The organism is Chitinophaga caeni (genome assembly GCF_002557795.1).
Lineage (GTDB): Bacteria > Bacteroidota > Bacteroidia > Chitinophagales > Chitinophagaceae > Chitinophaga > Chitinophaga caeni.
In genome coordinates this window covers 1,553,014-1,610,684 of the sequence record NZ_CP023777.1, presented here as the reverse complement: position 1 = coordinate 1,610,684, position 57,671 = coordinate 1,553,014, and the positions used below count along the sequence as shown (strand labels likewise).

The 57,671-nt window shown below is 42.2% G+C and carries 50 protein-coding genes and 1 pseudogene (2 of these 51 only partly in view); 27 read left to right on the top strand and 24 right to left on the bottom strand.

Translation table 11 applies throughout. From position 1 onward, the window contains the following. The 4 genes from COR50_RS06770 to COR50_RS06755 all read left to right on the top strand — a co-directional run. Positions 1–590: the end of a hypothetical protein gene (locus COR50_RS06770; protein ID WP_098193293.1), read on the top strand. 1,081 nt of this gene lie to the left of the window's left edge; only the last 590 of its 1,671 coding nucleotides appear in the window; its start codon lies beyond the left edge, outside the window; the stop codon is at positions 588–590. A gap of 150 nt (positions 591–740) precedes the next feature. After that, on the top strand, positions 741–2,720 hold the full coding sequence (gene gyrB / locus COR50_RS06765) for a DNA topoisomerase (ATP-hydrolyzing) subunit B (protein WP_098193292.1): 1,980 nt from the start codon (positions 741–743) through the stop codon (positions 2,718–2,720). Between the two features lie 207 nt (positions 2,721–2,927). Continuing rightward, the gene (locus COR50_RS06760; protein WP_157760665.1) at positions 2,928–3,554 is read left to right on the top strand and encodes a hypothetical protein; all 627 of its coding nucleotides are present in this window, start codon (positions 2,928–2,930) and stop codon (positions 3,552–3,554) included. 46 nt (positions 3,555–3,600) lie between these two features. Further along, positions 3,601–4,086, top strand: a complete 486-nt coding sequence (locus tag COR50_RS06755) for a hypothetical protein (RefSeq protein WP_098193290.1) — start codon at positions 3,601–3,603, stop codon at positions 4,084–4,086. A gap of 291 nt (positions 4,087–4,377) precedes the next feature. On the opposite strand, the gene COR50_RS06750 is transcribed toward COR50_RS06755, so the two are convergent. After that, positions 4,378–5,097: an SIMPL domain-containing protein gene (locus COR50_RS06750; RefSeq protein ID WP_098193289.1), complete on the bottom strand. Its 720-nt coding sequence runs from the start codon at positions 5,095–5,097 to the stop codon at positions 4,378–4,380. 400 nt (positions 5,098–5,497) lie between these two features. Next, positions 5,498–8,869 (bottom strand): transcription-repair coupling factor, encoded by a 3,372-nt coding sequence (gene mfd, locus COR50_RS06745; protein WP_098193288.1) that lies wholly within the window; start codon positions 8,867–8,869, stop codon positions 5,498–5,500. Positions 8,870–9,040: 171 nt separating this feature from the next. Here mfd and COR50_RS06740 point away from each other — a divergent pair, with 171 nt between their 5' ends. After that, on the top strand, positions 9,041–9,763 hold the full coding sequence (locus COR50_RS06740) for a ferredoxin--NADP reductase (protein WP_098193287.1): 723 nt from the start codon (positions 9,041–9,043) through the stop codon (positions 9,761–9,763). 93 nt (positions 9,764–9,856) lie between these two features. Here the strand turns inward: COR50_RS06740 and COR50_RS06735 are convergent, their stop codons facing one another. The 4 genes from COR50_RS06735 to dtd all read right to left on the bottom strand — a co-directional run bounded on the left by COR50_RS06735 (position 9,857) and on the right by dtd (position 13,178). After that, positions 9,857–11,287, bottom strand: coding sequence for a glycine--tRNA ligase (locus tag COR50_RS06735; RefSeq protein WP_098193286.1), 1,431 nt, complete (start codon positions 11,285–11,287; stop codon positions 9,857–9,859). A gap of 54 nt (positions 11,288–11,341) precedes the next feature. Beyond that, positions 11,342–12,301, bottom strand: a complete 960-nt coding sequence (locus tag COR50_RS06730; RefSeq protein WP_232516293.1) for a YihY/virulence factor BrkB family protein — start codon at positions 12,299–12,301, stop codon at positions 11,342–11,344. Between the two features lie 34 nt (positions 12,302–12,335). After that, positions 12,336–12,662 carry a nucleotide pyrophosphohydrolase gene (locus tag COR50_RS06725; protein WP_098193285.1) on the bottom strand — a complete coding sequence of 109 codons (327 nt, stop codon included), beginning with the start codon at positions 12,660–12,662 and terminating at the stop codon, positions 12,336–12,338. A 63-nt stretch (positions 12,663–12,725) separates the two neighbouring features. Then, the gene (gene dtd / locus COR50_RS06720; protein WP_098193284.1) at positions 12,726–13,178 is read right to left on the bottom strand and encodes a D-aminoacyl-tRNA deacylase; all 453 of its coding nucleotides are present in this window, start codon (positions 13,176–13,178) and stop codon (positions 12,726–12,728) included. An 87-nt stretch (positions 13,179–13,265) separates the two neighbouring features. Here dtd and COR50_RS06715 point away from each other — a divergent pair. Further along, positions 13,266–13,661: pseudogene (locus COR50_RS06715) on the top strand (aminoacyl-tRNA hydrolase); the annotation flags it as partial. A gap of 47 nt (positions 13,662–13,708) precedes the next feature. Then, positions 13,709–15,226 carry a lipopolysaccharide biosynthesis protein gene (locus tag COR50_RS06710; protein WP_157760663.1) on the top strand — a complete coding sequence of 506 codons (1,518 nt, stop codon included), beginning with the start codon at positions 13,709–13,711 and terminating at the stop codon, positions 15,224–15,226. 100 nt (positions 15,227–15,326) lie between these two features. Here COR50_RS06710 and COR50_RS06705 read toward each other — a convergent pair whose 3' ends face one another. Further along, the gene (locus COR50_RS06705; RefSeq protein ID WP_098193281.1) at positions 15,327–15,965 is read right to left on the bottom strand and encodes an MBL fold metallo-hydrolase; all 639 of its coding nucleotides are present in this window, start codon (positions 15,963–15,965) and stop codon (positions 15,327–15,329) included. Between the two features lie 58 nt (positions 15,966–16,023). On the opposite strand from COR50_RS06705, the gene COR50_RS06700 reads away from it, so the two are divergent. After that, entirely contained in the window at positions 16,024–19,452 is a 3,429-nt protein-coding gene (locus tag COR50_RS06700) for a BamA/TamA family outer membrane protein (protein WP_098193280.1), read from the top strand. Between the two features lie 40 nt (positions 19,453–19,492). On the opposite strand, the gene COR50_RS06695 is transcribed toward COR50_RS06700, so the two are convergent. From COR50_RS06695 to COR50_RS06675, 5 genes are all read right to left on the bottom strand, one after another. Next, positions 19,493–20,167, bottom strand: coding sequence for a DUF1361 domain-containing protein (locus tag COR50_RS06695; RefSeq protein WP_098193279.1), 675 nt, complete (start codon positions 20,165–20,167; stop codon positions 19,493–19,495). A 1-nt stretch (position 20,168) separates the two neighbouring features. After that, entirely contained in the window at positions 20,169–20,540 is a 372-nt protein-coding gene (locus COR50_RS06690; RefSeq protein WP_098193278.1) for a diacylglycerol kinase family protein, read from the bottom strand. A 113-nt stretch (positions 20,541–20,653) separates the two neighbouring features. Then, positions 20,654–21,946 (bottom strand): cell envelope integrity protein CreD, encoded by a 1,293-nt coding sequence (creD, locus tag COR50_RS06685; protein ID WP_098193277.1) that lies wholly within the window; start codon positions 21,944–21,946, stop codon positions 20,654–20,656. A gap of 52 nt (positions 21,947–21,998) precedes the next feature. Then, positions 21,999–22,295: a winged helix-turn-helix domain-containing protein gene (locus COR50_RS06680; protein ID WP_098193276.1), complete on the bottom strand. Its 297-nt coding sequence runs from the start codon at positions 22,293–22,295 to the stop codon at positions 21,999–22,001. Between the two features lie 48 nt (positions 22,296–22,343). Continuing rightward, complete coding sequence (locus COR50_RS06675) at positions 22,344–23,000, bottom strand: hypothetical protein (protein WP_232516292.1); 657 nt, start codon at positions 22,998–23,000, stop codon at positions 22,344–22,346. Between the two features lie 114 nt (positions 23,001–23,114). Here COR50_RS06675 and COR50_RS06670 point away from each other — a divergent pair, with 114 nt between their 5' ends. Next, positions 23,115–25,622 (top strand): DUF5686 and carboxypeptidase-like regulatory domain-containing protein, encoded by a 2,508-nt coding sequence (locus COR50_RS06670; protein WP_098193275.1) that lies wholly within the window; start codon positions 23,115–23,117, stop codon positions 25,620–25,622. 410 nt (positions 25,623–26,032) lie between these two features. Here the strand turns inward: COR50_RS06670 and alaS are convergent, their stop codons facing one another. Continuing rightward, positions 26,033–28,642, bottom strand: a complete 2,610-nt coding sequence (alaS, locus tag COR50_RS06665) for an alanine--tRNA ligase (protein ID WP_098193274.1) — start codon at positions 28,640–28,642, stop codon at positions 26,033–26,035. Between the two features lie 342 nt (positions 28,643–28,984). Here alaS and COR50_RS06660 point away from each other — a divergent pair, with 342 nt between their 5' ends. The 3 genes from COR50_RS06660 (at position 28,985) to COR50_RS06650 (ending at position 31,222) form a co-directional block, all read left to right on the top strand. After that, a complete protein-coding gene (locus COR50_RS06660) occupies positions 28,985–29,956 on the top strand; it encodes a M23 family metallopeptidase (RefSeq protein ID WP_098193273.1) in 972 nt (323 codons plus the stop codon). Between the two features lie 196 nt (positions 29,957–30,152). Beyond that, entirely contained in the window at positions 30,153–30,707 is a 555-nt protein-coding gene (locus COR50_RS22560; RefSeq protein WP_232516291.1) for a MerR family transcriptional regulator, read from the top strand. 11 nt (positions 30,708–30,718) lie between these two features. Continuing rightward, positions 30,719–31,222, top strand: a complete 504-nt coding sequence (locus COR50_RS06650; protein WP_098193272.1) for a thioredoxin domain-containing protein — start codon at positions 30,719–30,721, stop codon at positions 31,220–31,222. Between the two features lie 87 nt (positions 31,223–31,309). Here the strand turns inward: COR50_RS06650 and COR50_RS06645 are convergent, their stop codons facing one another. Together COR50_RS06645 and COR50_RS06640 are read right to left on the bottom strand one after the other, a co-directional pair. Continuing rightward, complete coding sequence (locus COR50_RS06645; RefSeq protein WP_098193271.1) at positions 31,310–32,440, bottom strand: mechanosensitive ion channel family protein; 1,131 nt, start codon at positions 32,438–32,440, stop codon at positions 31,310–31,312. A gap of 18 nt (positions 32,441–32,458) precedes the next feature. Further along, a complete protein-coding gene (locus COR50_RS06640) occupies positions 32,459–33,583 on the bottom strand; it encodes an amidohydrolase family protein (protein ID WP_098193270.1) in 1,125 nt (374 codons plus the stop codon). 103 nt (positions 33,584–33,686) lie between these two features. Here COR50_RS06640 and prfA point away from each other — a divergent pair, with 103 nt between their 5' ends. The 4 genes from prfA (at position 33,687) to COR50_RS06620 (ending at position 37,064) form a co-directional block, all read left to right on the top strand. Then, complete coding sequence (gene prfA / locus COR50_RS06635; RefSeq protein ID WP_098193269.1) at positions 33,687–34,757, top strand: peptide chain release factor 1; 1,071 nt, start codon at positions 33,687–33,689, stop codon at positions 34,755–34,757. A 58-nt stretch (positions 34,758–34,815) separates the two neighbouring features. After that, positions 34,816–35,517: a VOC family protein gene (locus COR50_RS06630; protein ID WP_098193268.1), complete on the top strand. Its 702-nt coding sequence runs from the start codon at positions 34,816–34,818 to the stop codon at positions 35,515–35,517. Positions 35,518–35,640: 123 nt separating this feature from the next. Beyond that, entirely contained in the window at positions 35,641–36,213 is a 573-nt protein-coding gene (locus tag COR50_RS06625) for a DUF937 domain-containing protein (RefSeq protein WP_098193267.1), read from the top strand. Positions 36,214–36,380: 167 nt separating this feature from the next. Continuing rightward, positions 36,381–37,064, top strand: a complete 684-nt coding sequence (locus tag COR50_RS06620; RefSeq protein WP_098193266.1) for an OmpA family protein — start codon at positions 36,381–36,383, stop codon at positions 37,062–37,064. A gap of 114 nt (positions 37,065–37,178) precedes the next feature. Here the strand turns inward: COR50_RS06620 and COR50_RS06615 are convergent, their stop codons facing one another. Continuing rightward, entirely contained in the window at positions 37,179–38,369 is a 1,191-nt protein-coding gene (locus COR50_RS06615) for an aspartate aminotransferase family protein (RefSeq protein WP_098193265.1), read from the bottom strand. 105 nt (positions 38,370–38,474) lie between these two features. Here COR50_RS06615 and COR50_RS06610 point away from each other — a divergent pair, with 105 nt between their 5' ends. The 3 genes from COR50_RS06610 to COR50_RS22260 all read left to right on the top strand — a co-directional run bounded on the left by COR50_RS06610 (position 38,475) and on the right by COR50_RS22260 (position 39,764). After that, positions 38,475–39,002, top strand: coding sequence for a gamma carbonic anhydrase family protein (locus COR50_RS06610; protein WP_098193264.1), 528 nt, complete (start codon positions 38,475–38,477; stop codon positions 39,000–39,002). A gap of 411 nt (positions 39,003–39,413) precedes the next feature. Further along, positions 39,414–39,563 carry a hypothetical protein gene (locus tag COR50_RS22265; protein ID WP_157760660.1) on the top strand — a complete coding sequence of 50 codons (150 nt, stop codon included), beginning with the start codon at positions 39,414–39,416 and terminating at the stop codon, positions 39,561–39,563. A gap of 36 nt (positions 39,564–39,599) precedes the next feature. Next, positions 39,600–39,764 (top strand): hypothetical protein, encoded by a 165-nt coding sequence (locus COR50_RS22260; RefSeq protein ID WP_157760658.1) that lies wholly within the window; start codon positions 39,600–39,602, stop codon positions 39,762–39,764. A 5-nt stretch (positions 39,765–39,769) separates the two neighbouring features. Here COR50_RS22260 and rsgA read toward each other — a convergent pair whose 3' ends face one another. Genes rsgA through COR50_RS06585 form a run of 5 tightly spaced genes read right to left on the bottom strand, consistent with a single transcriptional unit; the run spans position 39,770 to position 44,743 of the window. After that, the gene (gene rsgA, locus COR50_RS06605; RefSeq protein WP_098193263.1) at positions 39,770–40,708 is read right to left on the bottom strand and encodes a ribosome small subunit-dependent GTPase A; all 939 of its coding nucleotides are present in this window, start codon (positions 40,706–40,708) and stop codon (positions 39,770–39,772) included. A gap of 42 nt (positions 40,709–40,750) precedes the next feature. Next, a complete protein-coding gene (locus COR50_RS06600; protein WP_098193262.1) occupies positions 40,751–41,761 on the bottom strand; it encodes a vWA domain-containing protein in 1,011 nt (336 codons plus the stop codon). Positions 41,762–41,775: 14 nt separating this feature from the next. Beyond that, complete coding sequence (locus COR50_RS06595) at positions 41,776–42,798, bottom strand: hypothetical protein (protein ID WP_098193261.1); 1,023 nt, start codon at positions 42,796–42,798, stop codon at positions 41,776–41,778. Positions 42,799–42,822: 24 nt separating this feature from the next. Next, positions 42,823–43,689 carry a DUF58 domain-containing protein gene (locus tag COR50_RS06590; protein ID WP_098193260.1) on the bottom strand — a complete coding sequence of 289 codons (867 nt, stop codon included), beginning with the start codon at positions 43,687–43,689 and terminating at the stop codon, positions 42,823–42,825. Between the two features lie 52 nt (positions 43,690–43,741). Further along, positions 43,742–44,743 carry an AAA family ATPase gene (locus COR50_RS06585; protein ID WP_098193259.1) on the bottom strand — a complete coding sequence of 334 codons (1,002 nt, stop codon included), beginning with the start codon at positions 44,741–44,743 and terminating at the stop codon, positions 43,742–43,744. Between the two features lie 240 nt (positions 44,744–44,983). Here COR50_RS06585 and COR50_RS06580 point away from each other — a divergent pair, with 240 nt between their 5' ends. The 5 genes from COR50_RS06580 to COR50_RS06560 all read left to right on the top strand — a co-directional run bounded on the left by COR50_RS06580 (position 44,984) and on the right by COR50_RS06560 (position 48,037). Beyond that, entirely contained in the window at positions 44,984–45,316 is a 333-nt protein-coding gene (locus COR50_RS06580; protein WP_098193258.1) for a hypothetical protein, read from the top strand. Positions 45,317–45,346: 30 nt separating this feature from the next. Next, on the top strand, positions 45,347–46,009 hold the full coding sequence (locus COR50_RS06575; protein WP_098193257.1) for a peptidylprolyl isomerase: 663 nt from the start codon (positions 45,347–45,349) through the stop codon (positions 46,007–46,009). A 107-nt stretch (positions 46,010–46,116) separates the two neighbouring features. After that, a complete protein-coding gene (gene gcvH, locus COR50_RS06570; RefSeq protein WP_098193256.1) occupies positions 46,117–46,497 on the top strand; it encodes a glycine cleavage system protein GcvH in 381 nt (126 codons plus the stop codon). Positions 46,498–46,528: 31 nt separating this feature from the next. After that, positions 46,529–46,909 (top strand): VanZ family protein, encoded by a 381-nt coding sequence (locus tag COR50_RS06565; RefSeq protein WP_157760656.1) that lies wholly within the window; start codon positions 46,529–46,531, stop codon positions 46,907–46,909. Between the two features lie 108 nt (positions 46,910–47,017). Further along, a complete protein-coding gene (locus COR50_RS06560) occupies positions 47,018–48,037 on the top strand; it encodes a PDZ domain-containing protein (protein ID WP_098193254.1) in 1,020 nt (339 codons plus the stop codon). A 42-nt stretch (positions 48,038–48,079) separates the two neighbouring features. Here the strand turns inward: COR50_RS06560 and COR50_RS06555 are convergent, their stop codons facing one another. After that, positions 48,080–49,453 (bottom strand): aldehyde dehydrogenase, encoded by a 1,374-nt coding sequence (locus COR50_RS06555; protein WP_098193253.1) that lies wholly within the window; start codon positions 49,451–49,453, stop codon positions 48,080–48,082. Positions 49,454–49,586: 133 nt separating this feature from the next. On the opposite strand from COR50_RS06555, the gene gatB reads away from it, so the two are divergent. From gatB to COR50_RS06540, 3 genes are all read left to right on the top strand, one after another. After that, the gene (gene gatB, locus COR50_RS06550; protein ID WP_098193252.1) at positions 49,587–51,041 is read left to right on the top strand and encodes an Asp-tRNA(Asn)/Glu-tRNA(Gln) amidotransferase subunit GatB; all 1,455 of its coding nucleotides are present in this window, start codon (positions 49,587–49,589) and stop codon (positions 51,039–51,041) included. Positions 51,042–51,199: 158 nt separating this feature from the next. Continuing rightward, positions 51,200–52,351, top strand: coding sequence for a redoxin domain-containing protein (locus COR50_RS06545; protein ID WP_198405791.1), 1,152 nt, complete (start codon positions 51,200–51,202; stop codon positions 52,349–52,351). A 221-nt stretch (positions 52,352–52,572) separates the two neighbouring features. Continuing rightward, the gene (locus COR50_RS06540; protein WP_157760654.1) at positions 52,573–53,004 is read left to right on the top strand and encodes a helix-turn-helix domain-containing protein; all 432 of its coding nucleotides are present in this window, start codon (positions 52,573–52,575) and stop codon (positions 53,002–53,004) included. 1,766 nt (positions 53,005–54,770) lie between these two features. Here the strand turns inward: COR50_RS06540 and COR50_RS06530 are convergent. Continuing rightward, positions 54,771–56,219, bottom strand: a complete 1,449-nt coding sequence (locus COR50_RS06530) for a SusD/RagB family nutrient-binding outer membrane lipoprotein (RefSeq protein WP_098193249.1) — start codon at positions 56,217–56,219, stop codon at positions 54,771–54,773. Between the two features lie 19 nt (positions 56,220–56,238). Then, positions 56,239–57,671, bottom strand: partial view of a SusC/RagA family TonB-linked outer membrane protein gene (locus COR50_RS06525; protein WP_098193248.1) — the 3' end only. It continues 1,813 nt past the right edge of the window; only the last 1,433 of its 3,246 coding nucleotides appear in the window; the start codon falls outside the window, past its right edge; its stop codon occupies positions 56,239–56,241.

Genomic DNA, 57,671 nt, shown 5'->3' with positions numbered 1-57,671 from the left:
AAACCGGCAGTATTTACTTCAAACGCGCCAACGGGATCATCAGGAATATCACCAATAACGATAGCTTAATCGCCAGGAACAATCATTGCATTGCCAATATTAATGCCGTTTTCATGGAAACAGGCAAGTTGAGGGCCAAGTTTGATTTCCCGCTCGACCGGGTAGACGGTTCATTCAACATCAGCGGGCAATTGAAAGATATGAACGGGAAGGAGCTCAACCCCGTTACTAGGCCGTTGGGGATGGTAGCGGTAGAGTCACTCAGGCTGCATTCCCTCGATTTCGCAATTGCCGGCAATGAACACGCCGCGAGGGCTGATATTAAGTTTCTTTACAGTAGACTGAGAATCAGTATCTTGGAAGAAGAGGGAAACCAATTGAAGCGGAAGGGACTAATGAGTACCATCGCCAACCTTATGGCGATTTACAAAGAAAATCCCGAAGCGGGGAAAGATCCGCGCTTGGCGGTTGGCAAATACACCCGCGACCCGAAAAAATCATTCTTTAACTTGGTTTGGAAGACCTTGTTTGATGGCGTAATGCAAACGGTGGGGACCCAATTGTTATGGGAAAAGACGGGTAAAAAATAAATTCCATATTACAAACGCAGTAAAATCGCAGCTTTTACCCAGTTCACATACCTGCTTTATTATGGGCTTTTTTTATGGTTATTAGCCCGATTTTTTGTATTTTTGTGAGATTTCCTACGGATTTGTTTAAAAAAGATTTCAGCTAATAATATGAGTGAAGAAATAGTGAAAACAACTGCCCCCAGTAATGGCTATGATGCAAGTAGCATCCAGGTTTTAGAAGGGTTAGAAGCAGTTCGTAAAAGACCTGCCATGTACATTGGTGACATCGGTATCAAAGGTTTACACCACCTGGTGTACGAAGTAGTGGATAACTCCATCGATGAGGCCCTTGCCGGTTATTGTAAAAATATCGAGGTCACCATCTGCGATGATAACTCGATCAGGGTACAGGATGATGGGCGCGGTATCCCTACCGGGATGCACCCCAAGGAAAACCGTTCTGCCCTGGAAGTGGTTATGACCGTTTTACACGCCGGTGGTAAGTTTGACAAAAATTCTTACAAGGTTTCAGGCGGTTTGCATGGTGTGGGTGTGAGTTGCGTGAACGCTTTAAGTTCTTCATTACATGTTACCGTTGAACTGGACGGTAAAATATTCGAACAGGAATACCATCAAGGTATCCCGCAATACCCCGTTCGGGTAGTAGGGAAAAGTAATAGAACTGGTACTACCGTGCATTTCAAACCGGATGGTGAGATATTCAAAGAAACTACCTATAGCCGCGAGATTTTAGCAGGACGTTTACGCGAGTTAGCTTACCTGAACCGTAAAATCAAGATCATTTTAACAGATGATCGTGAAAAAGACGACCTGGGCAACCCGGTAAGCGAGGAATTTTATAGCGAGGGCGGTATCAACGAGTTCGTGATGATGCTGGACAAAAACGGCCGCAGGAACCCTTTAATCCCCGAACCAATATTTATCGATGCACATGATGCGCCTTCAAATGTTGCCGTGGAAGTGGCCTTGCTTTATAACGACTCTTTCAATGAGCATATTTTCTCTTATGTAAATAATATTAACACCATCGAGGGCGGTACTCATGTAGCCGGTTTCCGTAGAGCTATAACCCGCGTATTTAAATCGTATGGTGATAAGAATAAATTATTCGAAAAATCCAAGGTAGAAGTAACGGGTGATGACTTCCGCGAAGGATTAAGCGCGGTCATCTCCGTAAAAGTGCCGGAACCGCAATTTGAAGGTCAAACCAAAACCAAACTGGGTAACTCCGATGTAATGGGCGTTGTTGATAGCGCCGTAGCAGGTGTTTTGGAAGCCTACTTAGAAGAACATCCACGCGAAGCCAAGATGATCATCAACAAGGTGGTATTGGCGGCACAAGCCCGGGAAGCGGCCCGTAAAGCCCGCCAACTGGTGCAAAGGAAAAGCGTGATGACCGGAAGCGGCTTGCCGGGTAAATTGGCCGACTGCTCTGACAATGACCCTGGAAAATGTGAATTGTTCCTAGTCGAAGGAGATTCGGCGGGTGGTACTGCCAAACAAGGGCGTAACAGGAATTACCAGGCGATCCTGCCGTTAAGGGGTAAGATCCTGAACGTGGAGAAAGCCATGGAACACAAGATTTACGAAAACGAAGAGATCAAGAATATCTTTACAGCGCTCGGTGTTACCATCGGCACGGAAGAAGATGATAAGGCATTGAACTTAACTAAATTAAGATATCATAAACTGATTATCATGACGGATGCCGACGTGGATGGTAGCCATATCGCGACGCTGATCCTCACATTCGTGTTCAGGTATATGAAAGCCTTGGTAGAACAAGGTTACGTATACCTCGCCCAGCCACCTTTGTACCTCGTGAAAAAAGGCAAGGAACAAACTTACTGCTGGACCGAGGAACAACGCCTCGCGGCAATCAAGGAATTAGCCGGTGGCGGTAAAGAAGATAACGTGCACGTGCAGCGATACAAAGGTTTGGGTGAGATGAATGCCGAACAATTATGGGATACTACCATGAATCCGGATGTTCGCACGCTCAAGCAAATTACGATTGAAAGCGCCGCTGAAGCAGATAGAGTATTCAGCATGTTGATGGGCGATGAAGTACCTCCACGTAGGGAATTCATCGAATCACATGCTAAATATGCTAAGATTGACGCCTAAAAAATTTATTGCACTTTATATAAAGCAGGTCATTACATACAATGACCTGCTTTTTTATTTTATCCCTCCAAACACTGCATTATTAGTTATTCATAATCAATACTTAAACACATAATCTAAAAATCCAATTCATAAATTGATTAATTTTAATTATTTTTAATATATTGCATTAAGATTTTAGCTTTTTTACACCATATTTCTATTGCTATGCAACTTAAAACTACTTTCATCCTGCTAACGTGCCTGGTGCTTTCAGTTGGCTTATTTAACGCCTGTGAAAAAGATACTTTCGAAGAAGCTATTGCCAATGCCGGCGGGCTGGATAACAATGGCGGGGGAAACAACGGGGGAGATAACGGCGGGGAAGATGGTGGAGAAAACCCAACCGATTCCGTATCATCCAGCATTTACCTAGATTTTAAGGCAGATGGAAATAGTGTTTCGTTCGACTCGGCTAATATTAGCGCGGCCATTCGTGAACCCGAGCAAGTAGGAAAAGGTTTCTATTTGATGGGTACTAGTGCTGATGGTAAGAAAGCCTTAAACTTAAACATTTCTATTAACGGGGATGACCCCGTAGTAGGCACTTATACAAATTTCGTCGCCGCGGATCTTTCCAAAATGATTGCAGGTACCTATATCAATGACGCCAGCTCCAGCGATGGTTATGCTACGGATCCGCAAGACAATAAAACTTTCACTATTAAAATAACTGCTGTAGATACTCAAAACAAAATAGCGAAAGGAACTTTTTCGGGTAAAATGACTAACGCGATGAGCGGCAATTCGGTACAAATAACCGATGGTAAGTTTAACGTTAGCTACGCCCAGTAATAGCTAAATTTTGAAAAGACCAGTTTTATAATTTATACCTATACCTATGAAATTAAAGCTATCCCTCCTAGCGGGCTTAGTGGCTATATTATGCTTTACGGCTTGCACGAAGGAATCCGATAAGCCTGCCGGTTCCATAACTATGTTGATCAACGATTCAACATTTACCGGCAATTATGCCACGGCGCTCAGGTTCGATTCTTCCAGCACCCATACAACTTTCAGCGTTAGCGCCGGAAATCTCGGCGGGGGACTAGTGGGCTTTACACTAAAAATTCCTTCTAAAAGTCCAAGTACCGGGATGTATAGCAATAATCCCGACATGGATACTTACGTTTCAATTTCATACTCCGTGAGTATGTTCGGCACTGAATACAATTCCTTTTTACAAGGTGGTAACGCTATTGTAACCATTACCAAGCTGGATGGTAAGATCATCGAAGGCACTTTTTCCGGACGCGTTGTCAGCGATGCTGAGAACGGGGGCTTTCTTGATATTACGGAAGGCAAATTTAGCGCGGCATTTGACTGATTAAAATAGAAAACCTACAACGGCTACGAGTCATGTGATACTCTCGTAATCTTTCAAAAAATGTAACCATATCTGCTTCAAACAGATCTACATTACTACAATGTGATCATCACACACATGATCATATTGAGTGCAAAATAGAGAGTAAAGTTCAGAGGGACAAGGAATCAATTAACGGACGTTGCATTAGGCACCCTTGCGTAGTAACGCGCTTGTGGATTGGCTACTAATGCAGGGCGGCAAAAACAGGAATTTTTGCCGCCCTTTTTTATTTTTTGGATTGATATAGTATTATTTTATACCGAAGACAGCATATACTTCAGCCCTGATCTTGATCGTTTTAAAACTGATATCTGAATCCGGAACATCGGCAGCTTCAGCTTTACGGGCCATAGTATTAGCGTACATGGCAACCGGGCGAACATCGCTGTAATTATCAGTATTCACTTCCCGAACTTCAATTACTCCACCCAGGTTTTCCCCGATACCGCTTAATAAATACCCTGCTTTTGCTTTAGCAGCCTGCAAAGCCTTGATCTTAACTTCCTTACGGTATTCTTCCATCTTGCTGCTGGTATAAGAAGATACATTTACACTTTCAATACCATCATCATCCACTTTCGCCATAATGGCGTTGATCTTGTTAAGGTCTCCCACTTTCAAACGGTATTGCTTGCGCGCCATGAACTCTTCATCATCTTTCTTTTTTCTCCACCAGTAGTCGCTATTATAACCGAACACATTTTCGATGGTGAAATTTTCCTTCGGGATGCCCGCTTCGTTCACCGCCTTTTGTAATTGTTGTTCAAGCGTAGTGATGGTTACCTTTCTACCGTTCTTTTTCTTGTACTCCCTTAAGGTGATGCTCACGTAAATTTCATCCGGGGTAATTTCCATTTCAGCAGAGCCGTTAACTTCTATTTTTTTCACGGGTTTTTGATTTTCAGTTTGAGCCATTACTGCTGTAGATAAACCTACAGCTGCTAACACAAGTAACATTAACTTTTTCATCTTTTTCAATTTTAGTTTCAATATTAGGATGCAACTTTATCTCGGTATTCCATAAGTGTACCAAAAAAAATTATCACTGTTTTCTTTCTTGATTAACCGGATGAAACGGTTTACTGGTAAGAATGTTACAGCGTTAAGAAAACTTTAACAAGGTTCACGGATTTTTATCGGACGACACGGATTTCACGGATTTTATCGTTTTATGGAATTAACAGGATTGCGTACTATCTTTTTATACTACTCAAATATAGGGTAATTAGATTATAGGACAATACTTGATATGAATGTAGTTTTCCTCGTTTTTAATTTTAAAAAAGCGAAGGGTTAATATTTTCCTTCGCTTTTAAATCTATAAACTAGTGATGTTACTTCTATTATATTCCTGTTTTATATTCCTGTTTTATTTTTCGCTGTCGTGCATAACTTTTAAGAAGTTGTAAACGTCTGTCATGTTGGTCATTTTCGTTATGACTAACATGAAGTTTTTGCCGACTTGTTTAAGTTTGGCGTTATTGGTGCGTGTTTGAATATATTGTAAAATGTGGTTGAAAGTTGGCGATTCGAAATATGGAGAATCAGGGTTGTTAATAAAGTAACAACGCATCGTTTCATCTTTCAACATCAACTTTTCAAAACCTAAACGTATAGCCATCCAACGGCTGCGGATCATCGTAAATAGATCTTTAACCGGTTCCGGCATAGGACCAAAGCGATCTTCCATACCTTTGGCAAATTCCACCAGCTTATCCTCCAGGGTAATATTATCTAACTCTTGGTATAAGTTCAAACGTTCCTGTATACTTTCAACATATGAATCAGGGATCAGTATTTCCAAATCCGTATCTATGGTACAATCACTAACAAAATCCTTCTTCTCTTCTAGCTGCTCTTTAAATAGGTCGCGGAACTCTGTTTGTTTCAATTCACGGATTGCTTCATCAAGTATCTTCTGATACATGTCGAATCCGATTTCAGCTATAAAACCACTTTGCTGTCCTCCTAACAAATTCCCTGCGCCACGGATATCCAGGTCACGCATCGCAATTTGGAAGCCGCTTCCCAGTTCACTATGTTGCTCCAAGGTTTGAAGACGCTTCCTACTATCGCCCGGCAATGTACTCATAGGTGGCGCTAGCAAGTAACAGAACGCCTTTTTATTACTCCGTCCTACCCTACCCCGTAATTGGTGTAGATCACTCAAACCAAAATGGTGAGCATTATTGATAATGATCGTATTGGCATTCGGAATATCTACCCCGCTTTCCACGATGTTAGTACATACCAGCACATCATATTTCCGCTCGATAAAGTCCATGATCACTTCTTCCAACTTATGCCCCTCCATCTGTCCATGTGCCGTAGCAATACTCAAATCGGGACAAAGTTGCTGTATCAATCCTGCCATTTCAGCCAAACCTTTAACGCGGTTATGTATGAAATAAACCTGTCCCCCGCGCTCCGCTTCAAAATAGATCGCATCACGTATAGCATCGGGATTAAATACCTGCACCTCGGTTTCAATAGGCTGCCTGTTTGGTGGCGGCGTATTGATAATCGATAAATCCCTTGCACCCATCAAAGAAAATTGCAGTGTTCTTGGGATGGGCGTTGCCGTTAGTGTTAATGTATCTACATTTATTTTGAGTTGCTTTAGTTTCTCCTTGGCGCTTACCCCGAACTTTTGTTCTTCATCGATTACCAGCACACCGAGATCCTTAAATTTGATATCTTTTCCTAGCAAGGCATGCGTACCGATAATAATATCAACTTTTCCTTCGGCCAGCTTTTGCAGGGTTTCCTTTTTTTGCTTGGTAGATTTAAAACGGTTCAGGTAATCAACCGTGCAAGGGAAATCCTTGAGCCTATCGGAAAAAGTTTTATAGTGTTGGAAAGCTAAAATCGTTGTTGGTACCAATACGGCGGCCTGTTTTCCATCGGCCAAAGTTTTGAACGCCGCCCTGATAGCCACTTCCGTTTTACCGAAACCCACATCACCGCATACCAATCGATCCATCGGTGCAGGAGATTCCATATCACGTTTTACATCCGAAGTTGCTTTCGCTTGATCGGGCGTATCTTCATAAATAAAGGAAGCTTCCAATTCCGTTTGGAGGTAAGTATCGGGCGTATGTGCGAAGCCCTGCTGGGCCTTACGCGCGGCATACAACCGGATCAGGTCTTTTGCTATATCTTTTACCTCTGTTTTAGCCTTTTCTTTCAGCTTATCCCAGGCATCGCTGCCCAGCTTATTAACACGGGGTTCAACACCTTCTTTGCCCGTGTATTTACTGATTTTATGTAAGGAGTTAATATTGACATACAGCAGGTCATTATTCTTATAAATGATCCTGATCGCTTCCTGCATCTTTCCACCCACCTCGATTTTTTGCAAACCACTGTACATCCCTACCCCGTGATCGATATGCGTTACATAATCCCCGGGTTGCAACTCCTTCAAAGTTTTCAGCGTAATGGCCTTACTCTTGCTATAAGCCGCCTTAAGTTTATACTTATGATACCTTTGGAATATTTGGTGATCCGTGTAACAGGCAATTTTAAGATCATGATCTGTAAAACCGCTGCTGATTGCCACCGGTATTGGGTAAAAGCTAAATTCAGCTTTCAGATCCTCGAAGATGCTCCGCAAACGTTCCAGTTGCTTGGGATTTTCAGCGAAGATAAACAGGTTATATTTTTGCGCATTCAGTTGGGCAAAATCCTTGATTAACAATTCAAATTGACGGTTAAAAACCGGCTGTTCCGAGGTTTTATACTCAATTGTTTCAATAGGCGAAGTATTACCCTCGAAGCTATATTTCTGCCCGAAAACTACACTGTGCATACCTTCCAGCTGTTCCAGCAAACGATCCGCTTTCTCGAAATCGCTTTCCTTCAGGTAAAGGGTCTCTTCTTCGTTCACCCTAACACTGTGACCCAATTCTAACCAATCAGCCAACTTTTGCTCCATTTGGCGGATCACTCCCGTTACATATGCCGGATCTTTGATCCAAACAACTGTATTAGCAGGCAAAAACTCCAGTAATGAAGATTTCTGGTGCTCACCGGTACGGGTATCCATATTCGCGATCAGTGTAACTTGCGTTAATTTTCGCTCACTCAACTGTGAAGCGGGATCAAATATCCTGATAGAATCAATTTCATCACCGAATAACTCCACCCGGTATGGTTTTTCATTACCGAATGAATAAATATCCAGGATCCCGCCACGCAAGGCAAACTGTCCCGGTTCATACACGAAATCACTATGCTCAAAACCCCAACCCACTAATTTTTCCAAAAGCTGATCTACATCCAGCGCATCCCCCAGTTTGAGCTGGATCGTGCTGGCGCTATAAGCTGTTGATACCGCCACTTTCTCCCAAAGCGCTTCAGGGTATGTTACCAACACTTTTTTATGCACTTGCTCACCCGTGAATTTCATCAGGGCTTCCGTGCGGAGCATACTATGGCTATTATTAATTTCATCGAACAACCCTGTTTTCTTAAAGGAATCCGGGAAATAAAAAACATCCAAAGCCCCGCTCAGGTGCTCGAAGTCGTTTTGAAAATACGCTGCCTCTTCGCGGTCATTCAATATAAACAGATGGTTCACATCGGCATTAGCCCATGTGTTTACCGCTACGAAATTGATAGCGCTACCGCTCAAGCCTGTCAAATGGAAATTGGCCGATGCTGGATTTTGAAAACCCTGCACCAGCTTAACCAGGCGAGCGTCTCGTTGAAATAATTGTAAAACTGCCTGTAAGTTCATGAAGGCTGCAAAGATACGATCATTCTCACTTTTTTGATGCAGAAGCCTGTTAAAATTGGTGAAAGATAGTACAGGGAATGGCAGGGATTCTTATAAATTTTCACTAAATTGATAAATATATAAGATACATGTCTAATGCGATCTTGATCACGCTGAAAACCGTCCACTCGTATGAATGAAATTTGGTACAAGGGCATTGTCACTAAAATTGTCAATGAAACCCACAACACCCGGAGATTTTGGATTCAAATCCCGGAATTGACTGATTTTTCATTCAAACCCGGTCAATTTATCACGTTCGATTTACCGATCCACGAGAAGAAAAATAAACGTTGGAGGAGCTATTCCATTGCATCACATCCCGATGGCAGCAATGAAATTGAGCTCGTGATAGTATTACTCGAAGGCGGGTTAGGCAGCACTTACCTTTTCAACGAGATCAAAGAAGGTAGCGAATTAAATTTGCGGGGGCCCCTGGGCGTGTTTACCCTACCCGAACATATGGACCGGGATATCTTTTTTATCTGCACCGGGACCGGGATCGCCCCTTTCCGCTCCATGGTTAAATACCTGGAAGAACAACAACTCCCGCATCCGGATATGCACTTAATATTCGGAACACGATATATTAAAGATCTTTTGTACGCAGACGAAATGCGTAGTTTGGCCGAACGGATGCCCAAGTTCCATTACCACCCTACGCTTTCTAGGGAAACTGATGGATGGCAAGGTTCTAGGGGTTATGTTCATGAAGTATATGAATCATTATTGGCCGACAAGCGCCCGGCACATTTCTTTCTTTGCGGCTGGAAACAAATGATCGATGAAGCCAAGCAGCGCATACAAGCGATGGGCTACGATCGCAAAGACATTCACCTAGAACTTTACGGTTAGAAAAATACTGATGTGTCAATCCAAAAGAAAAGGGCAAGCACCCGGTACGGGGCTTACCCTTCTTTTAAGTATATCTATATCGACAATCCTTTTTTATTCGGCGATCTTCCTATTGACCAACTCGATTAGTTGATCGATGCCGATGCGTTCCTGCTCCATCGTATCACGGTAACGGATCGTTACAGTATTATCTTCCTTGGTTTGATGATCCACGGTTACGCAGAAAGGCGTACCGATCGCATCTTGCCTGCGGTAGCGTTTACCGATCGCATCTTTTTCCTCGTAGAAACAACGGAAATGGGGGCGACCTTGATCCATGATCGTTTTAGCGATTTCCGGCAAGCCGTCTTTCTTCGTTAACGGGAACACGGCTAATTTAATCGGCGCAATTTTCGCCGGGAATTTCAGCACCACGCGGCTATCTTGTTTTTCTTCGGTACTCAAGTCCTGTTCTTCGTAAGCTTCACTTAAAATCATCATCACCGTACGATCCAGCCCAACGGAAGTTTCAACTACATAAGGGATATAATTCTTATTGATTTCCGGATCAAAATATTGCATTTTCTTGCCGGAAAGCTCCTGGTGGTTTTTCAGGTCAAAATCGGTCCTGGAGTGAATGCCTTCCAGTTCTTTAAACCCGATCGGGAAATCATATTCAATATCCAATGCAGCGTTGGCATAATGCGCCAGCTTCGTATGGTTATGAAACCTCAATCTTTCCGGGTTAATTCCCAAGCTTTTATGCCATTTCAGGCGTTCTTCTTTCCAATAATTATACCATTCCATCTCGGTGCCGGGGCGAACGAAGAATTGCATCTCCATCTGTTCGAATTCCCTCATGCGGAAGATGAACTGGCGGGCTACGATCTCGTTACGGAATGCCTTACCGATTTGTGCAATACCGAATGGAATCTTCATCCTACCCGTTTTCTGCACGTTCAGGAAATTCACGAAAATACCTTGTGCCGTTTCGGGGCGCAGGTAAATCTCGCTGGCTTCTTCTGCAACACTACCCAATTGCGTGGAGAACATCAGGTTAAACTGGCGAATATCCGTCCAGTTCGCGGTACCGCTTACGCTACATTTAATCTTGTGGCGATCAATCAAGTCCTTCAAACCCTTATAATCTCCCGCCGCTTCGAGCTGCTCCATCTCCTTGATGAGCGAAGCGCCTTCTTCCGGGTTCATGGTAGCTGCAAATCCTTCTATCAGGTGATCCACACGGTAGCGTTTTTTACTATCCTTGTTATCGATCATCGGGTCACTGAAGCTATCTACGTGGCCAGAAGCTTTCCAGGTAGAAGGGTGCATGAAGATGGCTGCATCGATCCCAACGATGTTATCATGCATTTGGGTCATGCTTTTCCACCAATAGTCTTTAATATTTTTCTTCAACTCGGCGCCATATTGACCATAGTCATACACGGCGCTCAAGCCATCATAAATCTCGCTGGACTGAAATATGAAACCGTATTCTTTACAATGCGAAATAATCGCTTGGAACTTATTCTGATCTGTAGCCATAGTGGCGCAAAGATAAATTTGAATTTTGAAATCAAGAATTGGAAAATTTTTCCCCTATGAATCTATCGGTTCGGGATCGCCGGGATGCGTTTTCTCTTCTTCTATACGCTTCACATACACTGCATAGTCATTCGGCTTAATATGCTTCCCGCAAATCTCGACGTAAATCCGGGTAAATACCGCCCCAAAATACAATATTGCCGCGGAAAAATATACCCAGGACAATATTAATACGATAGATCCTGCGGCACCGTAAGTTGAACCGATTTTACTGGAACCAAGATAATAACCTATAGCAAATTTTCCTAACATGAATAACAATGCCGTTGTAATGGAGCCGACGGCCACATCTTTCCACCGGATCTTGGCATCGGGCAACACTTTAAATATGATTCCAAATAACAAGGTGATAATCAATAAAGTAATGCCCTGGTTGGCCAGGTAAGTGAAAGTAACGGCAGCTTCGGGGAAAAATGACAGTAATTGCTCGTTTAATACCTCCATGATACCGTTTAAAGCCAAAGACACCAAGAGAATAAAGCCCAGGCTTACGATCAATGAAAACGATTGGGCACGGTTGATTAACATTTTCAGTAATCCCTTCCCCTTGCTGGGCTTCGCCTTCAAGCGCCAAATGAAATTTATCGAATCCTGTATTTCAACGAAAACCCCGGTGGCACCGATAATTAATGCTACGAGACCAATGATCCCGGCCCAGTTAAAGTCGCCGGAAACACTTGAATTTTTGATAATTTCCTGGATCTGCATCGCGGCAGAATCTCCTACCAGCGAACGGATTTGGCTAAAAATGCTGCCTTCAATCGCTTCTTTTCCCAGGAAGATATCACATAGATAAATGATGATAATCAACATGGGCGCAATCGAAAAAATAGTATAATACGCCAATGCAGCGCTCAATTTCAGCACCCGGTCCTCCATGAAGCTGCTGAAGGACAATTTTAATGATTGCCAAAATCTCTTGAGAAAACGAAACAGCCTGATCTTAAATCTCATATAGGGAGTATAACAATTGCTAAGCCAAAAGCGTTTACTTCAACTTTTCATTTTCCTTGTGGCGGTTGGCATCGCGGGTTGATTTTTTCTCGAAATTCTTTTCTAATGCCGTTTCTAAATCGATGCCCGTTTGATTGGCCAAACATAAAACCACCCAAAGTACATCTGCGAGTTCATCTGATAAATCCTTATCACGGTCGCTTGCCTTGAACGATTGGTCGCCATATTGACGGCTGATGATACGGGCTACCTCACCTACTTCTTCGGTGAGAATAGCCATATTGGTGAGTTCGCTGAAATAGCGAACTCCCGTGGTGTTGATCCATTGATCAACTTTTTCTTGGGCTTCTTTTATAGTCATGGTTTATCGGTTGAGGCATATGTTGAAACAAGGCATGCCTTGTCTTTACCCGCGAAGATATATTTATTCCCTGCTTTTGGTATCGATTATAATCGTTACTGGACCATCGTTGACCAGCGCTACTTTCATATCGGCGCCGAAGGAGCCGGTGAAAATTTCCTTTCCCAAGTCAGCGGATAGTTGTTGAATCATTTTTTCGTACAGCGGGATTGCAACCGGGGGCTTACTGGCTTTTAAATAAGAGGGACGGTTGCCTTTTTTCGTAGATGCGTGCAAGGTAAATTGACTAACGAGCAAGATATCGCCGTTTACATCTTTCACGGAATGGTTCATTACGCCGTTTTCATCGTCGAAAATCCGCATTTGAACGATCTTGGAACTCAGCCAAGAAATATCTTCATCAGAATCATTATCTTCTATGCCGACCAAAATCATTAAACCTTGTTGAATCCCGCTTTTTTTTAGCCCTTCAATCGTTACACTCGCTTCGCTGACCCGTTGAATTACCGCTCTCATATATAAAATTTTAAGAACCAGGATAAGCCTGTATTTTTGTATACAAATAAAGCTGCAAAGCTACAAAGTATGACAACATTTCAATTAATCGATATATCGCCCGAAATTACTTTCACCACGGCCAGGAGCGGAGGCAAGGGCGGACAGAATGTGAACAAGGTGGAAACCATGGTGATCGGCCACTGGATAGTGGAAGCATCGAAACTCATCAGCGAAGCCCAAAAACAAAGCCTGTTGCTGAAATTAGCAACAAAAATCAATGCAGAAGGCGCATTGGTAGTAAAATCACAGGAAGAACGCAGCCAGCTCGGCAACAAGGAATCCGTAATTAGAAAGATGAATATCCTTGTCAACACAGCCTTAAAACCCAGGAAAAAAAGATTGGCAACAAAAATTCCGAAAGCGGTAATTCAAAAACGCAAGGAAAGTAAGATCAAGCAGTCATTCAAGAAACAACAGCGTAAATCCGGCGATTGGGAATAATAGGAAGCAATTCCAGGTAAATTATATTTTTGAACAAATTTCGGGCTTTGAGTAGTATAAAAAAATTAACGGGGCAAACACTTATCTACGGCGTTCCAACCATTTTAGGGCGGTTTTTAAATGTATTTTTGACCTTCGGTCTGACTTACCTTTTTAATACCACGGCGCAATTCGGGGATTACGCGGTAGCTTATGCCTACGTAACTTTCCTGAATGTCATCTTCACTTACGGTATGGAAACGGCCTATTTCCGTTTTTCTCAATCTGATGAATACCGGAAAGATGTGTATCCTACTGCATTAAGTTCCCTACTGGGCAGCACCTTGCTACTTAGCTCCTTGATGATCCTGTTTTCCCAACCCATGGCCGATTTATGGAGAATGAGCGAACATCCTGAATACGTGGTTTGGTTTGCTTTTATCATCGGTTTCGATGCAATTTGCACCATCCCTTTTGCCCGCTTACGCCAGGAAGGGAAGGCCATGAAATTTTCCATGATAAAGTTTTGCAACATCCTGATACAAGTTTGTAGCACCTTATTTTTCGTAGGACTTTGTCCATGGTTAGAAAAGCATCACCCGGGGCATTTCTTACTATTTCTCTATAATCCTTCCATTTCCGCTGTAGGCTACGCTTTCCTGTCCAACCTGGTTGCTAGTACGGCTACCTTGTTGATGTTGTACAAGGAGTTTGGATCCTATAATTTCAAGTTCAATAAGCGCTTGTGGAAGGATATGATGATTTATTCCCTGCCCTTGGTCATCGTAGGTTTGGCCGGCATGGTCAATGAAACATTAGACCGAGCATTACTGGATCATTTATTACCTTATTCTGTTGATAAAAACAAAGCCATTATCGGGATTTACAGCGCCTGTTACAAGATCGCGGCACTCATCAACATATTCATACAGGTATTCAGGATGGGAGCCGAACCCTTTTTCTTTAACGAGTCCAACAAATCAAGTGCGCAACAAGTTTACGCAAATGTCATGTATTTCTTTACCATTGTATGTATGGCCATATTTTTAGTCGTGGTGCTATTTGCAGATACGGTTTGGACAAGATACCTGGTAGATAGCGCGCATCATCCCGAGTACCTGGAAGGCTTAATCGTGATACCTATATTGGCATTCGGGTACGTTTGCCTGGGCATATATTACAATCTCACCATCTGGTATAAACTTACGAACAAGACCTTGATCGGGTCATTTGTAACGATCCTAGGGGCGGTTATCACGGTAGGCATGAATATTTGGCTGATACCGAAAATAGGTTTCCTGGGAAGCGCTTGGGCTACCATGGTATGTTACCTCGTTATGATGGTCGCCACTTATTTCCTGGGGCAAAAATATTATCATGTTCCCTACGATATAAAGGCTATTCTTTCGTATATATTCTTAGGATTGGTGATCTTCTCGATATATTGGTGGGGCGTGCGCCGGGTGCCGTCGGATTTCGTTAAATTAAGCTGCGCCTTGTTAGGGGTATTTATCTATGTAATTTGGGTATGGATCAAGGAAAGAAGGCGCTTAGTCGGGATATTCCGCCGAAATGCCGGCAGTTAATATTAAATTACTGGAAATCATATAATTTTTAAGTTCATTCTCCGTTATTTAAAAAGGGAAGCTCCCAATTGAACATAGGCTTCCCTTTTATCGTTTTAAACTATGAAATAAATGGGTTATGAACCTTTTCATGACCGATAGTAGTAGCCGGGCCGTGTCCTGGAAATACCTTAACCTGGTCTGGCAACAAAAACAACTTGTTCTTTATACTATCCATTAAATCGGCATGGCTACAGTGGGGAAAATCGGTTCTTCCAACACTTTCGTAAAAAAGAACGTCGCCGGCAATTAAAAATGCTTGTTCGGCACAGTAGAAGGAAACGCTCCCGGGAGAATGGCCCGGCGTCAGGATTACCTGGATTTTATCCTTACCCCAGGTGATTGTTTCCCCATCTTCGAAGAAAGTATTGGGTTGCGGGGAAGGGGGAAAAGGCAAACCGTACATTAATGCCGTTTGTTGGGAATGATCCAAAATCACTTGTTCTAAAGGATGGATGACAGGCAAAACATCGTAAGTATTGGAAACCAAATTATTACTAAAAATATGATCTAAATGGCAATGCGTATTCCATAGCTTCACGACTTTTAATTTCCTGTTCGCAATATATTGAAGTAGTTCATTTCGCTCATTTTCAAAATAACAACCGGGGTCAATAATGATACATTCCTGTAAATCATTGATGAGTAAGTAGGTGTTCTCTTGGAACGGATTATAAGTGAAATGTTGTATTTCAATCATAGTTGAACGAATTTTACTATTTTTAAGACTAGATCACAATATTATCAATACTTTCTGTATGAACCGATTTATTACCAGGTTATTTCTTTCCGGCATTATATTCATTAGCCCGTTGATATCGCAAGCCCAGACGAATACTGTTACTTTCGGTCAAAACCGCGTTCAATACAAGAATTTTAAATGGAGATTTTATACCACCAAACACTTTCATACTTATTTCTCGCAAAATGGTTTGGAGCTAGGTAAATATGTTGCCCAAGTTGCCGAAAAAGAATTACCCAGCCTGGAAGAATTTATGGAATTTACTTTCAGACAGAGAGTTGAAATCATCGTTTACAATAATTTCAGTGAATACCAGCAGTCCAATATCGGCATGGGCATAGAATGGCAAAATACCGGCGGGGTTACTAAATTCGTCGGCAACAAATTGCTCGTTTACTTTGACGGGGATCATGAACATTTACGCTTACAAATACGCCAGGGAATAGCCAATGTGATGTTACAAACCATGATGTTCGGGGAAGATATCGGTGAATTTGCCGGAAACGCGGTACTGATGGACTTTCCAAACTGGTTTACCGATGGCTATATTGCCTATGCTGCCGAACATTGGAACCCCAAGCTCGATGCTGAATTGAAAGAAGTCATTACCTCGCAGAAATATAAATCATTCAATCACCTGGCTTTCGATAAACCGCTTTTAGCCGGCCAGGCTTTTTGGTATTACGTGCAAATCAAGTACGGTAAAGACGCCGTTCCTTACCTGATGTATATTACCCGGCTCAACAGGAGCCTTAAAAAAGGGTTTGAAACGGTATTACATCAATCGACGAAAAGCGCCATGAATGATTTCATGATGCATTATTTACGCAGGTACCAAAAAGACAACCGCCGCCGCCGCCAGGTAACGCGCGGACGCGCAGTTGTATCGAAAGAAATTACCAAGAAGAGGGATTATATGAAGTTCCAACCTAACCCGACCAATAGCTATTTCGCAGCTATCGAATATGCACCGGGTTATTACAGGGTGCAAATTCAAAGGGGATGGTTGAAACCTATCGTTATACTAAAAAGTGGCGTAAGACAAATGAATGCCAAGATGGATCCGAATTATCCTTTGTTGGCTTGGAACCATAAAGGATCTAAATTGGCTGTGATCTATGAGAAAGAAGGTAAAACCAATCTCTTGGTTTATGATATTATTACAAAGATCAAGATCAAACAACCTTTACCACAGTTCGATAGGGTCATTAGTTTTAAATACTTCTTCGAACACGATAATACCCTGCTGTTGTCAGCAGTGAAAAACGGGCATACCGACATTTTCACTTACAGCATGAGTAACTTCAAAGTGGATCAAATTACGGATGACGTATATGATGATCTCGATCCATCTTTCGTTGCATTCCCAGGTAAAAGTGGGATCATATATTCTTCTAACCGGCCTTCCGCAACTGCCAGAAGCGGGGATACCGTGATACCAAGCAGCAGGTACAATGTTTTCCTGATCGATAACTGGAATAAATCTTCCGAGAAACAAGTATCCCAATTAACGGATATGAAATACGGTGATGCCAGGAATCCGACACAATACAATACCACGCACTTCACCTTTACCAGCGATGCCAATGGTATCAATAACCGTTATGCTGGCTTCTTCTCAACAGAAAGAGCCGGTGTAGATTCCATCTTTTACGTTGGTAACGAAATATTACATAATCCCGATAAAGAAGACTTGGATTCAGCCTTGATGGATTACGGCACAACAGAGCCGGATTCTATCATGGTTGCAACGATCACGAATGATTCGGCTTATACTTTCCCGATTACCAATTACCGCGAAAGCATCAAGGAAACCGTTAGCGCCGGTGAAAAGGGCTTGGTTTCCGAAGTATTGAAACGCGGCGATTACCTCCGTGTGTACAAGTTAAAAACAGACACCGTAGCATTAAGAAAAAGAAATATCAACGCTAGGCCAACCCTCTTCATTTCGGAACTAATGCACGAAGATAGCGTGAAGGCTGGCTTACCTACTATGTACAACAATCTTGTAGAGCCCAAAAAGCCCGAACAGCCGAATTTCTTCCAGAACGAATTTGAAGACGAACCGGTAGATACATTATCTAAAAATAACCTGGTTGTAAAAGGCAATCCCGGCGATATCCCGGCAGCAAATCCGCTCGACTTGCCCATTCGCAAAGAACGTTCGATCCTGAAACAAGCCAAGATGGCGCCTTACCGCCTACGATTTGCAACTGATTACGCAGCGGTACAGCTTGATAATACCGTATTAGTAACCAGGTATCAGCCGTTCACCGGTCAACCAAGCTCGCCAATACGTTTAACCGACCCCGTTAACGGTTTGATCCGCCTCGGGGTAACCGATATCATGGAGGATTATAAATTTACCGGGGGGTTCCGTGTTCCAAGTTCATTAGACGGAAGTGAATATTATTTCTCATTTATTAATAATAAAAGAAGATTTGATTGGAACCTGCTTTATTATCGCAAGGTAGATAGGGGTAGTGTTTATGCTGAAGGAACAACTCTTGATATTCCTGTAAAGATGATAACGAACCTGTACCAGGTGGGAGTTACTTACCCATTAGACCAGGTGCGGAGCTTCAGGTTACAAGCCGGTCTTAGGAATGATAGGATGGTTTTCCTTGCGAGCAAGGGAGATATAGGTCTTTATGCAGCAGACCTGAAAGGCAATTCCGTTGTAGGCAAATTGGAATACGTTTATGATAACACGATGAATCCGGCTATCAATATCTGGAAAGGCTTGAGGTATAAGATTTACGGCGAATGGATAGCCCAGGTTTCAGGTGATATAAACGAAGCATTTAACCAGGCGGCGGCAAAAGGTAAGTTTACTTACAACATGGGCTTTGATGGCCGCTATTACAAGGAAATTTACAGGAACTTTATTTGGGCTACCCGCTTTTCATTAGATATGAGCTGGGGTACCAGGAAGTTGTTATATTATTTAGGTGGCTATGATAACTGGTTTAGTCCAAAAATTAATGCTTCAAGGCAGGTGAATATGAATGAAAACTATGCCTTCCAAACCTTGGCGGTAAATATGCGCGGTTACAATCAAAATGCCAGGAACGGGAATAATGTAATGTTATTGAATACTGAATTGAGGTTGCCAGTGTTTAGTACATTGTTGAATAAACCATTGAATTCCGCTTTCCTACGCAACTTCCAAGTTACCAGCTTTATCGATATCGGTACAGCCTGGAACAAGAAGCTGGATTTCAGCCGAGATGCTAACCTTATTGATATTCCGAATGATCCGCAAAACCCAACGGCCGTGATCCGGATCCGGGAAAGTTTCCTCGGTCCATTCGTGGGTGGTTACGGTTTCGGTGCCAGGACCAGCATAGCCGGTTATTTCCTAAAAGTAGATGCCGGTTGGCCGATGAGCGGGTTCTTCGAAGGAAAACCAATTTGGTACTTCGGTATGGGTGTTGATTTCTAATATAAAGACGCTTACCATAAAACTAAAAATCCCCTCTCGATCATGTCGAGGGGGATTTTTTTGCCGTTGCATAAAGCAAAGCCATCATCATAGTTAGGCAGATAGTAAAAAACCAGAAATCCGGATACCAATCAGGGCGGAAGATTAAGAATAATATACTTTTGAATAACTCGAAGGGATTAGAAACCAGGTCCCAGGAATTCCACCGCAGGTACCTTCCGATGTAGATACCCATAGCGTTTAACATGATCACCAATTGAATGAAGATGCTTACCTGTAGAGTCGGGAAACGCTTCCGCAACCCCTGTTCAATCCTGTAAAGTGATAAGAAGCCCAACATCAACCCCAGCCAAGCAAAGCTAAATAGCATAAGCAAGTCATACCAATTATAATATTTGGGCCCCGGTTCCAGGTGGAAAAGATCCGTAATCATATAGGGTGCATTCGGTAAAAAGAAGAACCAGCTCAGCGTAAAAATCCATTGCAAAAAAACACTATCTTTTACCTGCTGCTTTTTTAAAAAATAATGGGAAATCCAATAAGGAATATAAGCCAGAAATAGATTCCAAATCATACTGAACATCCTGTATTCCCCTGTTATAATATATTTTCCAACCACCAGGGAAATGGCAAATAAGGCCGTAACATGTACCCAGTCATTGAAACTGGAAAGTTTATGCCACCTGTAAATCGTTCTTGAAAGTAAATACTTCATATCATCCTATTTTCGGCAGGAAAATCAAACCTGCGATTATAATAGCCCCTATTGCCGTTATCAAGACGGCGGCGGCGGCCACATCTTTAATAAATTTTACAACCGGGCTTCTTTCCGCGTGGGCTGCGTCCATCCATTTTTCAATGGCCGTATTTAACATCTCTGTTGTTACAACGGATACGATGGCAATGGTCAACAAGCACCATTCAATATTGGAAACATGAAAATAGATACCCGCTGTACAAACCACGGCTATTGCCAGTAAGTGAATCCGGGCATTCGGTTCGCTTTTCAGGAAAGCAAGGATACCTTCGAAAGCATAGCCGAAACTTTTTGCCCGGTTTATGACCGTCTGTTTAAATGAATGTGGCATGTGGACCGTGTTTTAATAATCTTTCAAGAAACTGCACCCAAATTACCAAATTTCTCAAAGCTGTTCGGAAAGTACCGGCCCGTCAATACGGGCCGGCATTTCAAAGCTAACATTTACGAATTCCTTGCAATTGCAAAGTTTTGCCATCTTAAGTTGCGTGTCAAAAACATCACGATTGCGATGACGATGAACAACAATACGGATCCCATCAACAATGCATTATCTTCAGACTGGATGACCCAATACAGGAAACCGTATAAACCGGCCATCATGATTCCGATAAATAATGCAGGCCCCAGTTGACGGGTGATCGACCAGGTAAACCCGGCAATCAACCCTACTGTCATTACCGCCGCGATACCGTATGCTAATGAAAATGCAAGGTGCTCAGAGATAGCTATCAGCAAGGAATAAAAAACACATTCTGCAAAACCGACCAAGATATAATGCAATGGATGGAAAGTTGCTTTGCGGGTAAATTCGAAACAAAAGAAAACCAGGAATGTAAGTGCAATTACTAACACGGCGTATTTCACGCTCCGGGTCGCCATCTGGTAATTCGTGATGGGAGAACGTAACTCGACCCCGAAATCAGAAGTTAACATGCTGTATTCATTCCCCATCCACGACTGTGGAAAAACACGGTTAATACTCATGATATTCCAACTCGCCGTAAAACCATTATTCAAGCTATGTTGCGTGGGTAAGAATGCGCCGTTAAATGCCGGGTGCTCCCAACTGGATTGCATCTTAACATTGGTTTGATTTCCAACGGGAGCAAAATTCATCTCGCCGCTTCCCCGGAGTTGTAACTTCACTAAACTTAACATGCCGGCAGCAGATGATTGTTTCCCTTCCAAATTGATGTCGGCTGAAAGGCAGCTATTAACCACCTTTAATCCCGGCGCCCCGGGATGCATCTCCAGGGCAACGCCATCCAAAGAAGCTTGCGAAACCTCGTCCACACCGCGCAAATCACTGATACCTACTATCAGCTTGGCATGTGCCCAATCTAGATCTTGGTTCAGGGTAGGAAGGGGTAACTGCCCGGGGAAGCTCGCTTTCAGCGTGATGTTATTGCGGAATAATGACACGGGGAATATGCCCCTGTGACGGGTTTCAGCATCCAGTTGATTTTCGATATCAAGCTGTGAAGGCAGGATATAAAAATAATCGGATCGATCCAATTTCGGAATCGCCAATATTGGTCCCGCTACAATTTGTTCATTCGCCCATTTACTGCTCACCTCTTCGATGGCTTCCTGCTGGCGGGACTGTCGTTCCCTGAATAACTCCATGACCATATTTACAGGGATAAGCAATAAGATCATAGAAAAACCTATGATGGCAGCTTTTACGTAAAGCGCGAAACGGATGTACCAGGGTTCGGATGCTTGCTCTTTCATTTCATTTATTTTAAAAGTACTTTGTATTTCAAAGTATATAGGCAAAAAAAATTTACTTATTGAATTTGATCATATCTTCCAGGGCAGCGAGATGACTTTTAAAGGCTTTCTCCCCTATTTTAGTAATTGAATAGGTTGTATTTGTTTTGCGCCCGATAAAACCTTTGTGTACCTTGATATAACCGTTAGATTCCAGCGTGGTTAAATGCGAAGCGAGGTTACCATCGGTGACCTCAAGCATCTGTTTGAGGTCATTGAAGTTGACGTCCTCATTAACCATCAGCATACTCATGACGCCGAGGCGAATGCGACTTTCAAAAATTTTATTCAGATTACCGATCGGATTCATTTACCCAACTATTTATTATCCAAGCCCAAAAGCCGGTAAAATTAATATTTAATTCGCATTTGCTTTCCTTTCGTATTTCCACCACATGCTGGTTCCATAAATAATATGCATTACCCCGAAACCAACTGCCCAAAAATATAAGCCTTTCTTCAACATGAAAAGATTACAAATACCCAGCACGATATCTATGATCGCCAGGTAGCGGATATCTGAATAGGTATACTTACTTGTATTTAACAAAGCCATACCGTAAAACACCAGGCAAGTCGGCGCAATCAAGGCATTTAGTCCATGGAAAATCAATCCTGCTATAAACGCTCCACCTGCTGCCAATGGAATACACATGCTGAGCAACAAGTTCTTCGAAGATTTAGTCCATACCGGCATCCCATCCCGCTTGGCTTTGCGCCAGGTGAAATACATCCCACTTGCCAAGGCCGCTACTAAAACGGTAATACCCAATAAGATAAACCGTATTTCCAAATCCCTCAACGATTGGTAGGTTGCCCCCCCGTTGCGATCGTAAACCAGGTAATAATCATTTAACCAATTATAGGCGATCGCGGCACCTATTAAGGCTATAATACCGGCTACTACGCCGCTCAGGCCACTCAAAGATATAAAGCGGGAAGAACGCTCCATGATTTGCTTGATATCCGTGAGTGTTTGTAAATGTTGCTCATTCATATTAAAAGCACTTTGCATTACAAAGTTATAAGAATTTTCAAAACAACAAAAAATATTGTAATCTTTATTTAATTTTTCTCAAAAAGCGCCTGGATAGACCTAAAATATCTAATTTGCTGTCAATTACGAGTTATGATAGCCTGGATTAGATTTATAGCACTTATCATTTGTTTAACCAGCTTTTTACCACTCCATGCTCAACAGTACAAGATTAGCGGTTCGGTAAAGGATGCGCATACCCAGGAATTCATCCCATTTGCAACTTTACAGTTTGTTGGAACCAATGTAGGGATGGTGACAGATGCCGATGGTAAATTCCTGTTTGAATTGAATAGCATTCCTTCGGATTCGTTATTAGTTAGGGTAATGGGTTACGAAAGAACGGTTTTATTCGTCGATAAGAAATTAAAGGAACAAGAGCTGAACTTCGAAATCAGTAGGTCGGATATGTCGTTAAAACAATTCGAGGTTACTGCCAATGTGAATTTCGCCCTCATCTTGTTGAAAAATATTATCCGCCATAAACCGGAAAATAATTATAATAGGCTGGAGAGTTATAAATATGAACTTTATAACAAGATGGAGCTGGACTTGCAAAACCTAAACAAGGAAAAACTTTCCAAGAACAGGTTTACAAAGCCCTTCGCTTTCATCTTGAACAACATCGACAGTACTTCTGAAGAAAAGCCCTTCTTGCCCGTATTTATCACGGAAACCGTTTCGGATTATTTCTTCCAGAAAACGCCCCACAAAACAAAAGAGCTCATAAAGGCTTCCCGGTCTTCCGGCCTCGACAATGAAAGCGTATTGAAATTCCTCGGCGGGATGTACCAGAATATTAATGTTTATGACAACTTCATACCCGTCTTTGATAAAGAATTTGTAAGCCCCATTAGCAATAGTGGCGCGATGTATTATAAATACCGCATTACAGATACCCAGTACGTTGCCCATAAACGCCTCATCAAGATGAACTTTGAACCGCGCCGACGTGGTGAGAACGCTTTCATCGGGGAGTTCTGGGTTGTAGATTCCCTTTTCGCCATCCAAAAAATGACGATGGCCGTGCCGAAAGACGCCAATATCAACTTCGTGAAAAAAATCAGCCTCGTGCAAGAATTTAAACCCTTGCAAAGTGATACCACCATGTGGTTTCTCGCCAAGGATAAATTCGTAGTTGACTTTGCCACGCCTAGCCCGAACCCAACTAAAACCATCCAGTTCGTTGGAAGGAAAACCACCACTTACGAAAACGTACTTGTCAACGATACCGCTGTAACCAATATTTTCGGTGACAAGCGGTACCCTCAAAACATTACGATGCTGGAAGGGGCGAGGGATGTAAATGATACCGCTTGGTCTTTATTGAGGCATGAAAAGCTTAGCCATAACGAACAAGGCATTTACCAAATGGTAGATACCTTGCAAAAAATGCCGCTTTTTCAAAAATACTCTAATACTATCAGGTTCCTGGCTACCGGGTATAAGCCTTTCGGGCCAATTGAATGGGGACCTTATTATTATGTTTTCAGTCGTAATAACCTGGAAGGTTTCCGCCTGCGGTTAGATCTTGGAACTACCCCGCAATTTCATAAGGACCTTTACTTGTACGGCTATTTAGCTTACGGCTTCAGTGATCAGAAATTTAAAGGGAAGCTTTCCGCTCTTTGGTTGTTGAAACGTCACCCGAGGATGTATCTCTACGGGTCATACGTTAGCGACCTGGATAACGGTTCCAGTTATTATGACGAAGTGGGAACGGATAATATCTTTACCCTTGCCATCCGCAAAGGTGGCGTTCCACAAAAATTCTTGATGGTGAAAGAAAAACGCTTCGAGTTTTACAAGGAATATTTTAGCGGCTTTTCTCACCACTTATCAGTAATTCAAAAGAAATACAGGCCTTTCTTACCGTTGCCGGGTATCAACAATTTTCCGACAAACGGCTCCACCGAAGCCTTGAACAACTTCGAAGTAGGCGTAAAACTTCGCTATGCTTTCCAGGAAGAGTTTTTGGAAGGAAACTACTACCGCTTGAGCATGGGCAGCAAATACCCGATCGTAGAGTTGAAATATGCACTCGGTGTAAAAGGCTTAATGCAAAGTAGTTACCAATACCATAAGCTGGCATTAACAGTTAGCGACTATGTTAAGATTGCTCCCCTGGGCACGCTTTATTACAATGTGTTCGGCGGCAAGGTGTTTGGAACATTGCCTTACATGTTGTTGGAAGTACATCCCGGTAATGAAATTTATTATTACAATAAGTACGCGTTTAACATGATGAACCGTTTCGAGTTTATCAGTGATAAATATGCAGGTTTTAATATCGAACATACCATCGGTAGCGGTATATTCAATTATATACCGTTTATCCGCAAGTTTAAACTCCGTCAATTTTGGACGGCGAAAGGCTTAATAGGCGGACTTTCTGAAGAAAACAGGGCATTGAATCTTACCAAGGGTTACCCTTTCCGCACCTTGGAACGTTCGCCTTACCTCGAAGTTGGAACAGGTATTGAAAATATCTTCAAATTTATCAGGATCGATTTTATTTGGAGACTGAAACCTGATCCTTTACCGAATGTATCTTATGATAAAAAATTCGGTGTGTTCGGAAGTTTCAAATTACAATTCTAATCATTGTTGTCCGGCTAAAATTGCATTAAATTTACTTGGATTCCTTACCTGGTCAAGGACATAATAGAAGGATGATACATGCCTCCCCCGCCAAGAGAACCGTGGAACTTCGCACCGTTGATAGCGAAGCCATACAGTATTAGAAAAGCCGGATCGAGCGATCAAATTGGTGGCCGTAATAGCCAATTTGTGCCCGTTTCTTGTACTTTTTTGCTTGCCAAAAAAGTACAAGAAACGGGCAGATGAACATTGAATCGAACTATTGAGGGGTCAAATTGCTCCCCGGTTAAAATTTAGCCGGACAATAATGAATTCTAATAAACAATTTAACCGGTACGTTTTATCATATTAAAAAGGTCGATCCCACTTCACTTGAGATCGACCTTTTCTAATTTATTAAACAGAATTTTTTACAACAATGATTTTACCTTTTCGATCACGGCATCCAGTTGGCTGCTATCTTGTCCTCCCGCGGTTGCGAGGGTTTTCTGTCCACCACCACCACCTTTAATCAGGCTACTGATGTGTTCCTTGATAATTTTGTTTGCTTCTAATTGCTTGGATTCAGAAACCTTTTCATCTATCAATATGGCAACTTGTGCCTTATTCCCTACCGTTGCCGTTAAAACAACCAGGTAATTTTCCAACAAAGGTTTTAATGAAAAAGCTACTTGCTTTAAAGCATCCCCGCTGTTTACATCAATATTTGCCCCTAGGAAGTTCACCCCGTTTACAGGTATTGCTTTATTGACGAGGCTGGCAGCAACCTGTTGCAATTGTTGCTGTTCCAATACAGCAAGCTCTTTCTCCAATTTTGCTTTGTCGGCTACCAATTGTTCAACGGTTTTCACCAGGTCTTTCGGATTTTTAAGCAAAATCTTTACGTCTTTTACGTGTTGTAGTTGGCTGTTGATATAATGTTCGGCCACTTCTCCCGTTACTGCCTCTACCCTTCTTACACCTGCCGCCACGGCGCTTTCCCCGGTAAATTTAAACATGCCGAGTTCGCCGGTATGTCCAACATGCGTACCGCCGCATAATTCAACGGAGTAGTTATGATCCATTACGACTACCCTAACGAAATCCCCGTATTTTTCGCCAAAAAGTGCCATAGCTCCCAATTTCAGCGCTTCATCCTTCGGCATTTCAGTAATGACTACCGGTATGTTTTCGCGTATCTTTTCATTTACAATGGCCTCAATTTGCGCCAATTCTTCATCTGTTACTTTCGCGAAATGTGAAAAGTCGAACCGGAGTCCTTCAGCATGTACCAACGAACCTTTTTGAGCAACATGCGTACCCAAAACCTGCCTGAGTGCGGCATGCAACAGATGTGTCGCGGAGTGATGCATTGCCGTGCTTTTACGCTTCCCGGCATCCACTTCAGCGATCAGTTCCCCTTCAATAGCTTGGGGTAATTTATTTACAAAATGAACGATCAGGTCATTTTCTTTCTTGGTATCCGTTACGTAAATATCTTCTCCTTCAAAATGTAATACGCCGGTATCGCCAACCTGCCCACCACTTTCAGCATAAAATGGGGTATGGTTAAGTACCACTTGGTACTGCTCCTTACCTTTTGCTTTGATGGTGCGGTACTTGGTAACTTGGGCAGGGCTGGTCAGTTGTTCGTAGCCGATAAAACTAGAACCCGCATCTTGTAGTACTTGCCAATCGCCCATATCCAATTCCGTGGCGGCACGCGAGCGGTCCTTTTGTTCTTTCAATGCCGCTTCAAAGCCTAATTCATCAACCTTCAAACCATTCTCCGTGGCGATGAGCGTCGTCAAATCATACGGGAAACCGAAAGTATCGTAAAGTTCAAAAGCGGTTCTTCCTTCAATTATTTTATCGGTCGTATTAGCCATTACCTCTTCCATCCTGCGGATACCGCTTTCCAAGGTTCTTAAGAAGCTGTTTTCTTCTTCATAGACTACTTTTTTCACAAAGTCTGCCTGTTCAAATAATTCGGGGAATACCTCTTCGAATTGCTTGGCCAACACGGGCACCAATTCATGTAACAGGGGTTCTTTTACATCCAGGAAAGAGAAATAATATCTTACCGCCCTACGTAAAATCCTCCTTACAACGTAGCCGGCACCGGTATTTGAAGGCAATTGCCCATCAGCGATGGTAAAACAGATCGCGCGGATATGGTCGGCAATTACGCGGAACGCGATATCTGTTTTCTCGGCTTGTCCATATTTTTTATGACAATACTTCTCTGCTGCCTTGATCAAGGTTTGGAACAGATCCGTATCGTAGTTCGACTGCTTTCCTTGTAGTACGCGTACCAGGCGTTCGAGCCCCATACCTGTATCTACATGTTTCGCGGGAAGTGGTTGCAGGCTTTTATCTTTCATGCGGTTAAATTGCATGAATACGTTATTCCAGATTTCTATGACTTGCGGGTGATCTTTATTCACCAAGCTGGCTCCATCAACAGCGGCACGTTCTGCATCGGTGCGGCAATCCACATGAATTTCCGAGCAAGGACCGCAGGGACCTGTTTCTCCCATTTCCCAGAAGTTATCCTTCTTATTGCCCATCAGGATGCGCTTCTCATCTATATGTTGCTTCCAATAATCGAAAGCCTCTTGATCTTTATCCAATTTTTCAGCAGCATCTCCTTCGAAAATAGTCACGTAAAGGCGATCCCCAGGTATTTTGTAAACTTCGGTCAACAGCTCCCAAGACCAGGCGATGGCTTCCTTCTTGAAATAATCCCCGAAGCTCCAGTTGCCGAGCATTTCGAACATGGTATGGTGGTATGTATCGATACCAACTTCTTCAAGATCATTATGTTTACCGCTTACACGCAAACATTTTTGAGTATCTGTGACCCTTTTATATTGCGGTACCTTGTTGCCCAGGAAATAATCCTTGAATTGGTTCATCCCCGCGTTGGTAAACAACAAAGTGGGATCATTTTTCAGGACGATCGGTGCGGAAGGCACAACCTGGTGACCTTTAGATTGGAAGAATTCCAAAAACTGTTTCCTTATCTCGGATGCTGTCATAAAATATTAGTAGCTATTAATATCTAAATTTTATATTATAATTGTATTCTACCTAGTATTGATCAAGTATTTGTGGATAATGCAAATTACAAATTTGGAATTTGATAAATAAAAGGTTGATCTTTTAGGCTAATTCCATTAGGTTTGTGCGCTCCATTTACAAAAATGGGGGACCTCTTACCCGGAGTTAGGCGCTGCAAAAATATTGAAAGCTGTCACATTATTCAAAATACGACGTAATAAAGAGGGATTTGTCGGGATAAATGCCAATTATAACTATAATAAACTAACTATCAAACGCGTTTCGGAGTACGAAAAGGCACAAGAACATCCTTTGGGGCAATGAAGAAGGTAAAATATTTCTATAATACGCAAACTCTTAAATATGAAAAACTAGTAGTCTCGCTCCGCGTGAAATTATTGCGTATTCTCGGTTTCCTCTCGGCGGCAATTGTTACCGGGATCATATTCTTATCCGTGGCTTACCGTTTCCTGGATTCCCCCAATGAAAAAAATCTCCGACGTGAAGTAGAACAGATGAAAGAGCAGTATACCGCTCTACGGGGCCGCCTCAATGATGTGAAGCAAGATTTGGCCGAACTACAACACCGTGACAATGAAATTTACCGCGTCATCTTCGAAGCCAGCCCCATCGTAGATAGTACCCGCGCCGGTAAACCCTTGGAAGGTGAAGAGCTGGATTTGCTCGAAACATTGCCTAGCGGCGAACTGATAGCTTCCATTGCCAAAACATTGCATGAAGTTAGGAACCGGATTAAGACCCAGGAAAATTCTTATGAAGAGATCGACGACTTGGTTAAGAATAAACAAAAAATGTTGGCTTCTATACCTGCTATCCAACCTGTTTCTAACCGCGATCTTAGGCGGATAGCATCCGGTTTCTCATACCGCATCGACCCCATATATAAAACTGTTAAATTCCATAGTGGCCTTGATTTTGCGGCACCAACGGGAACACCTATATACGCTACCGGGGATGGTAAAGTTGAGTTGGCCAGCATGAGTAATGTTGGATATGGCAACCATGTTGTCATCAACCATGGATATGGTTATAAAACGCTTTACGGCCACATGGTAAGAATGAAAGTCAGGGCCGGTCAACGCGTGAAACGCGGGGATGTGATTGGCTGGGTGGGCAGCACCGGTAAATCTACAGGGCCGCACTGTCACTACGAAGTGATCAAAAACGGGGAAAAAGTTGATCCCGTCTACTTCTTCTTTAACGATCTTACACCGGAACAGTTTGATAAGATGTTAAAAATAGCCCGCTCCAATAACCAATCTCTCGATTAATGGAACGATTCTTGGTGTAATGCCCGGAGTAAATATCGCGGGACCTTACCATCATGAAAAATGGCAGGGATTCGTTTAAAAGTTGATTTACAGCAGAATAAATCCACCCATCTATCAGTTTATAACAGTAAATTGCAGGAAGAAGTGGTGTTTTAGGAACGGTATTCAACTTGTTTCACGAATTAACTTTTGTGCCATGACGCATCAGCAACTTGATTTGTTTTCTGCAAATGAACCTGCTAAACAGGGTAAAAAACCGGAAGATGGAGTGGCGAAGCAAGAAATTGGAATGAACGTGGATTTGGATAAGCAGGAAACTAACGTGAATACGACAATCACGGTAATTGAACCCCATAAAGGCAAAAAAAGAGGCCGGAAATCATTGAAAGAGCTGGCGGATGATCCGCATGTGATCCAGGAAATTGAAAGGATGCAGCTCGATAAACAATATTATTCTATCTCTGAAGTTGCATCAATGTTCCGTGTCAATAGCTCATTGATCCGGTATTGGGAAAATGAATTCGATGTTTTACAACCTAAGAAAAACCGGAAGGGCGACAGGTTATTCAGGCAAGATGACATTCAACATCTCAAACTGATCTATCACCTCCTCAGGGAAAGAAAATATACGATCGAAGGCGCTAAGCAAAAATTAAAAGAAGATAAAAAAATTGCCGCGCGTAACTTTGAAATGGTACAAGCCTTACAGAAAGTACGCTCATTTTTAACGGAATTAAAGGAACAATTATAAATATTTAACTTATGTGGATTAAATCAATTCTCTTAGGCGGATGCTTGCTGCTTTCCACTTTTGCCTTCGCACAAAACGGTGCAATGAAAGGTAAAATTGATACTAAGACTATCATCAACGATGCCAACCACGCCTGGTTTTATGCGGGAGTCAATAAATACCAACCGAATGCTACCATGGTCAATTATATCAAAACAAATAACGATAAATTTAAAATATTGGTCGTTACCGGCTTAGAGGATGAAAAAAGTAAAGCTTTATTACCGGCTTTCTACAAAACCATGATCATGGCCAGCTACCCCGAAGAAAATATCAGCATCTATGCTGCTGATAATAAAATGCAAACCGGCGATGATAAGGTACAATCCTACAAAATTAAAAAACTGCCAACCTTCATCTTGTTAAAAGGCGAAAAAGAAGTAGGTCGTATCAATGGTGATATTCACCAATCCATGGAAGGCGACTTGGCTGCCATGATGCTTAAAGCGATAAAAAAAGAGAAAGGGGACGAATAAATATCTTTACCTCTTAGCATATACTTAAAAAGGCTTCCCAGTTTTATTTCCGGGAAGCCTTTTTTATATTAATCATAAGTTCCTCAACTAACCAGCAGAAGCCTTCGCAGCTAATTGTAATTGATATTGATCCATCAGGCGACTTATTTCCATATTTACATCTTCCCTTAACTGGTTATAATCGCCCGCATTAAGGTTATTAGTGAAATAAACGACCTGGATGATATAACCGTCTTTATCAAAATCATTGAAATTAACCGTATAGTTCTGCTCTACTCCATCCTTTCCTGATAAATATTGTTGCAGGTCTTGTAAAAATGGTTTCAGGTTCCCCGGTTGCGCCGCCTGGGCTATTTCCAAGCGGATATTGGCGCGGAATTGTGTGCGTAAAGAAAGGTTATCCAAGACACTGTCTACCATTTTTTTATTAGGAACCGTCACGAAAGTTTTATCCAAAGTGCGTATTCTCGTGCTTCTCAACCCTATTTTCTCCACCGTACCCTGAAAGCTATCTACTTTTACCGTATCCCCGACATGAAAGGGCTTATCAAAAAATATGATGAATGATCCAATCAGGTTTTCAATGGATTCCTTCGCTGCCAAAGCCATTGCCGCAGCACCGATACCTAGCCCCGCAACTAATTTTTCGACCAATCCATCCCCAAATAATATCCTGATAACCACTATAAAACCGATTACGATAAAGATGGCCTTAAAAAAATCCCGGAAGAAAATCACGAATTGCATATCGGTTTTATCGCGGGTAAGTTCTCCCTTCGTGCGTAATACCATCGCGATAAAATCTATCAAGCGTAATAATATCCAGGTAACACTGAAAGTCAACACGATAGCGATCAGCGTATCCAAGATAGTATGAAGTGATACGACGGTAACGATATCTTTAGAAGCTCCGCCTACAACTACGGTATTTACCTTTTTATATACCGTAAAATCCAGTTGGGCAGGGAATTTCAAATGATTTGTGGCAATGATAAATGTAACCAACACCAGGAAGTACTCCAAGGGCCGCATGAACAGGTCGATGAAATGCTTCCGTTCAATCCTGGGAACCCAATGCTTTATGAGGTTAAAACATACGGCAACAATAGCCTTAGACAAATAACGTTTTACCAAAACCACCAAGCCTATCGCTATGGCTAATGCCGTGTAATCCCGAACGGTATTGCCGAAAAAAGTTTGATCAAAGAATGTAGGCATAAATAGCTGCTGAATAAATTAAATAATCCTTTGAATATGTTCCGAAATGGAAATAACACCGGGGCGTTTCCCCACTTCGAAACTACCGAATTGTTGCTCGATTCCCAATGCCTTGGCTCCATTAATCGTTGCCCATTGTAATATTTCGGCTAATGGTATAGCTGGGAAATGCTTGCGCAAGTTCAATATTTCTGCCCAGATCGAGAGCTGGTCGTTCGAGGCCAGGCTATCTGTTCCTAAAGTGATAGTACAATTATTTTTCCTCAACAGTTCAACGGGGGGTAAAGCGCTTTCTATATAAAGATTAGCATTTATACAGAGGCACCAATACAAGTTCAATAACGATTGCCGGGCAAATAGTACGTCTTCCCCGGATGTAAAAGTATTATGGACTAATAACAAATTTTTATGCTCAAAATAACGCAAATAACTTTCTAAGCTCCGCTTTCCACTGGCAACGAATGAATCTATCGGGATATTAAAATGCTGGTAAAAGTCTAAGAAAGCGCCGGATTTATCCAGGTAAAGGTCATTCTCAGCTTGCGACTCCTGGTTGTGAATCGTTAACAGGCGCTCGGAACGGTTCGCGATTAACTGAAAAAGCGTTGCAGATACAGAATAAGGGGCATGGGGCGCCATGGATACCGGCAAGCCTGCCTCGCTGAAATCCTTAACCACCCCGCTAGCATAATCATACCTTGCTTGCGCAGAAGCATCCACGAATCCCATAGATTCAACGAAGGTGTGAAAATATAGCCGGGAGTTTTTCTTGACGTCGACGGAAACAGGATTATTAGAAATATCGCCCACGGCTACGATACCGGCCTTAGCCATAGATTGTTCTGCCCGCCGCATTGCTGACATAATTGTATCCAGGTCAAACTGCCGCTGCTCCATAACCGTTTGCAAAAACTTCGGTAAGCCGGTACCTTTAGGAACCAGGCCCTCCATATGGGATAATTCCAAATGACAATGGGTATTTACAAAACCCGGGCATAGGATGCCATTGACCTTAAAAACATCTTCCCCTGCTTCTGATAATGGTACAAGCGCCTTTACAACTCCTTCGGAGTCTGTTATAAGTACCTGGTTATCACCCAGAAACCTAGTTCCATCAAAAATATCTTCGCCTAAAATCTTCATATAATACGATACATGTATAATTTCCGTGAATTGGTGTTAATTTTGCAGCCCAAACCCATCTATATTTTTTATATGATGGGCAAAACAGGTATCAAAGATAATTATGATAGACAAACTAGAGGCCATAAAAGGTCGTTATGACCAGGTAGCGCTAGCACTTACCAACCCTGAAGTGGTAAGTGATAATAAACAGTTCGGTAAACTGAGCAAGGAATACCGCCAACTGGAAAAGATCGTAAAGGCATACGAAGAGTATAAAAAAATATTGGAAGATATTGCTTTCAATAAGGAGGTTTTGGAAAGTGGCGATGATGAAATGCGCGAACTGGCCAAGGAAGAAACGGAAGCCTTGGCAGAGAAAAAAGAAGCCCTTGCTGCCAATATTCGTAACTTATTGATCCCCAAAGATCCGCAAGATGAAAAAAATGCCATCTTGGAAATCCGTGCCGGGACCGGGGGAGATGAAGCGAGCCTTTTTGCAGGAAATTTGTTAAGGATGTACCTGCGCTATTTTGAATTGAAAGGATGGAAAACAAGTATCATGAATGAAAATCCCGGTTCAGTAGGCGGTTACAAAGAGGTTGTCGTCGAAATTACAGGGGATGATGTATACGGCACCTTAAAATTTGAATCCGGCGTGCACCGCGTACAAAGGGTGCCTGCAACGGAAGCCTCGGGTAGGGTGCATACTTCCGCGGCCACCGTGGCCGTTTTACCTGAAGCTGAAGATGTGGATGTTGAAATCCGTGAAGCCGACATTAAAATGGATACCTTCCGTTCATCCGGAGCGGGTGGACAGCACGTAAATAAAACGGAATCGGCTGTACGTTTGACTCACATCCCGACGGGGGTGGTCGTAGAATGCCAAGAAGGCCGTAGCCAGCACTCGAACCGCGATATCGCGATGAAGATGCTTCGTACCCGTATTTATGAAGCAGCCGTTCGTAAACATGAAGATGCGATCGCTTCCCAAAGGAAGAGCCTGGTATCTACCGGTGACCGTTCTGCCAAGATCCGTACCTATAACTACCCGCAAGGGCGTGTAACCGATCACCGCATCGGTATGACAATCTATAACCTGGATGCCTTCATGGAAGGGGAAATCGGGGAAATGATCGATGCATTGCAATTTGCCGAGAATGCCGAAAAACTGAAACAAGGCGAAAACGCTTAATATATTTGGTAGCTTCGGCAAGTAGTAGCACTACAGCGATAAACTAAAAAAGTATGTCATGGAGATCATATCTGTTCACTTACATACCCATCGCTTACCGGGGCTGGTAAATTTTTACCGGGAAGTTTTAGGCTTCCCGGTAACGGTTGCCCCGGGCCAGCAATCTGCCATCATACAAATCGGTAACAGCCAGCTAGTATTTAAATCTTCTAACGAAGCGGCTTACCATCATTTTGCTTTCAATATCCCGTTCGCATTATTCAACCAAGCCTTTGAATGGCTGAAGGAAAGGGTAAAGCTGCTGCCATATAATGATGAACTTATCGTCCCGTTTGATAATTGGGATGCTAAAGCAATGTATTTCCACGATCCGGCGGGGAACATCGTAGAATATATAGCCCGCGGTGAAATATTTCTCGAATTACCGGCCAATGCGAAATTCACACCGGATTATATGATGGAAATTAGCGAAATAGGACTCCCCGTTGCCGATGTACCCCTTACCTGCGATCATTTGAAAGCCTTGGGCCTTGATAAATACGATGGCGACGACCTGCTATTTAATGCCATGGGAGACCCTACGGGCTTATTTATCGTGGTAGATAAGGAACTGAAAACTTGGCTTCCTACGCATGAAAAAGCCATCCCTTATTCCAGTAAAGTAATTTTTAGAACAATGCCGGGAGGAAATGTGTTTGTATTAAGGTTGCATCCGGGAGGTAAGGTAAGCTACGAGCCTGTAGACGGTCCTCATAATTGAAATAGAGTAAGTTAAATTGATGTAAATCATTTAAAAAAGCCATCTTTGGCATAATATTTTATTCCGATACGTATAAATTTACCCCGGTAAATTCTATTATTTACTTCCTCAAAAATCTTTACAATGCTAGATCAACTAGTTCAACTTGTTAAAAATTACGCTGGCGAAGCCATCGTTTCCAATCCCGCTGTGCCTAATGATCAAAATGATGCAATGATCAATGAAGCGAGCCAATCGATCTCCAATGGTTTGCAAACCGCTTTGGCTAACGGCCAGACGCAGGATGTACTGGGCCTCTTAAAAGGTCAAACCGGAACCGATACCAGTAATCCCCTGGTAAATAACATTTCCGGTAACTTCATCAGCAATATCATGCAAAAGTTCAATATCAGCCCTGAAATGGCTTCTTCCATTGCCGGTAGTATCATACCGAGTGTTATGGGCGGACTTGTAAATAAAACGAACGATCCTTCTGATAATAGCTTCTCATTACCGGGCATCTTATCTTCCCTGACCGGTGGCGGCAATAGCAATTTATCCGGTATGCTGGATAAATTGGGCTTAGATCGCGATGGAGATGGTGATGTAGATTTGCAAGATCTTACAAGCATGTTGAGCAAAGGCGCACAACAACAGCAGTCGCAACAAGGTGGCGGGGGATTAGGTGATTTGCTCGGCGGGTTCTTCGGGAAATAATTTCCATTACCCACCATATAAAGTGAATGAACATCATTTATAAAGTATTGATAATTATTAATATGCAATAAAAAATGTTTATTGGCAAGTTATTTGTTTAGATAGTTGCAAGAGAAATGCATGCATAAACTTGATATTGTAAAATCTTCCAATTTAAATTCTCTAAGATGAAACGAATGAATGCAACAGTAGCGATTGCTTTAGCGGGTACTATTTTTTTAAGTAGTTGCAGTACTTGGCAATCAATGGATAATACGAAAAAAGGCGGAGCGATAGGTGTAGGTGGTGGTGCTGCTGCTGGTGCCGTAATTGGTAAAGCAGCCGGGAATACTGCCCTGGGCGCCATTATAGGTGCCGCGGTTGGTGGTACGGCTGGTGTACTGATCGGTAAGAAAATGGATAAGCAAGCACAAGAGATTGAAAACGAAGTTCCCAACGCACAAGTTGAACGTGTTGGTGAAGGTATCAATGTGACATTCGACTCCGGGGTACTTTTCGGATTTGATAAATCTGACCTGAGCGCTACGGCAAAAGAAAATATTGATAAGCTGTCTGATATCTTGAGCAAATACCCCGACACATATGTACGCGTGGAAGGGCATACGGATGATACTGGTTCGGATTCTTATAACTATGGTTTATCTGAACGCCGTGCTAAATCTGTAGCCAATTATTTAACTTCTCACGGGGTAGCATCCAATAGGGTTCAAACATACTGGTACGGTGAAACGCAACCTAAGTACCCAAATGATTCCGATGCTAACAGGGCAAAAAACCGCCGCGTGGAATTTTCCATCTTTGCCAACGAAAAAATGAAAGCGGAGATGAAAAATGAAGCGGGTCAACAATAGTAAGCATAGCGAAATTTAACATATCATCAATTCAATCCCCCGTAAAAATTACGGGGGATTTTTTATTTCATTGACAGCGGATCCGCGCAATTATATATTGAATAAATTATTTCCCTACGGGGTTAATACCTTATCTATAGCCTTTGTTATAATGCTGCAAGCTTTCATGATCTCATCTTCGCTAATTATTAATGGCGGAACGAGCCTCAAGCAATTTGCTGCAAAGAGAAACCAGTCCGTAATTAGTCCGTCGGCAATGCATTGATCGATCACTTTTTTATTCAAGTTAAAACTTTCAAATTCCACTGCTACCATTAAACCGACAGCCCGGATATCTTTAATGGCAGGATGTTTCAAATGCTTTAAAAGCAATTCTTTCTTACTATTTACAGCATCAATATATTTTCCTTCAATTAATGCTTTTGCCCCGGCCAAACCTGCGGCACATGCCACCGGGTGCCCGCCAAATGTCGTGATATGCCCTAGTACCGGCTGATTGGTTAAGCTCCACATGATTTCTTTATCCGCGATAAAAGCGCCCATCGGCATTCCCGCACCTAAAGCCTTTCCAAGCAATAATACATCCGGTACGATACCGTATTGCTCAAATGCCCATAAAGTTCCATTTCTCCCGAAGCCGCATTGTATTTCATCTAATATCAATAAGGTACCCGTTTCATCGCAGCGCTTCCGTAAAGCCTGCATCCAATCTTTAGAAGGAGCTTTTACACCGGCCTCAGCCTGCACACTTTCAGCTATCACGCACGCAGTTTTATGGTTAATAGCTTCGAGCGCTTCAAAAGCATTATAATCCAGGTGATGAATCCCCGGTAACAATGGCCGGTAAGCATTTCTCCAATATTCATCTCCCATGATGCTTAACGAACCTTGCGTTGAGCCGTGGTAACTATTTTTAAATGCGATGATCTCGTGGCGCCCGGTATATCTCTTTGCCAATTTCATAGCGCCTTCCGTTGCTTCGCTGCCGGAGTTGGTAAAATATACGCAGTTCAACGGGTTCGGCAATAAATTGCTCAGATAGGTAGCATAAGCTACTTGCGGTGACTGGATAAATTCGCCGTAAACGATCAGGTGCATATAACTAGCCGCTTGCCCCTGTATGGCCTTTACAACATCAGGATGGCAATGCCCCACGTTACAAACACTAATACCTGCTATCATATCCAGGTATTCCTTCCCGTCAACTCCGTAGATATACATGCCTTTGGCCTCCTTCATCTCCAGGGCCAAGGGAGCATCTGAAGTTTGGGCCACATGTTGTAAAAAAAGCTGCCTGTTATTCATAAAATTCCGAATTTCTTACGCGAAGTTAGCGAAGTTCTTAATTCTTATCTTTGTTGTTCATCCATAAGATGAAATAGAAATCATTCGCTAAAAAACATAAAGATTATGCCTGTTATTTTACCGGTTAAGGGAGTATTTCCAAAGATGGGAAGCAATTGTTTTATCGCGCCCAATGCTACTATCGTGGGCGATGTTAATATGGGTAACGACTGTAGTATCTGGTTCAATGCCGTAGTAAGAGGGGATGTAAATAGCATCGTGATGGGTAACAAGGTAAATATCCAGGACGGAGCCGTTATCCACTGTACTTATGAAAAAACAAGAACCGTAATCGGGAACAATGTCTCAATTGGTCATAACGCGATCGTACATGGCTGCACTGTAGCAGATAACGTACTGATCGGTATGGGCGCCATCGTGATGGATAATGCTGTTATCGGCAGTAATTCTATCATTGCAGCCGGGGCCGTCGTGTTGGAAAATACGGTAGTAGAAGCCGGGTCGATCTATGCTGGCGTGCCTGCCAAAAAAGTCAAAAGCATCAGCCAAGAATTAATCCATGGTGAAATTGATCGTATTGCTAATAATTATCTCATGTACTCAAGTTGGTTCAAAGATCAGCCGGAAGAATAATCAAGCAAGACCGTAGCAGCAACAAATTAATTAAATTATATCATTATTGTCCGACTAAATTTTAACCGGGGAGCAATTTGATCCCTCAATAGTTCGATTCAATGTTCACCTGCTCGTTTCTTGTACTTTTTTGCTTGCCCAAAAAATTACCAAAAAAGGGCACAAATTGGCCATCACGGCCGCCAATTTGATCGCGCGATCCAGCTTTTGTACTACTGTATCGCCCAGCTACCGTTCGCTATTAAAAGAGCGAAGTTCCACGGTTCTCTTGGCAGGGCTGAATAGATCATCATTCGCTTATAACCTTGACCAGGTAAGGAATTCAAGTAAATTTAAAGCAATTTAAGCCGGACAATAATGAAATAATATATATAATAATCATTATATTGTATTATCAAACCTACCTTACCTATGAAAAGAACAGGGTTATTCTTGTTGCTGCTAGCATTTCTATTCCAAGCCTGTGCTTCCGAAAAAGCCGGTTGTCCCGGCACGCAACGCTATTCAAAGAAAGATAAAAAGCGGAATATGAAAGCGGTTAAACAAACCAGGCTTTTCTAAATTTGTTACAATATTGAAATCCAAACTCATCCTCCTATGAATAAGTTAATGATTTTGTGCGTATTGGTTTCCTTATCGACGATTGCTTGCCGAACACAGAAAAAAGGTTGCCCTGTAAACGAGCGTAATAAAGGTGCGGAGAAAGTTTTAGAGGAAATGAGTAATCCTCCCAAGAAAGGACTTTTCCATCGTAGGCACTAAAACACTTATACCCTGTAGTCTTTGGCGCCGATACTTTCTAACAAGGTTACATAACTTACATACCGGTCTTCATCGATCAAACCTTCCCTCACGGCTTCCTTCACGGCGCAACCGGGTTCGTTGACGTGTAAGCAGTTATTAAATTGGCATTGTTGAAGATAAGGTTGCATCTCCAAAAAGTAATGCGATAGCTCGCTTTTCTCGATATCAACTATCCCGAGCTCACGGATGCCGGGTGTATCGATAATGCTACCGCCGCCCGGGATATCAAACATTTCAGCAAAGGTAGTGGTGTGCAAGCCTTTTCCGGACCAATCGCTAACTGCCTTAGTTCTCAACTCCGCACCGGGTAGTACCAAGTTGATCAAAGATGATTTCCCCACACCGGAATGGCCGGAAACCAAGGTCGTTTTATTAGCGAGGCAATCGATAAACTCGTTTACACCTTCCTTCGTATCGGCAGATACCAGCATCACCTTATAACCGATATCGGTGTACAGCGATTCCCAGTATTCGTAATGTGCCATTTCCTTGGCCTTGTATAAATCTTTCTTATTAAATACCAATACCACGGGGATATGATATGCCGCCGCGGTTACCAGGAAACGATCTATAAAGCCTTGGGAAGTTTTAGGTTGCTTAAGCGTGCAAATCAAAACCGCCTGGTCCATATTCGCAGCGATGATGTGTTTTTTATGCCTGCCGTGGGGAGATAACCGGACGATATAATTCTTCCTGGGATGGATATCCGTAATCATCGCATTACCATCGGCACTATTTTCCTCCATCTCGATCTCAACGGAATCCCCTACTGCTACCGGGTTAGTAGAAGTTATGTCTTCATCTTTTTTGAACACACCTTTCATACGGGCCTGTAACATTTTTCCTTCGGCCGTTTTCACGGTGTACCAGCTCCCGGTGGATCTATAAACTGTCGCTTGCAAATTCGCTTATTTAAAACACGAAAATACGGCTATTTCCGCAAACTAAGGCAACCTACGGAACAAGGTGTACCTCAGTACAACTTCTAAGAATAAGCATGCCAAGGCAATCATGGCAAATGGGAAGAAATGTTCTTGGTATCTTTTAAAGGATGTGATTTCTACCTTGGTGCGCTCCAACTTGTCAATTTCGTGATAAATATTGGCCAAGGATGCATTGTTCGTTGCCCGGAAATATTGACCACCGGTTTCAGTGGCTATTTTACGCATCAACGGTTCATCGATCTGAACCTGTTGCATTACCACCTGGATGCTGCCATCCGGCATTGGCATCGGCATAGGGGCGCTGCCAGTTGTTCCAACCCCGATGGTATATACACGCACTTTAAATGCTTTCGCTATTTCCAAGGCAGTCAGCGGATCAACTAATCCAGTATTATTTACACCATCTGTCAGCAAGATGATGACTTTACTTTTAGCTTTACTTTCACGCAAGCGGTCTACAGATGTTGCCAAGCCCATTCCTATCGCGGTACCATCTTGTAACATACCGCTTTTTACTTGTGCTAACTGCGACTTTAATACTTCATGATCGGTCGTAATGGGGCATTGTGTAAAACTTTCCCCTGCAAAAACAACTAGCCCGATGCGGTCACTGATACGGCTATCGATGAAGTCCATAGCTACTTTCTTGGCAGCTTCCATCCTGTTGGGCTTCAGATCTTCCGCCAACATACTTCCAGAAATATCGATTCCTAACACGATATCGATCCCTTCACTTTCAATATTTTCCGTTGTATTGGATGATTGCGGTCTTGCCATCGCCACGACCAATGCCGTAAACGTCAACAACCGGAGGATGAACAGCAAGGGCCTTAGCCTTACTTTCCATGACACGGGCAAGCCTTTCAAACCCTGTAAGCTGGAGATTTGAAAACTACCCTCTGATCGCTTGGCTTGTTTTAATTGCCAATAAATGAATACGGGCAACAAAAGCAACAACCAAAAGAAATAAGGATGTGCAAAGGTGATATGTTTCCACGATTCTATGTTCATCTATTTATTGCAAATTATTCGTTAGTATTTTTTTGTGCTTCGGCGGCTTCTTTTGCTGCGGCATTATCTACAGCTGCCTTGGTCCACTCCACGATCTCGATCGTTGTTTGCAAGCTGCTTTCCAATTCACCGGTACCGGGTTGTAGCTTGGCAAACTTAGCCAAATCAGCCAGGGTTAATACGGATCTCAACTTATCTTTCTTCTGGTTGAGAACGGTTACCGGCTTAATATTTTCCAGTAATTCCGCCGTAGTTTGTTCCAGGGCAGAGATCTTGAATTGCTGCTCAAAATAAATCCTCAAAACATTCGTCAGGTTCGTATAATACAACTTACTATCCGATTGCTCCCATGCTTTTTGCTCTTTCATCTCGTTCAATGAACGCATCGCACGTTCATATGGACTTTCTTTCGGCTTCGTTTCAACAGGGACCGGTTTCTTGTTCCTTGTCCGCAGATAATGAATGATCCCTATGACCAGGATTATTAAACAGATACCACCCACGATAAACCATATATAATCCATAATGCCGTAATTGACACTCTGGATATTCTTAATAGGCTTAAAAGCCTGCGTGGTATCTACTTTTACCGTATTAACATTAATATCAAAGGGCTCGGTGAATACGGAGTCATAAGATCCATCTGTTACCGAGTACACTTCGAACTTCATCGGGGGAAATTGCCAACTACCGCTGTCAAAGCTTGTAACGGTGATAGTCCTACTGAAGAACTTTTCATTTTCATTACTTTTAGAAGTATCCAGGTCGGATTTTTGGATGACTTCCAAATGATTGAAAGTATCGGGAACGATGGGGAAGATTACTTTGAAGTTGGCGCCTTTCAATGCCCAGGTTTGAACCTTGGCGCTGAGTTGCACTGTAACCTGTTCCCCGATGCGGATATCGGTACTATCGGGAACGGCCTTTACTTCGAAGTAGCTTTCTTTCTGCTGTGCGTTAGATAGCATGGGCCATGCCGAAAGGCAACAAATACAAGCCCATAAAAGTAACGGTATGGTAATCTGCTTTTTTCGCATGATCATTTTAAGGTTGCACAAAGATTATACACGTTTCAAGAAAAAGCCCTGCAATGCTTTTACATAGTCTTCATCAGTTGCGATGGAAACCAATTCGGCACCGCTTTTCTTGAAGGCATTCCTACAATACTGTTGATGTTGTATAAAATGTTGTGTATAATAATTTCTAACTTTTTTATCGGAAGCATCGATCCATTGCATCTGCCCGGTTTCTCCATCTTTTAATTGGATTAAACCGACGGGCGGCAGCTCCTTATCCCTCGGATCGTAAACATGGATACCTACCATATCATGCCTTTTTGCGGCGATATTCAAGGCATCCTGGTATTCTTTCGAGATAAAATCGCTCAATAGGAATACGATACTTCTTTTCTTGGTAGCATTATTGAAGAAACGTAATGTTTCGGCAATGTTCGTGCCTTTTTTCTTCGGTTCGAATGATAATAATTCACGGATGATAAACAGGATATGCGATTTACCTTTCTTCGGAGGAATATATTTTTCTACCCCATCAGAGAAGAAGATCACCCCGACTTTATCATTATTCTTTATCGCGCTAAAAGCAATTACCGCGCAGATCTCGGTAAGCATCTCGCGTTTACTTTGCTTGGTAGTACCGAAACTTTCACTTTCACTCATATCCACCAACAACATTACGGTCAATTCTCTTTCTTCTTCGAAAACCTTGATGAAAGGGTGGTTAAAGCGCGCTGTTACATTCCAGTCGATGGCCCGCACATCATCACCGAATTGATAATCCCTCACCTCGCTGAAGTTCATACCACGACCTTTAAAAGCGCTGTGATATTCACCTGCAAAGATGTGATTAGACAATCCCTTGGTTTTGATTTCTATTTGACGAACTTTCTTTAATATTTCAGAAGTCTCCATGACGATCGGTTATCAACAGTTATAGGTACAGATCTTTTTGCAGTTATTTGCATCAAGGCACTTCTACCGCGTTGAGGATTTCGTTGAGAATGTTTTCGCTGGTAACATTTTCGGCTTCCGCTTCGTATGTTAAACCGACCCTGTGACGCATTACATCGAAGCAAACGCTTCTCACATCTTCAGGTATAACGTAGCCACGGCGTTTCATGAAAGCATAAGCCTTAGAAGCTAGCGCCAGGTTAATGCTCGCCCTCGGTGAACCACCGTAAGCGATCAGCGGCTTCAACTTTTGCAGTTTATATTCTTCCGGGTTACGGGTTGCAAATACGATATCGAGGATATAACGTTCGATCTTCTCGTCCATATAAACCTCCCTAACCAATTTACGCGCTTCCAAGATTTCTTCCGGGCTCACTATCGGGGCGATCTTCGCCATCCCGTCAGGATTCAGGTTTTGGCGGATGATCAACCTTTCTTCTTCCTTGGTTGGATAGCCGATCACTACTTTAAGCATGAAACGATCGACCTGCGCTTCCGGCAGCGTATAAGTACCTTCTTGTTCTATCGGGTTTTGTGTAGCCAATACCAAGAAGGGTTCTTCTAATTTAAAGGTGGTATCCCCGATCGTGATTTGCTTTTCCTGCATTGCTTCCAGCAAGGCGCTCTGCACTTTTGCGGGGGCGCGGTTGATCTCATCTGCTAATATAAAATTAGCGAAGATGGGGCCTCTCCTTACCACGAATTCATTCTTCTGCTGGTTGTAGATCATGGTACCCACCACATCGGCAGGCAATAGATCCGGGGTAAATTGTATCCTGCTGAATTTAGCATTGATGGCAGAAGAAAGGGATTTGATCGAAAGCGTCTTGGCCAAGCCCGGAACACCTTCCAACAGGACGTGCCCCTGTGCCAATAAGCCTATGAGCAACCTTTCCACCATGTATTTTTGACCAACGATGGCTTTTCCTAATTCCAAGTTTAGCAGATCAACAAATGCGCTAGCCTGGTGAATCTTTTCATTGAGTTGACGGATGTCTTGCGATGTATTTTCCATGCGATGTACATTTCGAGGTTGCTAAAATAAGTATTCCAAAGTACCAATGAGCCACCAGGAAGGTTTCTAGCAGTTAAAATGCTGTTAAACTTGTTGGTTAGGTGTACCGTTGGCCTATAAATATGGTTTAAAAAAAATTCCAATTTAAGAAAGCTAGTGGATATTACACAGATTTTTTAGCGAAAGCGTACATTTGACAAGAAAAATTAAATATTTTAATATCATTTTAATTGATAAATCATGACGCAAGACGACTTTGTGACGAGGTGGAAAACCCTGGAAGATACACTGGCAGAGAGATTCGGAAAGACTCCGAACATGGAAGCCATCCTTTTTTTAATAGGCGTACAGGAATTACAAAAATTTAAAAAGAAATATAGCAAAGAGCAGAAACAGGACCTCATGCACGTAGCTGTTTGTACCTTGCTCAGCCAAGGCGGATATTATAATTTCGAAGGATTGGACAAAGAAGGATGGCCACATTTCAAGGAAATATCCCCCGTACCCAAAATGGGTTTGCAAGAACAAGAACAATTCCTAAAAGAATACGTTTTAGCTTATTTCGACCTATAAACCGGTTTCACCCCTCCATCTAATTTTATTATGATTAAAAAACTGTTACTCTCCTGCTGCTGCTTGTTACTCGTAAGTTTTACCATCGCGAAAAACCGAAAGGTTAAAATTATTACTCCCTATGGCACGATGATCGTTAAACTATACGACCAAACGCCGCAGCACCGCGATAACTTCATCAAGTTGGTGAAGCAACATTTTTACGACAGTACCCTGTTTCACCGCGTGATAGAGCATTTCATGATCCAGGGCGGCGACCCGACATCTAAACATGCGAAACCGGGCGAAGAGCTCGGCAACGGCGATACCCCCTACACTATCCCGGCCGAATTCCAGCTTGACCTTTACCATAGAAAAGGCGCCCTGGCAGCGGCACGCGATAACAACCCGGCAAAAGCCTCCTCCGGTTGCCAGTTCTACATCGTACAGGGAAAAGTCTTCACGGACGAAGAACTTGATATGGTTGAGCAAAAACGCCTTGGCGGCCGCAAAATCCCGGTAGATCAAAGGGAAGTATACAAAACCTCCGGCGGCACACCGCATTTGGATCAGAGCTATACCGTGTTCGGGCAGGTAATAAAAGGCATGGACGTGATCGATAAGATTGCCGCGTTGAAAACCGATGCAAGGAACCGGCCACTGGCAGACGTTCCGATGAAAATCAAGCTTAAGAAGAAGTTCCTTTTCTTCTAATGTTTGTCAATTTGCCGATGATCGGCTAGTACTGGTATTTATCCGAACTAAAAGTTTTTATTTTTCTGGCTACAATCTTTAATTTTACGGCCTAAAATCAATCGTATATGAATTTTCCATCAAACCTGCGTTATACCAAAGACCACGAATGGATTTCGTTGGAGGGTAATGTGGCCACTATCGGCATCACTGAATTTGCTCAACGTGAATTGGGTGATATCGTATTCGTTGACATTACCAGCGTTGGTAAATCATTAAGTGCAGAAGAAATTTTCGGTACTGTAGAAGCCGTAAAAACGGTTTCGGACCTGTTTTTACCTATTGCCGGAACAATTGACGAAGTGAATCCTGCACTAGATGCATCACCGGAATTGGTCAACCAAGATCCTTACGGTGAAGGTTGGATGGTAAAAATGACCGTAACGAACCCTGCCGATGTAGAAGCATTATTATCAGCAGAAGCTTACCAAGCCCTAGTAGGAGAATAATTTTTTAAAGCTAAATATCGACAGAATGAGGATGATACGTTTTTTTATACCCGCAATATTATGGATCATCCTCATTCTTGTTTTATGTACCCTCCCGGGTAAAGATTTACCCCAGGTGTCCTTCCTCGACAAGATCCATTTCGATAAAATTGTTCATTTCGGCTTATTTGCCGGTATCGTGGTATTGATTTGTTACGGTTTGTACAAATCGCGCCAGGCATTGTCCAACTTGGCCATCATTTCCGTGGTGATCCTTGCAGGCTTATACGGATTAGCGATCGAATTTATCCAAAAGTACCTGGTTACCAGCCGCAGCTTCGATATGTACGATGTTTTATTCGACACGTTAGGCGCGATCGCGGGAGCCTTGGTATTTAAATACTGGATGAACTACCAAGCCAAAAAAGCATAAGTCCCCTTCATTTTTAACATTCCCTTACAGTACAAACGCCTCTTTTAACTTTTTCTTGATAGCATCTGCTTTTAATTTTGTTACATCAACAAAAAATTGCATACTACCATGAAAGAACGTCTAAAGAAGTTCAGTTTTTTGGCCGTTGTTGCAAGCGCCCTAATTATGCCTGATTGGGCTTCAGCACAAAATACCAAGGAAGAAAATAAATCCGCTTGGGGCGAATATGACGAATTGGTCATCAAACGAAAAAATGATAAAGACAGCAAGGTTACGATCGAGTTTAAAGGAGATGATGTGTATGTGAACGGGAAAAAATTAGATCAAAATTTGCAAGATAGTGACCTTAGCGTTCAGTTGCGCAAAATCGTTCCCATGAACGGGAATGATTTGCAATTTTTACCGGGAAACTCCTGGGAATCCTTTCCAGATCCAGAACCCCGCCAAGGTACCTGGATGATAAAACCCGGTAAAGCCTTGCTTGGTGTTATGACCGAAAAAAAAGAAGCTGCGGGCGCCACCGTTATAAAAGTTGAACCGGGCAGCCCCGCTGATAAAGCCGGCTTAAAAGAAGGCGATATAATCACTAAAATCGATCAAATAATGATCGATGAGCCTAAAAAATTATTCGAGACCATTGCCAAGTATGACCCGGGTAAAGAAATAACCGTCACCTACCTCCGCGATAAAAAAGAACATTCTACTAAAGCCAAATTACAGGCTAGGAAAGAACAAGACCTTGGAATGGGTTATAGAAAGCCGGGCGGTTTAATATTTGAAGACTTAAGGGCAAACCCTAGCGACCGCGGGATGTTTAAAAGGTTCTTTAACTTCAATGACAGGAACAGCAAGCGATTGGGAATTGAAGTTCAAGACAGGGAAGATGGTAAAGGCGCCACGATCATTAGTGTTGAACAAGGATCATTGGCTAGTAAAGCAGGTTTACAGGAAAATGATATCATCTTAAATATTGCAGGCACAGCCGTTGCCAGCGCTAAAGATGTTGCCGATGCTTATGCAGCGGCTAATAAACCGGGAAGCACCTTAAACCTTGTAATTTCGAGAAATGGGAAGCAACAAAAGTTGAGCATCCCTATCCCGAAACAACTCAATTCAGAGAAACTGTAAGTTTAGGCTCCTGCAAAATCGCAGGGGCCTTTCTTTTATGGATCAGCTCATGAATATCTTCAACCAGGAAAGCTTTTCTTTATAAGGAGCATATTTCAACTTGACATCAAGCCAAGTACCCGTCTTCGTAATACTTTTATAATGTGAAAATGTTTCGAAAGAATATTTACCATGATATTTTCCCAGGCCACTATAACCGACACCGCCAAATGGCATATTGGTATTCACTAAATGTACCAGGGTATTATTGATACATCCACCACCGAATGAAAGTTGTTCTACAAAAAACCTTTCGAACGCGGTATTCTTAGTAAAAATATAACAAGATAACGGGAAAGGTCGCTGCCGGATAATACCCAATGCTTCTTCCTTGTCCTTAAATGATAGAACCGGCAAGATAGGTCCGAAAATCTCTTCTTGCATTACCGGCATATCCAGGTCAACCCGCGTTAATAACGTGGGTGCAATAAAAAGATCTTGCTTGTCGTGTTGCCCACCCCAAACGATTTTACCATCATTTAAATAAGTAATCAGCCGATCGAAATGTTTTTCATTTATTATCCTGGCATAATCGCCGCTTTCTTGAACGTTTTGTCCCAACAGGTCCGTTATGGCCTGTTGCATGGCGATGATCAATTTTGTTTTTATATTTTCTTGAACAAGCAAGTAATCCGGTGCAATGCATGTTTGGCCTGCATTCCATGTCTTACCCCATATAATCCTCTTAGCAGCAACGGCCAGATCAACTTTTTCATCGACGATACAGGGAGATTTTCCACCAAGCTCTAAGGTTGCAGGAATTAATTGCCGGGCAGCCATCTCGTAAATTTTCCTCCCAACAGGAATGCTACCAGTAAAGAAAACATGATCAAACCTGTGTTCCATTAAACGTGGAACCACTTCCGCCCCATCACCTTCCACGACGTTTATATAATCTGGGGCAAAGTTTTCTGAAAACATTCGGGCCAATAAGCTGCTGGTAGCGGGTACGAGTTCCGACGGCTTCAATACGGCACAGTTGCCCGCCGCCATGGCGCCGATTAAGGGGGTTATCAATAAATTCACCGGGTAATTCCAAGGGGCCACAATTAATACGACACCGAGTGGTTCCCGGATAACTTTTGCCTTGGAAGGGAAGACCGTCAACGGCGCGGTTGCGGGTATAGGCTCCATCCACCGGGAGAGTTGCCTCAAGGCGTGGTTAATTTCGTTGTACACGAAACCCAATTCGCTGCTGTAGGCTTCGAAGCCCGGTTTACGCATATCTTTATAAAGCGCATCTAATAAATCTTGTTCATGATCCTGCAACATGGATCTTAATTTCTTCAGTTGTTTCTTCCGAAAATCATAGCTGCGCGTGGCCCCGGAGAGGAAATAATCACGCTGCGCCTTAAAGATTGATGAATATTCAGTCATTTTAAATATTTTCTATACAAACCATAATTATTTGAATAATATTCAAATTTTATATTAATTTCATGAACAAACAATAATCAAAACGGACTTTTAAATACATTTGTAAAAATAAATATCCTACAAAAATCATTTTATGAGTGCAACGATCGAAGATAAGTATGAAGCAGTAATAGGTTTAGAAGTGCATGCACAGTTGCAAACCGCCAGCAAATTGTTCGTGGCCGATAGCGCTGCATTCGGCGGTGCGCCTAATACACATATCAGCCCTATTACCTTGGCTCATCCCGGAACTTTGCCTTTCATGAACAAGAAAGCGGTAGAATATGCCATCCGCTTGGGTCTCTCCTGCCACTGCGAGATAGAAAAAGAGAATTATTTTGCCCGTAAAAACTATTTCTATCCCGACCTGCCAAAAGGCTACCAGGTATCGCAACATACCGCCCCGATCTGCATCGGCGGATATGTTGATATACCCACCGCAGCAGGTACCGGAAAGGTACATTTAAATAGGATACACTTGGAAGAGGATGCCGGCAAATCCATACATGATCTTGATCCAGCTTATACCTATGTTGATTATAACCGCGCGGGCGTACCTTTGGTTGAAATCGTTACCGAACCATGCATCCACAACGCGGAAGATGCCTATTCCTATTTAACGGAATTACGCCGCCTAGTGAGGTATATCGAGGTCTGCGATGGCAATATGGAAGAAGGCAGCATGCGTTGCGATGCGAATATCTCAATCCGTCCAAAGGGTGAAACAAAGCTGGGAACCAAGGTAGAAGTAAAAAATATGAACTCCATCCGGAATGTGAAGAGAGCGATAGAAGCTGAGATTTCAAGGCAAATCCAACTTGTTGAATCCGGCGGACGTATTGAACAAGAAACCCGCAGTTTTGATGCCAGTACGGGCACATCCTTCCCGATGAGATCCAAGGAAGAAGCCAATGATTACCGTTATTTCCCGGAGCCGGACCTAGCGCCTTTCAACTTTACGGATGCCTTCATCGAAGAAATTAGGTTGCAGCTTCCTGCCCTGCCGAACGAGTTGGTCGAAAAATACACCACCAAGCTGGGATTACCAGGATATGATGCCCGCGTGATATGCGATGACAAAGGTACCGCCCTGTACTTCGAGTCACTAACAACCCTCACGCCCCATTACAAAGCCGCATCCAACTGGATGCTCGGCCCGATCAAGTCTTACCTGAATGACAAAAGTATCGATATGGACTCCTTCCCATTACCTGCGCAGGTAATGGCAGACTTAATTTTGCTCGTCCAGGAAGGAAAGCTTAGTTTTTCCGCGGCTTCATCAAAATTATTTCCCGCCTTGCTGGAAGCGCCTGCCAAATCGCCCTTGGAACTCGCGACGGAAATGAACTTACTGCAAAATACCGATTCGGGCTCCCTTGAAATAATCATCGATGAAGTTTTATCATTATTCCCAGGTAAAGTTGCCGCTTACAAAGCGGGAAAGAAAGGATTGATTGGCATGTTCGTAGGAGAAGTAATGAAGCGCTCCAAAGGAAATGCCGACCCAAAATTGACAAACCAGTTGCTAGCAAGCAAGTTGGGTCAATAAATAAAAAATTTCACGCTGCAAACGGGTTGCCGTAATATATAGTATGTTACGGCAGCCCGTTTGCCGTTTTATATTATCATAGAACTTTAACATCTTTTTCTAACGATAGTTAGTACTTTTGAATTCCTACGGTTGATACGTATATAAAAAAATTATAGATGAAAAAACTTGCATTCCTATTAGCAGTCGCGACAACTTTGATGGTAAGTTGTAAAAACGAGCCGGAAAAAGGCGCATTCAAAATCGATGTCCAGTTAGATCATGCACCGTTGAAAAAAGTGAGCTTGGAAGAATTAACTATTAATGAGCCTTTACTAGTAGACACGGCTAACATCACGGACGCCAGTGGTAAATTTGCCTTGGAGGGAATGGTAGCAGAGCAAGGCTTATACCGCATTAGTATAGACGAAGGCAAGTACATCCTCCTGGCACTAGATGCGGGCGATATGCAAATCAAAGGTGATTACAATGATTTGGAACATGTAAAAATTACCGGGTCGGATGCATCTGTAGAATTACAAAAGATGTTTTCCGAGTTGAGCGCAAAAAATACAGAACTAACCAACCAGATGATGGAGTTGGATAGCTTGAGCAAAGTACCCGGAAGTGATAGCTTATTGCAAACGAAACAAAAACAATTCGAGCAAAACTCCAAATCCTTAAACGGTTACTTTATGCAGGTAGCCAAGGACACCAAGTCGCCCGTAGTTGGCGCTTTGGCAATCAGCATGTTAAGACCGAACGGTAATGAAGAGTTGGGTAACATCAAGACAGCCGTTGCTGATCTTGTAAAGAAATTCCCTGGCAACACGATGGTCAAGGAGCTGCATGAACAAATTAATTCCATGGGAGAAACTGCGCAAGCAAATGCAGATGCTCCCGAGCTGTCCGACTTAATCGGTAAACCGGCGCCAGATTTTACCTTGCCGACTGTGAACGGCAAAAAAGTGTCGTTAAGTTCTTTTAAAGGTAAATATGTATTGGTAGATTTCTGGGCTAGCTGGTGCGGGCCATGCCGTAAAGAGAACCCCAACGTGGTGAATGCCTACAATCAATTTAAAAACAAGAACTTCACGATCTTGGGTGTATCCCTTGACAATAAAAAAGAGAACTGGGAAAAAGCAATCGCTGATGATCAATTGACCTGGACGCATGTAAGCGATCTGAAAGGTTGGGAAAGTGAAGCAGCAAGATTATATAATATCAACGCGATCCCGGCAAATTTATTAATTGACCCGGATGGCAAAGTGGTAGCGGCAGACTTAAGAGGCGCGGCATTAACGGATAAATTAAAAGAGTTGATCCATTAATTATATGCTTTAAGAAATATGGAGAAGGAAGGTAAGTATTTAACTTGCCTTCCTTTTTTTATGAATAATATAAAACTGCAAATGTTATGTTTCACTTGAGAATACCTATAATTTCAATTAAGTTCTCAACTCACACTTGAGATTTCTTTGTCCCATTTATGGAATGTTCTACTTTTAAATCCTGGTGATTTACTAAAACATTGATTGCACTAATGCTTTACATGAATAAGATGAGCATTGGTGAGAACATAAAGGAAATAAGAATTTTAAGGCATTACACGCAAAGTTACGTGGCAAAGCAATTAAAGATGAGTACAACAGCGTATGGAAATATCGAGCGTGATAAGGTAAAGGAGTTATCGATTTTTAAGCTAGTGCAAATTGCCGATGTTTTTGGAGTTTCAGTAGTTAACCTTATTGATTTTGACCATTACAAATATTCAATAGGAGCAAAACTAACAGGTAAAACCAAGCTGATAGCAGAACCGCCGAAGAAAGCAGATCAAACTCAAACCATTAAAGAGTATTTCGACAAGTTAACCACTACTATTGTTGAAACAGGGCAAGAGATAATTTACATGATCAAAACGCAGGAGCGCCAGATTACCAAAAAGCTGGTAGCTACATTGAGTTTAGAGTCGAAGAAAAAGTAGGCTTTTAACTCGCTGTGATTATAGTTGAGTAAATATATAATTCAATCACCATTAATAACAACAACTTTGCCCCGGTAAAATTGAATCTATTTTACCGGATGGGAATCCTATGCTTAATAAAGTATTAAATTGTATATAGTAATAATGTTTTGAAATATGATTATAAATAGATCAGATCATTAGAATACGCATAATTGAATCATGAGAATACGTTTAATTAAATCATGAGAATTCGCGTAATTGAATCATGAGAATTCGCTTAATTAAATCATGAGAATGCGCGTAATTGAATCATGAGAATACGTTTAATTAAATCATGACAATACGAGTAATTGAATCATGAGAATACGCTTAATTAAATCATTAGAATACGCGTAATTGAATCATGAGAATACGCTTAATTAAATCATTAGAATACGCGTAATTGAATCATGAGAATTCGCATAATTGAATCATGAGAATTCGCTTAATTAAATCATAAGAATTCGCATAATTGAATCATAAGAATACGTTTAATTAAATCATGAAAATTCGCGTAATTGAATCATGAGAATTCGCGCAATTGAATCATAAGAATGTGCTTAATTAAATCATGAGAATTCGCTTAATTGAATAGTGCAAATTTCTATACTGGCCATTATGCACCGATCTACATTCCTAGTAAATGGTGCATCTATGAGTTATGTTAATTTAAACCTTGTTAGAAGAAATTTTTTGATGCAAGAGAAATGTTTTAAACTGGATGAGTTTTTAAGAGTTACTTGGAAGGATTTTTTAGAATGGAAAGCAAATGATCGTAAAGCATCAAAGTCATTTATTTCATAATATAAATAATAAATCGACCAAAAAAAGTAAGGCATGAGAAAAACTAATTAAAAAAGCAAGGAACAGGTCCAATGTATAGGCCAAATACAGCGGTAATGTTTCTAGGGATGGGGATTTCTGCATACCCCATCCCACCCCAAATGCATTCCCCCAAAACCAAACATTAACCCGCAATCAATTTTTAATAAATCCCAGGACCGAATGCATTATAACTAAAACTGAAACCTGCCCTAGAATAAATAACTATTCATCAATTCATTCTAGTGCACCTATTGGCCAAAACAATTGTTGATCATTAAAACGGAAATGCATGCAATTGATCATCCTATCAATTTATTGATCCTTTTATTTCGGAAGGGTTTGGCGAAGCCATGCTTTTACCGGTAGTGAATAGGCAGGGCATAAAATTATTAAATGATTATTCTATTTATGAAATGATTATTCTATTGTAGAAATTATATAGTTATCCTTACCAAGAAATTTATTCGGCATGAATAATTCTTTCTTAATAGAATTGACGCTACAACTTGAATTGACCCGATTGCATAAGTTTAATGGGTTCATAAATACTCCAGGGCTTAACCCGGCTAATTAGCAAACTATTTAATCAAATGGCATTTATACTTATAAGCTTATTCGAGAGCCGAGAAAAAAGTGCAGTGCAGGTATTAGAATAAAGGAAAGATAATAATCATTTGAATTAACCTACGAAAAACGTATTCTATTTCTGAAACCGTTTCGTTTCTGCTTAATAAAAAAATACAGCCCACCTAGGTAGGCTGCATTTTTTTGCTTCAATAGATACCGGCTAGTTTTAGCCATTACATTATTTAACCTAACAATTGAAATAAGATTGAAAATAAGTTCCAAGCTCATTTCAGTATGAAATACTAGTATCGAAATAAACAGGTAAGGATTCTATTCACCTAAGCATATGCTCCTTAGTCTATATCCCACCATACTTTATCCGTCAATAATTTTGCACCGGGGAAATTACCATTCCTGGTAATCTCAACATTTGGATACAAGAAACGGGTAGGTTTTGTATCGCCGGGGAAAGCAGAATTTACGGAACGGATTAGGAAATCGGGATATCCTGTCCTCCTCCAATCGCACCATGCTTCAAAAGTTTCATTCCCACAGAATGCAAAATACTTTTGTGTTATGATGCGTTTAATTTGAGTTGCCATATCGCCGGGCCAAGCTACGTCGGGAGCATCTGCACTGCTTTGCGCCAGGTAAGTATCCGCGGCAGCCGTTGTTAAACCCTGCGTTGTAAAGCTAGCACGAACGCCTTCATTGTATAAAGACTGCGCATCACTTTCGGTCGAATACCCACGGGCACGCGCTTCAGATCTCAGGAAATAAGACTCGGCAACGGAGAGTAACCTAACGGGCGCAACAGGACCGATACAGTTCAATGATACACTGGAATATGTACCCGGTGTAGGTTGGGAATTATAATCCCCTTGCAGCAAGCCAACATATCCTCCTGCGGAAATTTGTGAGTAATATTTCGCGATACGGGGATCATTGTTAGCTTTCAACCGGTCAATAGCCGTAGCGCTTGAACGGATATTAATTACCTGCAATGCGACTGCTTCGGCATATATAGGACTACGAGCTCCCCCAACATTTTGAAATTCCATCTGTGCATCATCTTGAATAAAAGTTGGATTCGTTGCAAATAGCGCACTAATCTCAGACTTCGCCTTTGCCTCATCAACCCTGCAAATTCGCATCGCCGCCCTTAGCCACATTGTATTACCAAACCCGATCCAACTATCAACATCGCCGCCGTAAATTAAATCACCGGATTCAATCGGGTAGGCAGAGTTAGGATCCAACAGGCTTAAACCCTTCTTGATCCAGGTAAATACGCTGTCGTAAACTTGCTGCTGCGGATCGTATTTAGGATTTAAAACAGTGGCTCCTCTCAAGGCATCAGATAAAGGAATATCACCAAACGCATCGGTTAACAATTGAAAAGTGTACGCTTTTAGCAAGTAAGCCACACCGGAAAATTGGGCATTCTTCGCGGCACCGGCTCCATCTGTCAAGGTGGTAAGATCCGAAGCGGCGGTTGCATATAATAACGACCATTGCCTATCAAAATTTGCAGGTTCCATATTATAGCTATCGATGGCTTTATATTGGTTTGCATATGGATTCTGCGTCCAATATTGCATCCACATTCCACCGTTGATAGTATATTGTAAACCGTAAGCTTGCACGATGGCAGCTTGTGCGGAAGGCAGTACCAGGTCCAGGTTGGCCGTTTCGGTTGCATTTGGATTATCATTTACATCGAGAAACTTCGAACAACCCGGTAAGGCCAATACTGAAATAATAAAAGCTGCTGCCAGCCAAAAATGATATAAACGTTTCATATTTATCAGCTTTTAAGGGTTAGAATGTAATTTTTAAGTTCATACCAAAGTTTGCAAGCGATGGCTGGGCCGTAAAATCGAAGCCCTGCTCATTACCTGAACCACCGGAGTTAATTTCCGGATCGGCATACTTATTATTTCCAGCCCTATGAATCCATAAGTTATTACCAAACAGGCTAACGGATGCCGCGCCGATATTCGCTTTCGATAAAAGCGTTTTAGGTAAACTATACGTAAGATTAACTTCGCGCAACTTGATAAAAGAGGCATCGATCACATCTTGTCCATTTGGCCTGTTTTTTTGGTTGGCGTAATAATCGTAATTGTAAAATTTAGCCGTGGTATTCAAGTCGTACTTCCCAGGCGTGTTGGGATCTTCAATTACAGAATTAGGCCAGATACGCGCTTCCCGTCCGCCTTCAACTGTTTCTAACGAAGTACCGTTGAATGCTATGATACTCTTGGTGCGGGAATAAAATTCCGCCCCTTGCTTCGTATCAAACAAGAAACTGAAGGAGAAATTCTTGTAACTGAAATTAGATCCTAATGAGGCTTGGTAATCGGGATTATAAGATCCCAAGTAAACAGCGGTTGGCGTAAACCTCGGCAAGCCGGTCGTTCCATCTACCACTACCCTACCTTGATCATCCCTAAGTAAGTCCTGGGCATAAAAAGTACCGTATGGTTTTCCGACTGCCGCCACGATAGCCATACCGCTAAATCCACCGATCACGATCTGATCTACACCTTCCAACAAGGAAACAACCTTGTTCCTATTGCGGGTGTATGTACCGTAAATTTCCCATGTAAAGCCTGATTGGGTCTTAACCGGGGTACCACGCACCATCAATTCTACACCGCTGTTCTTTACTTCACCGGTATTGCTCACCCTAGAAGTGAAGCCCGTGGAAGGAGAGATAGGTATAGGAATAATCAAATCCTTTGACCTGTTTTGATAATAGGAGAAGTCGATATACAACCTGTTTTCAAAGAAACCTAACTCGGTACCTACTTCGAATGCGGAAGTTTTTTCAGGTTTCAGGTTCTCATTACCGATCCGGTCACCCAATGTTAAACCGGATGTGCCTTGGAATGGGAAGATGATACTCGCGAACCCACCGCTGACGGTAGTTTTATCATAATATGTTTTCAATAAATACGGATCAGGGTCATTACCTACCTCTGCGTAGCTGGCTCTTAACTTACCGTAATTCAGTATGTTACTAATTTTTGAATCTTTCATCAGCTCCGTAAAAATCCAAGATAGATTCACACTTGGATAGAAGAAGGAGTTATTCTTTTTCGGCAAGGTTGAAGACCAGTCATTACGGGCAGTAGCCCCTAAGTATAACATATCCTTATAATTCAAATTCAACTCTCCATATAAACCGATCAAACGCTTGATGGAATAAAAGTTAGTAGATTGCACGGGGCCATCACTATTATTAAGGT

Coding starts and splice junctions, on each gene's coding strand:
- COR50_RS06630 (WP_098193268.1), top strand. CDS start 34,816: ATGGAGATCATATCTGTTCACTTACATACCCATCGCTTACCGGGGCTG.
- COR50_RS06560 (WP_098193254.1), top strand. CDS start 47,018: ATGAAAGAACGTCTAAAGAAGTTCAGTTTTTTGGCCGTTGTTGCAAGC.
- COR50_RS22260 (WP_157760658.1), top strand. CDS start 39,600: ATGAATAAGTTAATGATTTTGTGCGTATTGGTTTCCTTATCGACGATT.
- COR50_RS06695 (WP_098193279.1), bottom strand. CDS start 20,167: ATGAAGTATTTACTTTCAAGAACGATTTACAGGTGGCATAAACTTTCC.
- COR50_RS06700 (WP_098193280.1), top strand. CDS start 16,024: ATGAACCGATTTATTACCAGGTTATTTCTTTCCGGCATTATATTCATT.
- COR50_RS06590 (WP_098193260.1), bottom strand. CDS start 43,689: ATGGAGACTTCTGAAATATTAAAGAAAGTTCGTCAAATAGAAATCAAA.
- prfA (WP_098193269.1), top strand. CDS start 33,687: ATGATAGACAAACTAGAGGCCATAAAAGGTCGTTATGACCAGGTAGCG.
- gyrB (WP_098193292.1), top strand. CDS start 741: ATGAGTGAAGAAATAGTGAAAACAACTGCCCCCAGTAATGGCTATGAT.
- COR50_RS06645 (WP_098193271.1), bottom strand. CDS start 32,440: ATGCCTACATTCTTTGATCAAACTTTTTTCGGCAATACCGTTCGGGAT.
- COR50_RS06725 (WP_098193285.1), bottom strand. CDS start 12,662: ATGACTATAAAAGAAGCCCAAGAAAAAGTTGATCAATGGATCAACACC.
- COR50_RS06595 (WP_098193261.1), bottom strand. CDS start 42,798: ATGCGAAAAAAGCAGATTACCATACCGTTACTTTTATGGGCTTGTATT.
- COR50_RS06640 (WP_098193270.1), bottom strand. CDS start 33,583: ATGAAGATTTTAGGCGAAGATATTTTTGATGGAACTAGGTTTCTGGGT.
- COR50_RS06730 (WP_232516293.1), bottom strand. CDS start 12,301: ATGAGATTTAAGATCAGGCTGTTTCGTTTTCTCAAGAGATTTTGGCAA.
- COR50_RS06610 (WP_098193264.1), top strand. CDS start 38,475: ATGCCTGTTATTTTACCGGTTAAGGGAGTATTTCCAAAGATGGGAAGC.
- COR50_RS06755 (WP_098193290.1), top strand. CDS start 3,601: ATGAAATTAAAGCTATCCCTCCTAGCGGGCTTAGTGGCTATATTATGC.
- COR50_RS06735 (WP_098193286.1), bottom strand. CDS start 11,287: ATGGCTACAGATCAGAATAAGTTCCAAGCGATTATTTCGCATTGTAAA.
- COR50_RS06555 (WP_098193253.1), bottom strand. CDS start 49,453: ATGACTGAATATTCATCAATCTTTAAGGCGCAGCGTGATTATTTCCTC.
- COR50_RS06620 (WP_098193266.1), top strand. CDS start 36,381: ATGAAACGAATGAATGCAACAGTAGCGATTGCTTTAGCGGGTACTATT.
- COR50_RS06680 (WP_098193276.1), bottom strand. CDS start 22,295: ATGAATCCGATCGGTAATCTGAATAAAATTTTTGAAAGTCGCATTCGC.
- COR50_RS06660 (WP_098193273.1), top strand. CDS start 28,985: ATGAAGAAGGTAAAATATTTCTATAATACGCAAACTCTTAAATATGAA.
- creD (WP_098193277.1), bottom strand. CDS start 21,946: ATGAAAGAGCAAGCATCCGAACCCTGGTACATCCGTTTCGCGCTTTAC.
- COR50_RS06690 (WP_098193278.1), bottom strand. CDS start 20,540: ATGCCACATTCATTTAAACAGACGGTCATAAACCGGGCAAAAAGTTTC.
- COR50_RS22265 (WP_157760660.1), top strand. CDS start 39,414: ATGAAAAGAACAGGGTTATTCTTGTTGCTGCTAGCATTTCTATTCCAA.
- mfd (WP_098193288.1), bottom strand. CDS start 8,869: ATGAACTTACAGGCAGTTTTACAATTATTTCAACGAGACGCTCGCCTG.
- COR50_RS06760 (WP_157760665.1), top strand. CDS start 2,928: ATGCAACTTAAAACTACTTTCATCCTGCTAACGTGCCTGGTGCTTTCA.
- dtd (WP_098193284.1), bottom strand. CDS start 13,178: ATGAGAGCGGTAATTCAACGGGTCAGCGAAGCGAGTGTAACGATTGAA.
- COR50_RS06580 (WP_098193258.1), top strand. CDS start 44,984: ATGACGCAAGACGACTTTGTGACGAGGTGGAAAACCCTGGAAGATACA.
- COR50_RS06530 (WP_098193249.1), bottom strand. CDS start 56,219: ATGAAACGTTTATATCATTTTTGGCTGGCAGCAGCTTTTATTATTTCA.
- COR50_RS06540 (WP_157760654.1), top strand. CDS start 52,573: ATGAATAAGATGAGCATTGGTGAGAACATAAAGGAAATAAGAATTTTA.
- COR50_RS22560 (WP_232516291.1), top strand. CDS start 30,153: ATGACGCATCAGCAACTTGATTTGTTTTCTGCAAATGAACCTGCTAAA.
- COR50_RS06740 (WP_098193287.1), top strand. CDS start 9,041: ATGAATGAAATTTGGTACAAGGGCATTGTCACTAAAATTGTCAATGAA.
- COR50_RS06670 (WP_098193275.1), top strand. CDS start 23,115: ATGATAGCCTGGATTAGATTTATAGCACTTATCATTTGTTTAACCAGC.
- COR50_RS06565 (WP_157760656.1), top strand. CDS start 46,529: ATGATACGTTTTTTTATACCCGCAATATTATGGATCATCCTCATTCTT.
- COR50_RS06545 (WP_198405791.1), top strand. CDS start 51,200: ATGAAAAAACTTGCATTCCTATTAGCAGTCGCGACAACTTTGATGGTA.
- COR50_RS06600 (WP_098193262.1), bottom strand. CDS start 41,761: ATGAACATAGAATCGTGGAAACATATCACCTTTGCACATCCTTATTTC.
- COR50_RS06585 (WP_098193259.1), bottom strand. CDS start 44,743: ATGGAAAATACATCGCAAGACATCCGTCAACTCAATGAAAAGATTCAC.
- COR50_RS06615 (WP_098193265.1), bottom strand. CDS start 38,369: ATGAATAACAGGCAGCTTTTTTTACAACATGTGGCCCAAACTTCAGAT.
- COR50_RS06705 (WP_098193281.1), bottom strand. CDS start 15,965: ATGATTGAAATACAACATTTCACTTATAATCCGTTCCAAGAGAACACC.
- COR50_RS06650 (WP_098193272.1), top strand. CDS start 30,719: ATGTGGATTAAATCAATTCTCTTAGGCGGATGCTTGCTGCTTTCCACT.
- alaS (WP_098193274.1), bottom strand. CDS start 28,642: ATGACAGCATCCGAGATAAGGAAACAGTTTTTGGAATTCTTCCAATCT.
- COR50_RS06675 (WP_232516292.1), bottom strand. CDS start 23,000: ATGCAAAGTGCTTTTAATATGAATGAGCAACATTTACAAACACTCACG.
- COR50_RS06750 (WP_098193289.1), bottom strand. CDS start 5,097: ATGAAAAAGTTAATGTTACTTGTGTTAGCAGCTGTAGGTTTATCTACA.
- gatB (WP_098193252.1), top strand. CDS start 49,587: ATGAGTGCAACGATCGAAGATAAGTATGAAGCAGTAATAGGTTTAGAA.
- gcvH (WP_098193256.1), top strand. CDS start 46,117: ATGAATTTTCCATCAAACCTGCGTTATACCAAAGACCACGAATGGATT.
- COR50_RS06575 (WP_098193257.1), top strand. CDS start 45,347: ATGATTAAAAAACTGTTACTCTCCTGCTGCTGCTTGTTACTCGTAAGT.
- COR50_RS06625 (WP_098193267.1), top strand. CDS start 35,641: ATGCTAGATCAACTAGTTCAACTTGTTAAAAATTACGCTGGCGAAGCC.